This is a genomic window from Kitasatospora sp. NPDC023176 (genome assembly GCF_055560495.1).
Genome location: NZ_JBVHIP010000008.1, coordinates 169,646 through 227,316, shown reverse-complemented (window position 1 = coordinate 227,316; position 57,671 = coordinate 169,646). Strand labels below are relative to the sequence as shown.

The window sequence follows — 57,671 nt, the reverse complement described above, 5'->3', positions numbered from 1 at the left end:
GTAGCTGACGGTCAGCGTCCGCAGGTCGAAGCGCCGGCCGAGGTGCGGGGCGAGCGCGTCGTTCCAGTCCCGCGCGGTCGCCGCCGGGCCCGCCTGCGCGAAGTCACCGACCAGCGTCATCGACCGGCCCGGGCACCGGCGCACGACCATCCGCCACTGCATCGCCGTCAGCTCCTGCGCCTCGTCGACGACGACGTGCCCGAAGGCCTGCTCGGGCGGCCCGTCGACCAGGCCCGCCGCCTCGTCGAGGAGCGGCACGTCGGCCTCGGTCCACGGCGCGCCGGGCGTGCGCAGCAGCGACGCCCGCTCGTCCTCGGTGAGGTGCGGCAGGTGCGCGGCCAGCGCGTCGGCGTCGGACAGCAGGGCGTCGACGACCCCGCCGGGCACCAGCCGCGGCCAGATCTCCTCGACGGCCCGGTCCAGGTGCGCGTCGTCCAGGAGCGCGGCCCGGACCGCGTCGGCGTCGAACTCGTCGGCCCCGGTGGAGGGTTCGCCGTCGACACCGAGGTTGCGCAGGTCCCGGGCCGCCATCCGGTCGAAGTCGACTCCGGTGAGCTGGGCGACCTCGGCGTCGATGCGCTCCAGCGCCTCGGCCGTGCCACGGGCCAGCGCGCCGGTCAGGGCGTCCACCAGCAGCTCCAGGAACAGCCGGCGCGCCCGGTTGTGGGCGAGTCCGCTCGCCCGCGCCGCCTCGCGCACCCCGGCGACCTCCCCCTCCTCCAGGCGGACCCACTCCTGCCCGACCCGGACGGTGAAGTCCCCGCCGGGTGCCTGCCGCGCGCGGACCGACCCGGCCAGCGCGTCGGCCAGTTCGGCACCGCCCTTGAGGCGCGCCACCCCGAACCGGTCCACGGCACCCGGCCGGACGCCGGCCAGCTCCTCGCACGTCGCCAGGACGACGTCGTTCTCCCCGAGCGAGGGCAGCACCTGGGAGATGTACTCCAGGAAGCGCGCGTTCGGCCCCAGGACCAGCACGCCGCGCTCGGCCGCCTTCGGGAACGCGTACAGCACGTACGCGGCGCGGTGCAGCGCCACCACCGTCTTCCCGGTGCCCGGTCCGCCCTGCACCACCGTCACCCCGCGGTGCGACGACCGGACGATCGCGTCCTGCTCCACCTGGAGCGTGGCGACCGCCGTCCCCATCCGACCCGTGCGCCGCTCCCGCAGCGCCGCCGCCAACGGACCGTCACCGACGACGTCCCCGGGGGCCGGCTCCGAGCCGTCCAGCAGTTCGTCGCTCACCCCGACCACCGTGCGGCCCGCCAGGCTCAGATGACGGCGCCTGCGCAGCCCCAGCGGGTGCACCGGCGTCGCCTCGTAGAAGGCCCGCGCCGTCTCCGCCCGCCAGTCCACCAGCAACGGCAGCTCGTCCTCCTCCCGTTGCAGGCCCAGCCGCCCGATCCGCAGCACCGTCCCGTCCGCGAGGTCGATCCGGCCGAAGACCATTCCTCCCTCGGCGCCCTCCAGCCGGCGCACCTCGCCCGCCAGTCGCCCGGCCGCCACCTCCCGCTCGTACACCTCGCCCGCGCTGTCGGCCGCCGACGCGAGCACCCGGCCCAGCTGCGCCCGCGCCCCGGCGAGCCGCTCGTCGAACAGCTCGCCGATGACGGACACCTGCACCCGCTCCAGCTCCACCTGCTGGACGGCATTGCCCTGGATCTGCGACAAGAAAGAACCCCCTCCTCGATTCGACCCACCACTATGCAGAGCAATTCCGGGAAAGTAAATATTGACTGTCCGGCACGGATGTGGCCTTCGATTTCCGGCACCGCGGTTTTCCGGGGAATTCCGGAACGGCCGGCCGGGCAGCTCCCCGAGCCCCGCGAATACGCCCTCTCCGCCCCGGGCCGGGGCGCCGCCGGCCGCCCGAACGCGCCCGCGACCAGCGGATCCTGTGGCCAGGAGCGCCCGTCGGCCGGGCCGCCGGGGAGCTGTCCGGTCGCTCGGGCGGAGGCGGCGGTGAATGGCGGGCCGGGACTTGTCGGCCCCTGAGAGGACATCCGCTGCCGGGCATTCGGAATGGTGGCCGCACGGTGTCCCGGCCGGTCCGGCGACGCTTCACGCCATTGCGCTTCCGGGACCGCTCCTTTTGTGCCGCTCCTCATCGGAGCCCGGTGGCCGTCCGCCCCTGCGGCCCGGTCCGCGCGGACGGGCGGCCACCCGGCCGGGCCTCTGCGCAGACCGGGCGGCGGTCGCGTGCTCGGGCGGACAGGGCCTAACCGGCCAACAGGGCGGTCTGGAAGACGAACCGGTTCCACGGGGTCCGTGGGTCCCGGCCGGTCACGGCGGCCAGGCGGCGCAGCCGGTAGCGGACGGTCTGCGGGTGGAGGTGCAGCCGGGCGGCCGCTCCGGCGGCGCCGTCGGAGTAGATCACGGTGTCGAGCGTCCGCCGGGTGGACTCGTCCCGCGCGAGGCGGCCGAGCACGGCTTCGGTGACCCGCGCGGGGTCGGCGTCCGGGTGCCCGGTCACCAGGGCCACCACCTCCAGGTCGCCGCGGTCGAGCACCCGGCGCTCGGTCCACACCAGCGGCGAGGCGTGCCGGACGCCGTGGACGGCGAGCCGGTAGGCGCGCGGCGCGGTGGCGGCGGTGACCCCGGTGAGCAGGGCGCCGGTGAGTCCGTGCCCGGCCGCCAGGCGGTCGAGCGCCGCCGCGTCGACGGCCTTGGCCAGGGCGACCCCGACGCCGTCCATGGTGGTGTGCAGCGAGGTGAGTTCGAGGTCGGCCGCCTCCCCCGCGGCCCGGGCGTCCAGGGCGGCGGCCACCAGGGCCGCCGCGCTCTCCGGGTCGGTGGCCGCCGGGGAGAGCACCATCAGGTCGAAGGCGGCCGGCAGTTCCGCGTCGAGTTCGCGCAGCCGCGCCCGCAGGGTGCCGGCGTGGCTCTGCCGGCCGAGCAGCAGGTCGGTGAGGAGGCCGCGCAGGGAGCGTTCGCGGTCCTCGCTGAGGCCGCGCCCGGTGGACTCGTAGCCGTCGAAGATCGCCTCGGAGGACTGGTCGAGCACGGTCAGCCACACCCGGGCGAGCGCGCTGAGGTCGCGCACGGTGACAGCGTCGGCGAAGCGCTCGCCGACCCGCTCGAAGAAGGCCAGCGCGGCCACCCGGTAGGCGCGCAGCACAGCCGCCAGCGGACGGGCGTCGCGCGCCCGGACCGCGCCGACACCGCGGAACATCCGGATGTCCTCGGCGTCCAACGCACCGTCCACAGCCCAGAGTTCGAGCACCCGGCGGAGCGTCCAGACGATGATCGAGCGGACCTCTTCGAGCTGGCGGGCGTCGAGGTTGGCGTAGGCCGGGATCTCCCGGGCGATGGCGGCCATGAAGGCCTCGACCATGCCCGGCTCGTCCGCCAGGATCAGCGCCACCGCGCCGTGCCGGTCCGGCAGGGGCGCAGCCTCGCCGTGCGCCGACCCGCCCGCCACCGACGGATCGGTTACCGACGGACCTTGTGCCGATGGCACAGTCTTCTTCATCACCACCTGACAAGCCTAGTGTCGGCGCCCACGGCCCGCCCGTGACCATGGGACGGCACGGCCGTCGCGCCCGGGCGACGGCGACTGCCCGAGGGAGTGCTGCATGCCGTTCCAGCCTGAGGTGATCGTGGTCGGGGCCGGCCTGGCCGGACTGGTGGCGGCCCATGAGCTGGCCAAGGCCGGCCGGCGGGTGCTGGTGGTCGAGCAGGAGAACCGGCGGAACCTGGGCGGCCAGGCGTTCTGGTCGCTGGGCGGCCTGTTCTTCGTCGACAGCCCCGAGCAGCGCCGGGCCGGGATCAAGGACTCCCTGGAACTGGCCCGGCAGGACTGGTTCGGCTCGGCGGGCTTCGACCGGCTCGACGACGACGACCGCTGGGGCCGGGAGTGGGCCGAGGCGTACCTGACCTGGGCGGCCGGCGGCAAGCGCGGGTACCTGCGCGAGCTGGGCCACCGGGTGGTGCCGCTGGTGGGGTGGGCCGAGCGGGGCGCGGGCTCGGCGACCGGCCACGGCAACTCGGTGCCGCGCTTCCACATCACCTGGGGCACCGGGCCCGGCGTGGTGGAGGCCTTCCTGCGCCCGGTGCTGCGGGCGGAGCGCGGCGGGCTGGTGCGGTTCGCCTTCCGGCACCGGGTGGACGAGCTGCTGACCGGGGAGGACGGTGCCGTGGTCGGCGTCCGGGGTGCGGTGCTGGTGCCGGACGACGCCGGGCGCGGGATCAGCTCCTCGCGCGAGGTCACCGGGCCGTTCGAGGAGCGGGCGGCGGCGGTCGTGGTGACCTCCGGCGGCATCGGGCACAACCACGCGCTGATGCGCGCCAGCTGGCCCACCGAGCGGGTCGGCCCGGCCCCCGAGCACCTGATCTCCGGCGTGCCCGCCCATGTCGACGGCCGGATGCTGGCCATCACCGAGCGGGCCGGCGGCCGGGTCGTCAACCGCGACCGGATGTGGGCCTACACCGAGGGCGTCCACAACTGGGACCCGGTCTGGCCGGACCACGCCATCCGGATCCTGCCCGGCCCCTCGTCCATGTGGTTCGACGCGCAGGGGCGCCGGCTGACCGGCATGTCCGGTGTGCCCGGCGCCGACTCGATCGGCGCGATGCAGCAGATCCTGGCCACCGGCCACGACTACTCGTGGTTCGTGCTGACCCAGTCGATCATCGAGAAGGAGTTCGCGCTCTCCGGCTCGGAGCAGAACCCCGATCTGACCGGCCGTGACCTGAAGTTCGCGGTGAGGAGCAGGCTGGCGAAGGGCGCCCCCGCACCGGTGGAGCGGTTCAAGCGGCACGGCGTGGACTTCGTCGTCGCCCGGACCCTGCCCGAACTGGTCGCCGCCATGAACGGGATCGCGCGCGGCCCCGCGCTCGACCCGGCCGACATCGAGCGCCAGATCGTCGCCCGTGACCGGGAGTTGGGCAACAAGTTCAGCAAGGACGTACAGGTGATGGCGATCCGCAACGCCCGCCGCTCGCTGACCGACCGGATCGCCCGGGTCGCCAAACCGCACCGGATCCTCGACCCGGCGCACGGCCCGCTGATCGGTGTGCGCCTCAACATCCTGTCCCGCAAGACCCTCGGCGGGCTGCAGACCGACCTGGACTCCCGGGTGATCGGCGCGGACGGCGCCCCCGTCCCCGGCCTCTACGCCGCCGGTGAGGTGGCCGGGTTCGGCGGCGGGGGCGTGCACGGGTACAACGCGCTGGAGGGCACCTTCCTGGGCGGCTGCATCTTCTCGGGGCGGGCGGCCGGTCTGGCGATCGCCCGCGGCCGCACCTGACCGTCAGCCGGTGAGCCAGGGTGCCTCGGGGAGCTTGGCGTCGGCGTTGCGGCCGGAGAAGTCCACGGTGGTCGGCGTGCCCAGGCCCGCCATCCGCATGGTGACCCGGCGCAGCGTGCCGTCGGCGTCCACCCAGTAGGTGAGCGGCGAGCGGTTGCCGTCCGGCGCGGCGCCCTGGGCGCGCGGGCCGGCGAAGCGGTCGTAGCCGCGGCCGTCGATCCGGTCCTGGCCGAGCCAGCGGGCGCCGGACTGGGCGAGCAGCAGCGGGTTGTCCGGGCGGTCGGCGCCGACCTGGGTCAGCAGTTGGAGGCCGGCGTCCAGCGGGTCGGCGGTGTAGGAGCGCGGCGACCAGCCGCTGCGGGGCACGCGTTCGGCCTGCTCCCAGGCCGGGCTCCGGTCGCCCGCCGGTTCGGGGGCCAGGCCCAGGCCGCCGGTGTCCCAGATCACCAGGCCGTGGTCCAGCTGGCCGCCGCCGGCGCCGGTGGACTGGTAGCGGCCCACGCCCCGGTGGGTGCGGTAGTCCACCACGCCCTCGACCCGGATCCGCACTCCCCCGCCCTCGTCGGCGGTGAGCACCACCCCGACCGGGCTGGCCTGGTAGAGGTTCAGCCGGGACACCGCCAGCCGGGCGGCCTCCTCGGTGGTGACCGGCCGTTCCGAGGCCCCGGCGGAGACGGCCCGGTACGCGACGAACCCCCCGGCCGCGGCGGCGCACACCGCGGCCGCGATCAGCGCCGTCAACCAGTGGGGCCGGCGGCGCCGGGGCGGGCGGGCGGCGGCCTTCGTCTTCCGGGCCATGCGGTCGTGTTCTCCGATCCGTCGTTCGGGGCGTTCGGGGCGCTCGGGAGGTTCGCGTCAGCGAGGGTACTGCGGGTGGTGCGAGTGCTGCGGGTCGAGTAGGTGGTGCGCGTGCTGCGGTCAAGCACGGGAACCGGGCGGGTTCGCGGTCCTCGCGGTCCGCGGACCCGCCCGGTCCGGGTGTCACCCCGTCAGGACGGGATGGCGGTGGTGCCGGCTAGCGGTGCTGGGCCCGGCGGCGGCGCACCAGCACGAACAGTGCCGTGCCGAGGGCGATCAGCGCCGCGGCGCCGGTCGCGATCAGCGGAATCCCGCTGCTCGCACCGGTGTGCGGCAGTTCGCCGCCGGGAGCGGGCGCCGGTGGGGCCGGCGTGCTCGGCGGGGTGGTCGGGGTCGGCGTCGGGGTCGGCGTCGCCGACGCGGTGGGCGTCGGGGTGGGCGTCGGGGTGGGGATCAGCTTGTTGACGGCCGTGACGCTGACCCCGTCCTCCAGGTTGTCGGCGGTGAGCACCAGCGGTCCGAAGACCGTGTTGTCGGGCGCCGAGTAGCCGTCGGGCGGGCTCAACTCCTGCCAGTAGTACGTCCCGGGCAGGCCGGTGCCCTGGCAGATGCCGTCGGCGCCGGTCGTACAGGGATCACCGACGGGCGTGTCCGGCTTGGTCCCGGCGGTCTGCAGACCGTCGGTGCCGTTGGTCTCGTGCCACAGCTGGAACTTGGCACCGGCCAGCGGCTTGCCGTCCTGGTCGTTCTTGACCAGCTTCAGCGCGCCTTCCTGCTGGCGGTAGCCGAAGTCGAAGGTGTGGTCGTTCTCGCCCGGTCCGCCGGTGGTCAGCGCCCGTTCGGGGAACGTGGCGCCGGCAGGGACGATGCCCTTGGAGTCGACGAAGTGGTTGTCACCGACGTCGTGGTCCGTGGGCACCCAGTGGTAGAGCGGGCCGCCCTTGGCGTAATCGGCGGGGTTGTCGATCCGGATGGTGTACTTGGTGTGCGGCTTGAGGCCCCCGGCGACGTCGCTGTCGTCGAAGTAGTACTCGCCGCGCGGAGTGGTCTTGGTGGTGCCGACCACCTTGCCCGACTCGTCGTACAGATTGACGGTGGCGCCCTTGACCGGGGTCTGGCCCGGGTTCTGGATGCCCTTGCGCTCGGGGTCGTACCAGACCCGGTTGCCGATCTGCAGCGGTGCCTGGTCGCAGAGCACTTCGAGGTCACCCATCGCCGCGCCCTTGCCGAACGGCGAACTGGTCGCCGCCGGGGTCAGCCGCAGGCCGAACTTCGGGTCGTGGCTGCCGTCCTGGCGCTCCATGAAGGAGGTGCCGTAGCCGACCGGGGTGTGGTCCGGGTCGAAGGCGGAGGCCGCGATGGTGCTCTCGACCTTGGACAGTGCGATGCCCGCGAACACCGTGTTGTGGTGGCCCACCTCGTCCCAGCCGGTGGAGAAGAACCGGGCGCCGCGGACGGTCTTGCCGCAGCCGAGGTTGACGTCCATCACGTACATGCCGTTCGACGGGCAGGCCTTGTCGAGGTCACCGCCGGACATCACGGTGGCCGAGTTGGGCGCCGGGGCACCCGGACCGCGGTCGGCGAAGCGGTCCTTGAAGGCCAGCAGCATCGAGCCGTCGGTCTCGAACAGGATCTCGCCCAACTCCGGTTCGGGGAACGCGATGGTGGCGATGTTGCAGGGCTTGCCGTTCTGCGAGGACGAGATGCTGTTGCTCCACGGGAACCAGCCCGCCCCGTCGCAGGTGCCGGTGCCGACGGTGGACTGCCGCGGGTAGTCCATCGGCTGGTCCAGCACCGGCTTGCCGAACGCCCCGGTGCCGAGGTCGAACGGCAGGACCATGGCGCGCACGTCGGTGAGCTTGCCGGTGGACTGGCCGGAGCAGACCCCGCCGAGGAAGCCGGTGCCGTCCTGCATGCCGAGGCCGAACGGCCGCCAGTCGCCGGCCGCCGGGCAGCCCGGGTCCGGGATCGGGTAGACGCCCTTCGGCGCCGAGGCCGTCGCCGCGGTGGCGTCGTAGCGGTAGAGCTTGCGGTCGTTGAGGTTGACGACGAACAGGTCCTTGCCGTCGTCGGTGATCTTGATGCCGCCCAGGCTCTCCTTTCCGGGCACGTCGAGGAAGGCGTCGTCCGTCCCCGGCCCGTGCGCGGTGCTGCCCGCGTTCGGGACGGTGGTGAAGACGGTCGTCTTCTTCGCCGCCAGGTCGGTGACGTAGATCCCGCCGGAGCCGCCGGGGCCGTAGTCGGTGGTGCGCTTGGCCGTCGCCGCGGAGAACACCCGCTTGTCGGCCTTGTTCCACGCGATGCCGAAGATGGTGCCGGTCTCGGCGTCGGTGGCGAGGTTCGTCGCGACGACGTCCTTGCCGGGGCCCTCCTGCCCGCGCGCGCTGTACGGGAAGGACACCAGGGTGCGCTGGGTGCCGCCCTGGTAGGTGGGGGTCTGGCAGGCGGTCACCAGCGGCGCGTTCTTCTGGCAGTAGTCCGCCGGGTTCCAGAGTCCCGTGGTGTAGGAGACGTTCTTGCCCCCGCTGAGGTCGACGAACTCCTCGTTGGAGCTGAGCTGGTTCGGCGCGCCGTCCAGGCCCTGGCGGGACGCGAAGGCCGGGAACAGCACGCCCGGCTTCGGATTCACCACCTGGACCCGGTACTTCCCGCCGGTGGCCTTGCTCGTGGCGGGCGCCAGGGTGACCGTGCCGTCCGCCGCCGTGGTGCCGTCGATCGAGACCCCGGCGTCGTCGGTGAGCGTCACCTTGACGCCCGCCATGTTCGGCTCCAGCGCGGGCGTCCATGTGCCGGAGTTGTCCACGGCCCGGATCACCCGGACCGTGACCGTCCCGTCGCCGGTCTGCGAGACCGCCGACGGGACCGCCGCCAGCGAGCTGCTGCCGACGACGATGGCGAGCGCCGCGATGCGGCCCACGGCGCGGCGGCCGGGCAGGCCCGACCGTGACCGGCCCGGGCCGCGCGCGGCGCCGTTCATCAGTTCTTTCGTTGTCTTCATCCCTGCTCTCATCATCTGAAGAGCCCAAATGGCCCGCCTACAGGAGCGAGCCCACAGCGTGGCCTGAAACCGCCGTGATTAACGTGAGCTTAAAGGGAATTCACCCAACCGGGTGGCCGATCGTGGAACTTTGATGAGCTGTCAGACGTATCCACCACGGCTCTCCTGGCCAACGGTCACGTTCCGGGCGTCCCCACCAGCGGGAATCCGGCCCCGGAGAAGCTCTCGACACGGAACAAGCGTCATGTCGACAAAGCAGCTCGACCACGCAGGGTGACCGAACCTCGAACAGCACTACGAATGCCCCGGGAATTCGGCACAGCCTGCACAGAACCGTCCACGATTCATTCCAACCCACCAGCCCCAGGAGCAACGTTCGCCCGGAGCCCACCGGCCACTGGTCGGGAAGTCCGGCCGCGAACAAGGGCCCGGCACACCCCTGTCCTCCCTCTGTCCTCCCTCTGTCCTGGGTCAACGCCGCTGACATAACCTGCGGGGCATGAGCGAACGCGTGGTCCCCGAGCCCCAGCGCCGCCGGCGGCGGCCCACCAAACAGGGCGTCGTGCTCTCCCGGGAGCTGATCATCGACACGGCGCTGCGACTGGTCGAACAGCACGGCGCCGACGCACTCACCGTCCGACGGCTCGGCGCCGCCCTCGGCTCCGACCCCAGCGCCGTCTACCGCTACTTCCACAGCACCGACGACCTGCTGCTCGCCATCGCTGACGAACTCATCGGCCGCGCCCAGGCCGGCTGGCAGCCCACCGGCGACTGGCGCGCCGACCTGCGTGCCATCGGCCTGCGGATCCACTCCGCCTACCTCGCCCACCCCCAGGCCGCCCTGCTCGCCGCCCACCGCACCACCGGCCGCAGCCACGAGACCGCCGCCGTCGAGACGATCCTCGGCGTCCTGCGCACGGCCGGCTTCCCCGACCCGGAGGCCGTCGGGATCTACCACGCCTTCGTCGACCAGAGCCTCGGCTTCGCCGCCCTCGACGCCGCCGCCCTCGCCCTCCCGGCCGCCGCGGCCACCGCCGACCTGCGGGTCTGGCAGGCCTCCTACGCCCGCCTCGACGCCACCACCCACCCCCACATCGCCGCCACCGCCCACCTGCTCACCACCGACATGCGGCGCAGCGGCTACCCGTATGCCCTCGACCTCCTCCTCGACGCCGCCACGGCCCGCCTCACGGCGGCCACGACGCGCTGAGCCGGGCCGCCGGCGGGAGGTGGGCCCGGCGGGAGGTGGGCCCAGCAAGCGGCGAGCCACCGGCGGGCGTGGTTCAGAACGCCGATCGTCGCCGAACCCGGTGGGCTCGGCGACGACGGGGCAGGCAGCCGGTCGGGCCCGCCGGGTCGTGCCCGGTCACTCCGCGACGTACACGGCCTCACCGCCCACGTAGGTGCGCAGGACGCGGGCGGCGGCGATCTCCTCCGCGGGGCCGGTGAGGATGTCGCGGTCGAGGACGACCAGGTCGGCGAGGTGGCCGGGGGCCAGGGTGCCGGCGTCGTCGTGGCCGTTCACATGGGCGGAGCCGGCGGTGTAGGCGGCGAGGGCGGAGGGGAGGTCGAGGCGCTGTTCGGGCAGGAAGACCCGGCCGTCGGTGGCGCCCGGTTCCATCCGGTTGACCGCCACGTGGAGTCCGGCCAGCGGGTCCGGGCTGCTCACCGGCCAGTCGCTGCCCGCCGCCAGGGTGGCGCCCGCGCGCTGGAGCGCGGCGAACGGGTACTGCCGGGCGGCGCGTTCGGGGCCGAGGAACGGGATGGTCAGTTCGTCCATCTGCGGCTCGTGGGCGGCCCACAGCGGCTGGATGTTGGCGATCGCGCCGAGTCGGGCGAAGCGGGTCAGGTCGTCCGGGTGGACCACCTGGAGGTGGGCGAGGTGGTGCCGGGTGCCGCGCCGGCCGTTCGCCGTCCGGGCGGACTCGACGGCGTCCAGGGCCTCTCGGACGGCCCGGTCGCCGAGGGCGTGGAAGTGCACCTGGAAGCCGAGCGCGTCGAGTTCGGTGACGTATCCGCGCAGTGCGGCCGGATCGACGAAGCTGAGGCCCGAGTTGGCGGTGGCGCAGCCGCAGCCGTCCAGATAGGGGCTGGTCATCGCGGCGGTGAAGTTCTCCGCGATGCCGTCCTGCATGATCTTCACCGAGCCGGCCCGGAACCGGCCGTGGCTCAACTCTGCCCGCCGGGAGACGAGTTCGGGGATCTGCTCGGCGCCGCGCTCGCGGTCCCACCAGAGCGCGCCGGTCACCCGGGCGGTCAGCGCGCCGGAGCGGGCGGCGGCCAGGTAGGCGTCGGACGGATCCGGCTGGCCGTGGAACTCGCCGAGCAGGGCGTCCTGCCAGCCGGTGATGCCGAGCGAGTGCAGCAGGCGTTGGGCCCGGAGCAGTCCGGTCAGCCGCTGGGCGGCGGTGGGCGGCGGCACCAGCCGGGCGACCAGACCGGTGGCGCCCTCCTGGAGGGTGCCGGCCGGGGTGCCGTCGGGTTCGCGTTCGATCCGGCCGTCGGCCGGGTCGGGGGTGTCACGGGTGAGGCCGGCCAGTTCCAGGGCCCGGGTGTTGGCCCAGGCGCCGTGGTGGTCGCGGTTGGTGAGGTAGACCGGGCGGTCCGGGACGACGGAGTCGAGCAGCTGCCGGGTGGGCAGCCCGCCGTCGAAGCTCTCCAGCGACCAGCCGCTGCCGGTGATCCACTCCTGGTCGGGGTGGGCCTCGGCGTAGGCGCGGATCCGTTCCAGGTACTCGGTGACGCCGACGGTGCCGGTGAGGTCGCAGGCGGCCGCCTCGACGCCGCCGAACACCGCGTGGACGTGGGCGTCCTGGAAGCCCGGCAGCAGCAGTCTGCCGGTGAGGTCCACGACCTCGGTGTTCGGTCCGATCAGCGCGCGGACCTCGTCGTGTCCGACGGCGGTGATCCGTTCCCCGGTCACGGCCAGGCTGGTCGCCCGGGTGCGGGCGGCGTCGCCGGTGTGGACGGGGCCGTGGGTGAAGACCAGATCGGCGGCCTCGGTCATGGGTGGTGCTCCATTCTCGGGTTGTGCGGGTGGTACGGGTTCTACGGGTTGTGCCTGTCGCTCGGGTTGTGCGGGTCGTTCGGGTCGTGCTGGCGTTGCACGGGTCGGCGGCGGGGGCCGTTCAGGCGGTCGGGTCGAGGAAGTACGGTGAGCGCCGCCGCCAGCGGGCCCAGGCCGCCGACGGGAGTCCGGTGAGGATCATCATCGCCACCACGGTCAGCTCGAACCAGCCGTTGTCGGCAGACAGTTCGAAGTGGTCCGTGGAGTCGTAGAAGGTCCAGGCGAGGTAGCCGCCGACGGCGAGCAGGGCGGCCGCGCCGAGCAGCGGGCCGACCACGGCGCGCAGTCCCTGCCACGGGTCGGTGCGCAGCAGCCCGCGGAAGCGGACGGCGGCGGCGACGGCGGTGAGCGCGTAGTAGAGGGCGACGATGATGCCGATCGCGTTGACGGCGGCCGAGATCAGGTCGTTGACGGTGGGGATCGCGATCGAGGCGAGGGCGAGCAGGACGGCGAGGCCGGTGATCAGCAGGGTGCCGACGGCGGGGGTGGCGTGCCGGGGGTGCAGCCTGGTCCAGACCGGGCCGAGTACGCCGTCGCGGCCCATCGCGTACATTCCGCGCGCGGTCGGGATCACCGAGGACTGCAGCGAGGCGACGGCCGAGAACGTCAGGGCGATCAACGGCAGTGCGGCGAGCGGCTGGTGGGCGAGGGTGGTGCCGAAGTAGGTCAGTCCGTGGGCGCCGTTGTCGGCCAACTCGCCGAGTGGCAGCACCCGTTGGAAGGCCGTCCCGGCGAGCAGGAAGAGCAGCATCATCACCACCAGGGCGAGCAGGCCGGCCCGGGAGGCGTCGCGCGGGTCACGCACCTCCTCGCCGACGCTGAACACCGACTCGAACCCCCAGTAGCAGAACACCGCGAGCACCATGCCCTGGGCCACGGCGTCGAAGGAGGGCAGGTCGAAGGGGTTGTACCACTGGAGGGAGAACGGCTGGTCACCGGCGAACAGCCCGTAGCCGCAGAAGCCGAGCAGCACCGCGTACTCGAAGACCAGCAGGGCCTTCTGCAGCCGGGCGGCGAGGTCGAGTCCACGGACGGCGACGAGGGCGGCGCCGATCAGGACGACGAGGCCGAGCAGGGTGCACTGGACGGTGGAGTCGGCGTCCAGGCGCAGGCCGGCGACGCTGCGCAGGTGGGCCTGGTCGAGGAGTTGGATGACGGCGGAGCCGGTGACGGTGGTGGTGTAGGCCATGAAGACCACCGTGCCGACGGTGTTCACCCAGCCGGTGAGGAAGCCCAGCCAGGGGCTGAGGGTGCGGCCGACCCAGCGGTAGCTGCTGCCGGCGTCGGGTTCGACCGCGTTCAGCCGCCCGTAGCCGCCCGCGATGGCGAGGACGGGCAGGAAGGCCAGCAGCATGATCGCGGGCAGGTGCAGGCCGACGACGCCGGCCATCAGCCCCAGGCCGATGCCGATGCTGCTGGTGGCGGCCGTGCTGGAAGCGGCGATGGCGGCGCCGTCCAGCAGGCCGATGGATCTGTGCATGGCGCCGTGGCTCGCGCCCGTTCTCGGGCCGCTGCCCGTGTCGTCCTTCACCGTCGATGCCAACGGGTCACCGCCTTGCTCATGGGGGATGCGGGGGATGCGGGGTGGGGCGGGGGTGGGGCGGGGGGAGGTGCGGGGGTGGGGAAGTGCGAGCCATGAAACCGGCGGGTTCGTTTCACGTCAATGCCGTTGTCATAAGGGGTTCAACCGTTCCGCACTCTCGTCCTGAACAGTACTTTTGACGTACCGTCGACAACCCTTGCCCCTGTCACCCTCGCCCGGAGCATCCGTGATCCCCCTTCGTAAGGCCCGCACCGCCGTGCTCGCGGCGGCGGCCCTGCTGGCCGCGCTCGTGAGCGCCGCCCCACCCGCGCAAGCCGTCACCCCACCCACGCCCGTACTGAGCGGCGCCCAGCTCGCCGCCTCCTGGACCGGCCCGCTGAGCACCCGCGGCCGCTACGTCGTCGACGCGAACGGCGACCGCTTCAAGCTCAAGGCCGGCAACTGGGCCGGCGCCCAGGGCACCTGGGAGGGCAGCGGCTCGACCACCGACCCGGCGAACAACCAGGCCGGCCAGGTCTCGTACGACATCCCGCTCGGCCTGGACCGGGCGCCGCTCGGCGAGATCCTGGCGGGCTTCCACGGCCTGGGCCTGAACGCCGTCCGGCTGCCGTTCGCCAACGCGCTGATCCACGACACCAGTACCGTGCCGGACGTCGCCGTCACCGCCAACCCGCAGCTCAAGGGCCGGACCCCGCTGCAGGTCTACGACGCCGTGGTCGCCGCGCTGACCGCCGACGGCTTCGCGGTCATCCTCAACAACCACACCACCAGCTACCGCTTCTGCTGCGGCCTGGACGGCAACGAGCGCTGGAACAGCGGCCAGAGCACCCAGCAGTGGGAGGACGACTGGGTGTTCATGGCGAACCGCTACGCGTCGAACAAGCGCGTCGTCGGCGCAGACCTGCGCAACGAAGTCCGCCGGGACACCTGGGACGACCCCAACTGGGGCCTGGGCGACGCCCACGACGAGTACGCCGCCTTCGAGGAGGCCGGCAACCGGATCCTCCAGGCCGACCCGGACCTGCTGGTCATCATGGAGGGCATCAACTGGTACGGCATCCCCGCCGCCGGGTTCTCCCACGGCCGGCCGATGCTCACCCCGGTGGCGACCCTGTCCAACACCCTGATCCGCTCCGACAAGCTGGTCTACGCCGCCCACTTCTACGCCTACACCGGCCCGGCCAACACCGGCGCGGGCAGCGGCCCCGGCGCCACCGGCGACCCGCGCTACGAGGACTTCACCCCCGACCAGCTCGCCCAGGTGGTGGACCAGGAGGCCCTGTTCGTCACCCAGTCCGGCCAGCACTTCACCGCCCCGGTCTGGGTCAGCGAGTTCGGCGCCGGCGGGCGCGGCTCCACCGACGCCAAGGAGCAGGCCTGGTTCGACCGCTTCACCGACATCCTGGCCGCCAATGACACCGACTTCGCCGTCTGGCCGCTGGTCGGCTGGCAGAACAACGGTGTCCCCAACGACAGTTGGGCACTGCTCTCGCACGACACGGCCGGCCGGCAGCTCGGCCTGAACGACCCCGGCGACTGGCGCGCCGCCGACTGGCACAAGCTGATCGACGCCCCCTCGTACACCGGGCAGGTCGCACCGGTCACCCGCTGGAACATGCTCGACCTCGACCACGGCGACCAGAACGTCTCCGCCCGCATGCTGGCCCGGCCCGACTGGAGCCCCGGCAACCGCAAGGGCGACTGCCCGGACGGCCAGCGCCTGGCCGGCCTCGGCCGCGGCAGCAGCCGGGGCCTGTGCACCGACGCGGGGCAGCCCGCCGACGGCACCGGCGACTGGGTGACCGTCACCGACCAGCGCTACGTCACCGAGGGCGACTGGGCCTCCGGCTACGACAAGCTCCAGTGCCCGGACAACACCGTCGCGGTGGGCTACAGCGTCCGCAGCAACGCGATGTCCGCCCTGCTCTGCGCCCCGGCCGCCGCCGCGCTGCCCACCACCGGCCGCACCGTCTGGTTCGACCACGGCGACAACCGGCCCGCGAACGGCGGCTCCACCGCCGGCGACTGGGCGCCCGGCTCCTACAAGGGCCAGTGCGCCGACGGCGAGTACGTGGCCGGCGTCGCCGACACCTGGCGCGGGCTCCAGTACGGCGTCCCGGACGCGCTGCTCTGCCGCCCGCTGAGCTGACGGGTGGCTGCGCCAACGGCGGCGCGCACCCGCCGTGGCCCGGTGGCGCCGACCGCGACCCTTCGCGGTCGGCGCCCCGGACGGCGACCGCGACGGCGTCGTCCGGCGACGAGGGCCGATCAGCGGGACGAAGGTCATCGAGGAGATCGAGAAGGCCTTCGGCGTGACGTGATCTGCCCCCGGTCACGGCGGGGCCGTGCCCGGCGGATGCGCCATCCGCCGGGCACGTGCAAGGTAGTGGGGTACGAACCGCCCGGCCGGCGACCGTCCGTGGCCCGCGGACACCGTCCGCCCGGCCACCGGCCCCCAGCCGCCCCTCGACCGAAGGAGGCGCCATGCCGACCAGGACGATCCCCCGTCGGGCTCTGGTGCTGACCGCCGCCGCCCTCGCCGTCCTGCCCACCGCGGCGCTCACGGCGCCCGCGCAGGCGGCCTCCGCACCCCCGACCGCCCCGGCCGCCGCCGCGCCGGTCGGCTTCGTGGACCTGCCCGACTCGGCGCTGCCGACCGACCGCGCGCCGCACCGGATCACCTTCCGTTACCGCAACGACGCCCCGACGGATCAGACGGTCGCCCCGCAGATCCTGCTCGAGTCACCCCAGCAGGGCCCGTTCCTCAGCCCGTCGGACTTCCGGCTGGAGATGCTGGGGACGGACGGCCGCTGGCGCACCGTGCCGCTCGGCAGCCAGACCGGCACGCTCTACACCGGGCTGATCCCGGCGAAGATCGTCCTGCACTCCGGCCACACCCTCACCGAGAGCTACCTGCTCACCGTGCTGCACGGACCCGCCCAGGGGACGATCGAGCCCCGGATCGCGATCTACGCCTGAGCCCTCGGCCACTGCCACCCGGCCCCGGGCTCAGCCGGGCCCGCCACCCAGGTCGGCGGGCCCGGCTGAGGCTCCCGTACGCCCGGCCTCCGCACCCCCGCCCCCGTACGCCCGGCCCCGCGCAGCCGTCCCCCGCACCTCCGGCCACCCCCGCGTGCCCGTCGTCCAGAGGGCGCGCGGGGGTGGCCGGGGGCGCGCCTCAACTCGCCCCCCGTGCTTCCAAGCCCTGCTTTCGCAATGATCGCCACCGCTTATGCGAAAGTCACCCGTTCGAGTGAGTTTGGCGGCCTGGATTGCCGTATTCGCGCAGCGAGTGTCCGCTCCCCGGCGCCCGCAAACCTGCCCACGACGACCCGTTCGAACGGCAACAATCTGCGAGGCGATCTGACGACCCGTCGGATCCCGCTTCCCGCACCTGCCGCAGAGGGGAACCCTGTCGTGACCACCGAGGCCGTTCCGCAGAGCCAGCCCAGCCAGCAGAGCCTCAGTACCTCCGCCGCCCGCAACCTCGCCACCACCACCAAGACCGTGCCGCAGATGCTCGGGATCACCCCGCGCTACCTGCTGCGCGCGCTGCCCTGGGTGGACCTGGAGGCGGGCGTCTACCGGGTCAACCGCCGCCGGGGCTTCATCCTCGGCGACGGCCTGGTCAGCACCTACGTCGACGGCTCCGGCGCCACCCGGGTCATCCCCGAGGACCTGCGCGAGGTGTCCTTCCTCAGCCAGGTCGACGGCCCGGTGCTCACCGCGCTCGCCGGCGCCTTCACCGAGCGCGAGGTCGCGCCCGGCGAGCTGATCGTCGACACCGACGCCCCCGCCGAGCAGCTGCACCTCATCGCCTTCGGCCGGGCCGAGAAGCGCGCCACCGGCGCCTACGGCCAGGACGCCCTGCTGGCCGTACTCGGCGAGGGCGACTTCTTCGACGCCACCGCCTGGGCCGCCGGCACCGCGATGCCGTACCGGGTGCAGGCCGCCACCACCTGTACCGTGCTCTCGCTGGACCGCCGCGCGCTGGTCGAACTCGCCGACCGGGAGCCCTCGTTGCGCGCCCGGCTGGACGAGTTCACCGCCGCCCAGGCCCCGGTCGACCGGGAGCACCCGATCGACCTCAGCTCCGGCCACTCCGGCGAGCCGTACCTGCCGGAGACCTTCGTCGACTACGACGAGGCCCCGCGCGAGTACGAGCTGAGCATCGCCCAGACCGTCCTCAAGGTGCACACCCGCGTCTCGGACATCTACAACTCCGACATGGACCAGGTCCAGGCCCAACTCCGGCTGACCGCAGAGGCGTTGCGCGAGCGCCAGGAGTGGGAGATGCTCAACCACCCCGAGTACGGCCTGCTCAACAACGTGGTGCCGACCCAGCGGGTGCGCACCCGCGGCGGCGCGCCCACCCCGGACGACCTCGACGAACTGCTCGCCCGGGTCTGGAAGCAGCCCGCGTTCTTCCTGGCCCACCCGCGGGCGATCGCCGCCTTCGGCCGCGAGTGCACCCGGCGCGGGGTGCCGCCGCAGATCGTCGAGCTGTTCGGCAGCCCGTTCCTGACCTGGCGCGGGGTGCCGCTGCTGCCCTCCGACAAGCTGGACCTCAACGGCTCGGCGAACTCGGCGCCCGGCACCACCAACATCCTGCTGATGCGGGTCGGCGAGGAGCGCCAGGGCGTGGTGGGCCTGCGGCCGGCCAAGGTCCCGGACGAGGTCGAGCCCGGCCTGGCGGTGCGCGCGATGGGCGTCGACCGGCAGGCCATCACCTCCTACCTGGTGACCGGTTACTTCTCCACCGCCGCGCTGGTGGACGACGCCATCGCCGTGCTGCAGAACGTCGAGGTGTCCAACTACCATGACTACTCCTGACGGATTCGGGCGCGGCACCGGGATCACCGGAGCCGGTGGGACCACCGGGCCGGCCGCGGCGCCGAGGGGACTCTCCGGCGCCACGGCCGGCCCGGCCCCGACGGCCCCCGGCACCCCGACGGCCGCGCCCCCGTTCCCGCTCCCCGAGGCCCTCGCCCACGCCGCCGGCGGCCCCCGGTACTGGCTGCCCACCCAGGCCGACCGGACGTCACCGCCCACCGCACCCGCCGCCGGCTTCGACGTCGAGGCCGTCCGCCGGGACTTCCCCCAGCTGCACCGCGAGGTCAACGGCCGTCCGCTGGTCTGGCTGGACAACGGCGCCACCACGCTCAAGCCCCGCCAGGTGGTCGAGGCCGTCGGCGAGCACTACGCGACGGGTACCTCCAACGTCCACCGCGGCGCCCACACCCTCGCCCAACAGGCCACCCGGATCTACGAGGAGGGCCGCGCCGAGGCCGCCAAGCTGCTCGGCGCACCCACCCCGGACGAGATCGTCTTCGTCCGGGGCACCACCGAGGCCGTCAACCTGGTCGCCCAGACCTGGGGCCGGGCCAACCTGGGCGTCGGCGACGAGATCCTGGTCTCCGCCGCCGAGCACCACTCCAACCTGGTGCCCTGGCAGCTGATCGCCAAGGAGCGCCGGGCCCGGGTCGTCCCGATCCCGCTGCTGCCCGACGGGCAGGTGGACCAGGACGCCTACCGGGACCTGCTGGGCAACCGGACCAGGCTGGTGGCGCTCACCCATGCCTCCAACGTGCTGGGGACCGTCCCGCCGGTGGCCGAGATGACGGCGCTCGCCCACCGCTACGGCGCCAAGGTGCTGGTCGACGGCGCCCAGGCGGTGGCCCACTTCCCGGTGGACGTCACCGCCCTGGACGCCGACTTCTACGCCTTCTCGGGGCACAAGGTCTTCGCCCCGACCGGGATCGGCGCGCTGTACGGCAAGCGGGAGCTGCTGGAGGCCATGCCCCCGTACCAGGGCGGCGGCAACATGATCGACTCGGTGAGCTTCGAGGAGACCAGCTACGCGCCCGTCCCGCACCGTCTGGAGGCCGGCACCGGCCACATCGGCGGGGTGGCCGGCCTGCGGGCCGCGCTGCGCTACCTGTCCGGGCTGGACCGCGAGGCCGCCACCGCGCACGAGGAGCAGCTCACCGCGTACGCCACCGCGGCGCTGCGCACGGTGCCCGGCCTGCGGCTGATCGGCGAGGCGCCCGGCAAGATCGGGGTGCTCACCTTCCTGCTCGCCGGGACGGACCCGATCGCCCTCGCCAGGGCGCTCGACCAGCAGGGCATCGCGATCCGGGCCGGCCACCACTGCGCCCAACCCGCCCTCGCCGCCTACGGGTTGCAGAGCGCGGCGCGGGCCTCGCTGGCCCTGTACAACACCGTGCAGGACGTCGACGCCCTGGTGGCCGCGCTCCAGGGCATCGGAGCGGAGGCGGCCGGCGCCTGACCGGGGTCGGGGGCGGGCACCCCCCGACCGGCCCGCCCCCGGTCCCCCGGTCCCCGCCCGACGGTGACTTCGGCCACGGTTTCGCGCTTGGCCCGGCGGTGGCCCGCGCCGGGACGGAAGCGACATTCCTGGCCGGAAACCGCCGAAAGACGTCCCGTAATCGTCGGATTCGAGCGGCATTCATCGGACTTGTCTGCCCGGTGGCAGCCCTGACGAAGAGTTCCGTACCTCGGCGATTAACCGCGTGTTCACATGCCCTCGTCAACCGTGTTCACCGCTACGCTCTAGCGTCTAGCCGCCGCGCCGCTCGTGCTACGCGCGTCACGGCCCCAAAACTGACACGTATGACGATGACGTCCGAGGTACCCACCATGCACGCACTTCCCCACCGCAACAGGTGGCTCCGCTACGGCGCCGGCCTGATCGGCGCGGCCTCGCTGACCGCCTTCGGCGCAGCGCCGGCGGCCTTCGCGGCCGACGGCCCGCAGACCGCCACCCCGATCAAGCACCTCGTGGTGATATTCCAGGAGAACGTCTCCTTCGACCACTACTTCGGCACCTACCCGAACGCGGCCAACACCGCCGACGACAAGGTGAAGTTCACCGCCAAGCCCGACACCCCGAAGGTGGACGGCCTCAGCGACGACCTGCTGCACAAGAACCCGAACCGGAACAACCCGGTCCGGCTGACGCCGTCCCAGGCCGTCACCTGCGACCAGGACCACACCTACAAGGACGAGCAGCTCGCCTTCGACGGCGGCAAGATGGACAAGTTCGTCGAGCACGCCGACATCGAGAGCTGCAAGGCCCCGATGTACACCGCGCCCGGCCTGGTGATGGACTACTACGACGGCAACACCGTCACCGGCTACTGGAACTACGCCCAGCGCTTCGCGATGAGCGACAACTCCTTCGGCACCAACTACGGGCCCTCCACCCCCGGCGCGATCAACCTGGTCTCGGGCAACACCCACGGCGGCTACCCGGTCGACCCGAAGACCGGCAAGCAGACCACCGACGCCTACGTGGTCGCCTCCCCGGACGCCAAGGGCGTCGGCACCGTCATCAACGACCCCGACCCGGGCTACGACGAGTGCTCCAACCCGGCGCACAACCAGCTGGTCATGACCGGCAAGAACGTCGGCGACCTGCTCAACGACAAGGGCGTCAGCTGGGGCTGGTTCCAGGGCGGCTTCAAGCCGACCGGCACCAAGGACGGCAAGGCCGCCTGCGACGCCGCGCACAACAACGTCGTGGGCGCCTCGCAGACCGACTACAACCCGCACCACGAGCCCTTCCAGTACTACAAGTCCACGGCGAACCCGAAGCACCTCGCGCCCGCCTCGGTGGACGAGATCGGCCACGCCGGCCAGGCCAACCACCAGTACGACCTGACCGACTTCGACGCCGCCCTCCAGCACGGCAACCTGCCGGCCGTCAGCTACCTCAAGGCCGCCAACTACCAGGACGGCCACGCCGGCTACTCCGACCCGCTGGACGAGCAGCACTTCGTCGTCGACACCATGAACAAGCTCCAGAAGTCCAAGGACTGGGCCTCCACCGCCGTCGTCATCGCCTACGACGACTCGGACGGCTGGTACGACCACAAGTTCGCCGAGCCGGTCAACGGCTCCAAGGACGCCGCCAACGACAGCCTGAGCGGCGCCGGCCAGTGCGGCAAGGACGCCGGCTGGGGCGGCTACGCCGACCGCTGCGGTTTCGGCCCGCGCCTGCCGCTGCTGGTCGCCTCGCCGTACGCCAAGGCCAACTTCGTCGACCACACCCAGACCGACCAGACCTCGATCCTGCGCTTCGTCGAGGACAACTGGAAGACCGGCCCGATCGGCGACTCCTCCTTCGACGAGCACGCCGCCTCCATCGAGGGCATGTTCGACTTCAAGAACCCGCAGTCGGCCACCCTGATCCTGGACCCGACCACCGGCGCACCGGCCGGCGGCGACACCCCCAGCAGCCAGCCCACCGGCGGCACCACCACCACGCCGGCCCCGGCCGGCTCGGCGACCTCGACCGACGGCACCGGCACCGGCACCGGCACCGGCACCGGCACCGGCACCACCAGCGTCGCCGGCGCCACCAGCACCGTCTCCGGCCCCCCGCTGGCCGAGACCGGCGCCAACTCCAACACCGGCCCGCTCGCGGCCGCAGCCGTCGCCCTGCTGGCGGTCGGCGGCGGCGCCGTCTACCTCGCCCGCCGCAAGCGCGGCCGCCGCGCCTGACGCCGTAGCGACCGCACAACGGACACCGCCGAGCCCTCGTTCCCGAGGGCCCGGCGGTGTCGGCGTTCACCGCGCCCGCACGCCCTCCGCGGCCGGGCGGCTACCCTTCCGGCCATGACCGCCACCGCACCGCGCCGCCGCACCGTGCTGGGCGCCGCCCTGGCGGCGGCCCTCGCCGCGGGCTGCTCCGCCGCCGGGGCACCGACCCGCTCGCTGCGGCTGGCCACCGGGCCCGAGGGCGGGCCGTACAACGCCTTCGGGCGCTCCTTCACCGAGGCCGTGACCGCGAGCGGGCGGCTCACCCTCACTCCGGTGAGCAGCGCGGCCAGCGTCGACAACCTCCAGCAGCTCGCCGACGGCTCGGCGGACCTCGCGCTGACCACCGCCGACGTCGCCGAGGACGCGGTGCTCGGGCGCGACACCTTCGACCACCCGCTCGAACTGACCGCACTGGCCCGGGTGTACGTCAACTACCTGCACCTGCTCGCCCCCGCCGACGGGCCGGTGCGCGAACTCGCCGACCTGGCGGGGCACCGGGTGGCCACCGGCGCGGTGGGCTCCGGGAACCAGGTGACGGCCGGGCGGCTGCTGCGCCGGGCGGGCCTCACCGGCGACCGGGCGCCGTTGGAGCAGCGCTCCCTCGGGCTGGCCGAGTCACTGGCCGCGCTGCGGGCCGGCGCACTGGACGCGGTGTTCTGGTCCGGCGGCGTGCCGACGCCCGCGGTGTCCGCGCTCGCCCGCGAACTGCCGTTGCGGTTCGTCCCGTTGGACGCCGTCGCCGCGCTGCTGCGGGAGCGCTACGGCCCGGTGTACACGGCCGTCACCCTGCCCGCCGGCGCGTACGGCCTGGCGGATCCGGTCGCCACCCTCGGGGTGGGCAACTACCTGACGGCCCGTCCGGGCGTGCCCGAGGACGCCGTCCGCCGGCTGCTCGGCATCCTCTTCGACCAATGGGCCACCCTGCTGCGGTCGGTGACGGCCGGGGCCCGGTTGGAGCCCCGGTTCGCCGTCTCCACCGGGGCCGTTCCGCTGCACCCGGGGGCGGCGGCGTACTACCGCTCGGTGTACGGTTGACTTCCGCTCCCCGGCCTGAAGGCCGGGGATTCCTACCACGGTCGGCCGACCGTCTCGGTGGGTTCCGGCTTCTTCGCGCTGTGCCGGGACGAGTCCCGGTCTTACCCGCGCTCCACAGGCTGACACGGCCAGTCCGGCCGCCGTGGCGACGTTGACCGCCGCGTTGATGTCCCGGTCAAGGACGGCCCCACAGGCACCGCACGTCCACTCCCGGACATTCAGGGGCGTCGGGCACCGTGCACGCCTGGATGGGCGGCGGGCACCAGGGGCCGGGCACCTTCAAGCTCTCCGGCGGCTGGACGGCCAAGGTCACCAAGGTCGGTGAGCTGCACTACCGCGCCGACACCATCGGCAGCGACAACGCGGTGATGGGCACCATGGAGTCCGACCAGCACGACGACGGGCTGGACGCCAACGGCGGGTACATCGTGCTCGGCGCCGGCGGGGAGATCAGCGCCCACGAGTGAGTCCGGGCCGGCCCGCCTCCGGAGACGTCGTCGGGCGCCGTTTGGTAGCAGCCGGTACGCCTCGCTACGCTGCGGGGCATGCGGTTGAACGTCCGGCTGGACGACCGGTTCCAGCTCCCCGAGGCACCCGAACGGCAGGCACCGACGGCACCCGCCCGCCGGTGGCGCGAACGCCCGCTGGACCGGGCGTGATCCTGCGCATCGACCGGGCCTGGCTGCTGGACATCGCCCACCGCTTCCTGCCCACCGACCCGGACATCACGGACTACGGCACCCTCACCGCCGCCGTCGCGCGCCACGTCGACGAGGTCATGGACGTGCCGGTGTACGAGGGCCCGCACCAGCGCGCAGCCGCGCTGATGCACCAGCTGATCCGCGTTCCGGCGCTGGAGTCCGGCAACGAGCACTTCGCGGCCGTGGTCGCCGCCGCCTATCTCAGCGCCTCCGGCGTCGTCGTCACCGCCGGGCCGACGGCCGCCGCCCAACTCGCCGCCCGGATCCGCGAGGGGCGGGCCGACGTCCGGGAAACCGCCACCGCCATCCGCGGCTGGTACCGCTGACTGCGCGTCGGGCGGTTCAGGGCGCCGCGTCGGGCGGCTCAGGGCGCGGGCAGCCGGAACTCGACGGTCAGTCCGTGCGGCAGGGTCGGGGCGACGGTCAGCGTTCCGCCGCCGGCCCGGGCGAGTTCGTCCGCGATGGCCAGGCCGAGGCCGGTGCCGGGGAGGTTCTGGTGCTCCGGCGATCGGGCGAACCGCCGCAACAGGAGCGGGAGTTGAGTGGCCGGAACGCCCCGGCCGGTGTCCCGGACCCGGACCACCGCGCCGCCGTCCGGGCTGGCCGAGGCCGTCACCCGGACGCGCTCCCCCGGCGGCACGAACTTGCCGGCGTTGTCCAGCAGCGCGTCCAGGATCCGCCCGGCCGCGTCGGGCAGGGTGTGGGCCCGCAGCCCCGGCGTCACCTGGGCCGTCAACTCGAGTCCGCCCGCCTCGAACACCGGTGCCCAGGCGGCCACCCGCTCGGCCACCGCCGCCGAGACGTCGTGCTCCTCGACCGGTGCGGCGGCCGCCTCCAGCCGGGCCAGGGCGAGCAGGCCGTCGAGCAGTTCGCCGAGCCGGTCCGCCTCGTCCAGGGCCAGCGCGTGCGCCTGCCGCCCGGGGCCCGGCCCGACGTGCGGTTCGGCGTTCTCCAGTTGCAGCACCAGGGTGGCCAGCGGGTTGCGCAGCTGGTGCGAGGCGTCGGCGACGAAGTCCCGCTGGCGGCGCAGGGATTCGGCGACGGCCTGCGCCATGCCGTCGAAGTGCCGTCGCAGCCGGCGCAGTTCGGGCGGACCGGTGTCGGCGGCGACCCGCGGCTCGAAGCGTCCGCCCGCCACGGTGGCCACCGCGCGGTCGAGTTCATGGACGGGCCGCAGCAGCCAGCGGGCGATCCCGGCCGCGACCAGGGCGGCGGCACCGAAGGCGGTGACGGCGCCGGCCGCGATCAGTGCCCAGCGGACCAGCACGTCATGGCGCGCGGCGCCGGTGGGAACGGTCAACAGTACGGCGCCGCCGACCCGTTCGTCCTGGCCGACCGGCTCGGCCAGCACCACGGTGCCGGGCCCCCAAGGGCGGACGGTGGGCAGCGACTCGGTGGAGCGGCCGGTGAGGGCGCGGTCCTGGGCCTGCCGCGCGGGCGCGCCGCCCGGGGCGGGCCCGGCCCGGCCGACGGTGTGTCCGGCGGTGTCGACCACCGTCACGCCGGCGCCGTAGAGCTGGGTGTAGCGGGTGAGTTCGGCGTCGAGTTCCCGGCGGTCGGCGTCGGTGCGGATCCGGTCGGCGAGTTCGGCGAAGCGCACGGCGTCGGCCCGGCGCTGCAACAGCAGGTGTTCGGTGCGACCGCGGGCGTAGGAGTCGGCGAGCGGCAGGGCGAGCAGCAGCACGGCTGTGCCGATGAGTGCGGTGAGCACGGCCAGCAGCCGGCGCCTCATGCGCCGTCCAGGGTGCCGAGTTGGTAGCCGTAGCCGCGGATGGTGCGCACCAGTGCGGCCCGGCCGGTCTTGGCCCGGATGCCGGCCACGTGCACGTCCAGCGAGCGCGAGGAGGCGAGGAAGGCGTCACCCCAGATCCGGTCGAGGATCTCCTCGCGGGAGCGGACGTCGCCGGGTTGGGCGGCGAGCAGGGCGAGCACGTCGAACTCGCGCCGGGTGAGCCGGACGGCCGCGCCGTCCACGGTCACCGTGCGGGCGGCGAGGTCGATCGCGACGTCCCCGGTGCGTACCCGCCGCTCCCCTTCGGCCTGTTCCGAGGAGGGGAGGGCGGAGGAGGTGCGGCGGCGCACGGTGTCGATCCGGGCGATCAGTTCGGCCATCCGGAACGGCTTGACCACGTAGTCGTCGGCGCCGGCCCGCAGGCCCTGGAGGACGTCCCGCTCCTCGCTGCGCGCGGTGACCACGATCAGCGGCAGGTCGCACACGGTACGGAGCTTGCGCAGCAGGTCCAGGCCGTCCAGGTCCGGCAGGCCGAGGTCGAGCAGGACGAACTCGGCCTCCCGGGCGTGCCGCAGCGCCTCGGCGGCGCGGACCACCCGGCGCACGGTGTGGCCGCGCCGGGTGAGCGCGGTGGCGAGGGCCTGGGCCATCCGGTCGTCGTCCTCGACCAGCAGCATGTGCACGGAACCCTCCCCAGCGGTGAGGGGACTACCGTACGGTCTTCGCCCCGGCGGGCGCCGCCGGGACCTCCGCCGGGACCTCCGCCGGGCTGAGGACGGCGTGCCGGGTGTCCGGCATCAGCACATAGGCGACCAGCGAGACCAGCGCGCAGCCGGAGACGTACCAGAAGAAGCCGGACTCGTGCCCGCCGTTCTTGAACCAGAGCGCGATGTACTCGGCGGTGCCGCCGAACAGCGCGTTGGCGAGGGCGTACGGGAGCGCGACGCCCAGGGCGCGGATGCGGGTGGGGAACAGCTCGGCCTTCACGGCCGCGTTGATCGAGGTATAGCCGGTGACGATGACCAGCGCGGTGAGCGAGAGCCCGAGCGCGGACCAGTAGCCGCCGGCCGAGCCGAGCGCCGTCATCAGCGGGTAGGTGCCGACGGTGCAGCCGAGCGCGAAGGTGATCAGCAGCGGGCGGCGGCCGATCCGGTCGGAGAGCAGGCCGGCCAGCGGCTGGATCGCGGCGAAGACGGCGAGCGCGGTGAAGCTGACCAGGGTGGCGGTGTTCTTGGCCAGCCCGGCGCTCCCGATCAGGTACTTGGTCAGGTAGGTGGTGTACGTGTAGTAGGCGACGGTGCCGCCGAGGGTGAGGGCCATCACCAGCACGGCCTGGCGCCGGTGTTCCCACAGGGCGCGCAGGGTGCCCCGGGCGTCGGCCGGCTCCCGGCCGCCGGACTCGGCGGTGAACGCCTCGGTCTCCGGCAGCCGGCGGCGCAGCCACAGCACCACGACGGCGAAGACGGCGCCCAGCAGGAACGGCACCCGCCAGCCCCAGGAGTGCAGTTGGGCGTTGCTGAGGGTGTGCTGCAGGACGATCAGGATGCCGAGGCCGAGGAGTTGGCCGCAGGTCATCGACACGTACTGGAAGGAGGAGCCGAGGCCGCGCCGGTTCGGGGCGGAGGCCTCGGTGAGGTAGGTGGCACTGGCCGCGTACTCGCCGCCGATGCTCATGCCCTGGAGCAGCCGGGCGAGCAGCAGGACGACGGCGCCGAGGTAGCCGGACTGCCCGTAGGTCGGGGCGATCGCGATCAGCACGGCGGCCGCGGACATCATGGTGACGGTCAGGGTGAGGGCGCTCTTGCGGCCGTGCCGGTCGGCGGCCCGGCCGAGCAGCCAGCCGCCGACCGGGCGCATCAGGAAGCCGACCGCGAAGATGCCGGCGGTGTTCATCAGCTTCGCGGTGGAGTCGCTGCCGGGGAAGAAGTCGTCGGCGAAGTAGACGGCGAAGCTGGCGTAGACGAACCAGTCGTACCACTCCACCAGGTTGCCCAGCGACCCGCCGACCAGGGCGAGCCGCCGCCGGGCGCGCTCCTCACCGGGCGACTGCGGCTGCGGCTGCGGCTGTGGCTGCGACTCTGACGGGACGGCGGCGGACGGGGACATGGCGGCTCCGGGGGGCTGGTACGGCGGGTGGGTGTCCCAGAGCGTGCCGCCGCCCGCGGGGCGGCGGCAAGGAGCGCCGCGCAGATCTTACGTTCCGCTAAGGAAGCCCCCGCGCCGCCGGTTGGACCGCCGAGCGCCGGGCCCGCGCGGGGGTGCCCCCTCGCGGGCCCGTCGGCACCGGCTACCGGAACGGCGGCTGGTCCGGCGCGCAGACCCGGCCGCGCGGCGGCAGTTCGCCGTCCACCAGGTAGCGCTCCTCGTAGCCGGCCGCGCAGCCGCTCGGGTTGCCGAGCACCGTGTGCCCGGCGCCGTCGACGGTCAGCAGCCGGCCCCGGGCCAGGGTGTCGGCCAGCGCGCGGGAGCCCTGGTACGGCCAGGCCGGGTCACCGGTGTTGGCGACGACCAGGACGGGCGCGGCGGTGGAGCGGTCCCAGGGCCCGTCGTAGCGGTCCCGGGCGGCCTCGGCCGGCCAGGCGGCGCAGCGCTGGGTCTGCCACACCCAGGACGGGCCGAGGGCGCCGGAGCGCTCCCGGGCCAGGTCGGCGAGGGCCGGGTAGTCGGCGTCCGCGGGCGGGTTGACGGTGTCGGCGCACAGCACGCCGAGGACCTGCGTCTGGTACGACGGCGCGCCGGTGGGCAGCGGAGCGGCCGGGGTGTCGGCGGCGGTCCACAGGCTCTGCAGCTGCAGGCCCAGGGCCGCCCAGCCGGGGCTCTTGAAGGCCGGCATCGGCTGGGCCGAGTAGAGCAGCGGGGCGAGGGCCGAGACGGCGGTCGCCTCGTCGTAGGTGACGGCCTGCGGCCCGGTGCCGACGGTGACCGGGCCGCGCTCCAGACGGCCCATCAGCCCGGCGTACTTGGTCCGGGTCGTCTCCGGGCTGCCCGCGGAGAAGGCGCAGTCCGTCGGGGACGCGGCGCCGCAGCGGTCGAGGAAGTCGTCCAGGACGGCGGCCGAGCCGAGGTCGCTGCCGGTGCGCAGGAAGGGCGGCAGCGCGCGGTCCTGCGGGGTGCGGCCGGTGGACCAGGCGACCGGGTCGACGGCGCTGTCCAGGACCATGGCGCGCACCCGGCCGGGGAAGAGGTTGGCGTAGGTGGCGCCCAGGTACGTCCCGTAGGAGGTGCCGAGGTAGTTGAGCCGCCGCTCGCCGACGGCCTGGCGCAGCAGGTCGAGGTCGCGGGCGACGTCCGCGGTGGACAGGTGGGCGAGCAGGCCGGTGTGGTCGTTCTCGGCGCACTGGCGGCCCAGTCGGGCATAGGTGTCGGCCCAGCGCGACTGCTGCTCGGCGCCGACCGGGTAGCCCGCGGGGAGTCCGCCGAGCAGGGCCTGTTCGCCGGCCGGGTCGGGGAAGCACCGCAGGGTGGTGGAGGCGCCGACGCCGCGCGGGTCGAAGCTGACGATGTCGAAGCGCTTGCGCACCTCCTCGGGGAACAGCGGGGCCGCGGCGGGCAGCGCCGCGGTGCCGGGGATCCCCGGTCCGCCCGGGTTGTAGAACAGCGTGCCGACCCGGTGCCCCTGGTCGTCGGCGGGGCGGCGGATGAGCGCCAGGTCGATCGACCGGCCGCGCGGGGCCCGGTAGTCCAGCGGCACCTGGGCGGTGTCGCACTGGAAGCCGGGGGTGCAGGGCTTCGTCCAGGTCAGGGCCGGCACCGGCGGGGCGGGCGCGGCGGCCGCGACGGCGGCCGGGGTGAGCGCGGCCAGCAGCAGGCCGGCGGCCGTGGCGGCTGCGGCGCGGAGGGGGGCGGTGGAAGGCGGTCGGGGCACGGGCGGCTCTCTCGTCGGTCGCAGGGGGTCGGATGAGTCACAGGGGCCAGGTGAGTCACAGGGTTCGTCGGAGCAACACGACACGCGGATATCGCGTGGGTCGTGGGAATCACAGGACTCGTCCGGTCTGACGGCTTGGAGTCTTCCGTCCGCCGCTGTCAGCGCGCTGCCGGATCACCGGCATTTCACTGACACCGCGTCGCTTCCCGCGGCTGCCCCGGCCCCGTCGGCTCACTCGGCTCACTCGGCTCGCTCGGCCCCTCGGCTCGCTCGGCTCCTCGGTTCACTCGCTGCTCGGCGAAGGGCATGTGCACCCGGCACGGGACGGCCCGGGATCCCCTCGGCGACCTTGCTGACGAAACGTCAACAACACTGCCGCGGCTTCTTGACGGCGAACCGACACAGTCCTAGAACGGAGTCAGCTCCCCGTTCCCCCACCTCCCGGGAGCAGCGAAAGTTCGCCTTCCCGCCCCTCGCCGAGGAAGAGGCTTCCCCATGCGCGCACTCCCCCGCCGCACCGCACCGCTCGCCCTGGCCGCCCTCGCCGCCCTCGCCCTGGCCGCGGCGGCCCCCGCCTCCGCCACCACCCCCGCCTCCCCGGCCGACGCCGGCCCCGTGCTCACCACCGGCAGCGCGGGCGGCGCCGCCGTCGCGGTGGGCGACGCCCTCGCCGCGCCGCTCGCCGCCAACACCTCCGCCACCTTCTACTCGACCGCCACCAGCACCACCGGTGTCACCTGTGCCGGCTCCCAGCTGTCCGCCACCGTGCTGACCAACCCGGCCGCCCCCGGCACCGCGACCGAGTCGATGACCGGGCTCACCTTCGACTCCTGCACCGCCAACGTCACCGGCGTCACCTCGGTCCAGAGCCTGACCGTCGACACCCTCCCGTACGGCGTCTCCGTCGACGACGGCACCGGGCTGCCCGTCACCCTCACCGGCGGCAGCGCCGGCCCGATCCAGGCCACCGCCGTCCTGAACAGCTGGTTCGGCACCATCACCTGCACCTACCAGCTCAGCGGCGCCTTCACCGGCACCGCCGACAACGGCAGCCAGAGCCTGACCTTCACCAACGAGCACTTCGCCAAGAGCGGCGGCTCCGGCCTCTGCCCCGCCGACGGCTACTTCTCGGCCGGGTACGGCCCGCTCGCCGACACCGGCCAGGCCGGCGCACCGGCGGTCTACGTGAACTGACCAGCGCCCCACGCGCCCCGCCCCGGGTCGTCGAGCAGCGGCGCGGCCCGGGGCGGCTCCCATCACGGTCCCGGAAGTGATCAGACCAGGGCAGATTCGGACCCAAGCGGGCGGGATGGGACGATACCTGCCATGTCTAGCAAGTCTCCATCGGTCCGGGGCAACGAGGCCCCCGCCGACCGGCTCCGCCGCCTGCTGCTCGAACTGGGCGACGCCCTGCTGGGCGGGGGCCTGCCCGTCCATGACGTCGAAGAGGAACTCCGCGCACTCGGGCGGGCGTCGGGGGCTCCCGAGGTACGGGTCGCCGCGCTCACCAACGGCCTGTTCGTCGCCCTCGACGCGGCGGACGCCAGCCGGTTCCAGCCGGTCGGGGCCGCGCTGCGGTTCGAGCAGACCGCGGACGTCCTCCACCTGGTGCACCGGCTGCGCTCCGGCGAGCTGGACGGCCCCCGGGCGCTGGACGAGCTGGACCGGATCCGCCGGGCGCCGGCCCGCTGGCCCGCCTGGGTCGCGGACCTCGGCGCGCTGCCGGTCGGGGTGGGCGTCTGCCTGTTCCTCCAGCCGGTGACGGCGAACGTGCTGGCCGCCGGGGCCGGTTCGGTGATCGTGGCGGGACTGACCGTGCTGGCGCGGCGCCTCCCCCGGCTGCGCCCGCTGCTGCCCGTCACGGCCGGGTTCCTGGTGGCGCTGCTCGTCCTGTCGCTCACCCGGGCCGGCCTGCTGGACGGGCCGCTGCGCACGATCGTCGCCACTTTGGCGATCCTGCTGCCGGGCGGGCTGCTGGTCACCGGGCTGTCGGAGATCGCGGCGGGCGCCGCCAGCGCCGGGACGGCCCGGCTGGTGTCCGGCGCGGTGCAGCTGGCGCTGTTCCTGGCCGGGGTGGCGGCGGCCACCACCGCGATCGGCATGCCGGCCAGTGCGCTGGCCAACGTCCAGGTGGCCAAGCCGAGTTGGTGGGTGATCGGGGTGGGGCTGGCGATCGCCGTGGCCGGCGTCGTGGTCAACGTCAACACCCCGCCCCCGGCCATTCCGTGGATCGTCGTGGTGATCGCGGTCAGCGTCACCGCGCAGGTGGTGGTCGGCTCGGTGCACGGCGCGGCGATAGGCGGTCTGGCCGGCGCCGTCAGCGCCGCCGTCGCGGCCACCGTGGTGCACTGGCTGCCCGGCGGCCCGCTCTGGCAGGTGCTCTACCTCCCGGCGTTCTGGATCGTGGTGCCCGGCTCCTTCGGGCTGCTGAACACCGCGCAGATCGAGGTCGGCAACGGGGCGCAGTCGGTGCTGGCCGCCGTGTCAGCGGTGTTCGGGGTGTCGATCGGCACCCTGATCGGCTCAGTGATCAGCCGGATCCCGCGCCCCGCGCTCGCCGTGCCCCAGCTGCGGGCCTGACCCGCCCCACCCTCCGCGACCACCGCACTCCGCGACCACCGACCTCCGCGACCACCAACCGGCGCGACCACCAACCGGCGCGGCCCCCGCTCAGCCGGCGGCCGCGCCGCTGCCGTTCCGGACGGCGAGCAGCGCGGTGTCGTCCGTCAGACGGCCGCCGGTGTACCGGAGGACGGCGGCGACGACCGCCCCCACCAGGCGCTCGGGCTCCCCGGCCCCGGGCAGCCCGGCCAGGCTCTCCAGATGGGCGCGCAGGTCGAAGAAGGCGCCCTGGCCGTCCCGGGCCTCGGTCACCCCGTCCGTGACGATCAGGACGGTCTCGTCCGCGCCGAGCCGCAGCCGCTGGACCTCCGGGAGCCGGCCGGTCAGCGGGGCGAGGCCCAGCGGGGCGCCGTTGCCCGGCGGCAGCTGCCGGACGCCGTCCGGGCCCAGCACGTACGGGCAGTCGTGGCCGAAGTTGACCAGCTCGATCCGTTCCGACGCGTCGTCGGGGAACCCGACGACGACCGCGGTGGCGAACCGCTCCTCGTCCTCGCCCAGCCGGGAGGAGAGCAGGTTCTGCCGGTGCACCCGCTCCTCCAGCCGGGAGGCGACGGTCGCCAGGTCCGCCTCCCGGAAGGCCGCCTCCCGGAAACAGCCGACCAGGGCGGCGGCCGTGGAGACGGCCGGCAGTCCCTTCCCCTGGACGTCACCCAGGATGACCCGGGCGCCGTACGGGCTGGCCACCACGTCGTAGAAGTCGCCGCCCACCCGGGCCTCGACGTCCGCGGCCAGGTAGCGGGCCGCCGAGTCCACCCCGCCCCAGCCGGGCGGCACCGGGCGCAGCACCACCTGCCGGGTGGTCTCGGCGGCGCCCTGCAGATGGCGGACGTAGGCGGCGGCCCGGGCCCGGAAGACGCTGAGCGGCAGCGCGAGGACGCAGCCGGCGATCACCAGCAGGAAGTCCTCGATCCCGTGGGACTTGTCCCAGAGCCTGTCCAGCACGGGGTAGGCGACGATCACGAGACCGGCGAACGCCACGGTGACCGCCGGACCGCACAGCCCGGCGGCCACCACCGGGACCAGGGTCAGCCAGCTGAGCGACTCGAAGAAGTCGGGCGTGAGGGCGTCCACGACCACCACCGCCACCAGCAGCAGGGCGGGGATCAGCCAGGACCGGTGACCGTAGCGGATCAGCACCGGCAGCTGGGCACCCGGCCCCGACGGCGGCTGTGACGGCCCGTTCGCGTTCGTGGCACGCACCCGCAACGGCCCCTCCGCTCCTCCGGTCGTTCCGCCGACGCCCCGCCGGGCGGGGTCGTCGGGGCAACGGTAGGTGGCGGAGGGGGCGGGTGCCCCTCGGCCCGGGCCCGTTCGGCCCAGCCCGTCGGTTCGACCCGCGCGGTCGCTCGACCCGTCCGGTCGGCTCGGTTCGACCCGTCCGGTCGGCCCGGTTCGACCCGTCCGGTCGGCCCGGCCCGGCCCGCCGGTCGATTCGGCCCGCCTCAGCCCGTGGGCGCGTCGAGCAGCGGGGTGACGAGCGCCCGCAGGGCGTCGGCGAACCGCTGCCCCTCGCCCTGTTCCAGCAGCCGCAGGATCGGGTCGCTGTGCACCGTGCCGAGCAGGATGTGGGCCAGCAGTTCGGCATCCAGGTCGGGGCGCTGTTCGGCGATCAGCCCGCTGAGGTGGCCGTGCCAGGCCCGGTAGACCGGGTGGTCGCCGCGCGGGCCCTGGTCGGGCGGTTGCGGGGCGGTGGTGACGGCGTGGCCGAGCGCGGCGAGCAGGCTCTTGTTGCGGGCGACCACGGCGACCACGGCGTCCAGGAAGGCGAGCAGCCGGTCCCGGGGCGGGGCGCCCGGGCCGAGCGGCGGCGGCCCGCTGTGGATGGCTTCGTCCAGGTCGAGGGCCCGCTCCTGCATCAGCGCGAGCATCAGGCCCATCCGGTTGCCGAAGCGGTGGAAGACCGTCCCCTTGCCCACCCCGGCGGCGGCGGCGACCTGCTCCATGGAGATCTGCTCGGGCCGGTGGCCGGCCAGGAGTTCCTCGGTGGCGCGCAGGATCGCGCGCCGGTTCCGGGCCGCGTCGGCGCGTTCGCGTCGGCCTTCCGCCATGGGCTGCCCCTTCCCCGTTCGTCTCGTACGCGTGCCCCGTACGGTAACCCGTGGACAACTGGACCATCGGTCCAGTACGGTCCCGGCGAGAAGTTGACCGCCGGTCCAGTTGATTGCGGACCGGCCCGTCGAGGGAGGGCACCATGCGACGCATCCGCTACCACCGGTACGGCGGCCCCGAAGTCCTGACACCGGAGGAGGCCGACGAAGCCGTCGAGCACTTCGCGGCCGGCCGGCTGCGGACCACCGTCCACGCGCGCCTCCCGCTCACCGAGGCCGCCACCGCCCACCGGATCATGGAGGAGCGCTCCCAGCGGGGCCGCATCCTGCTGCTGCCCTGATCCCGTCCCGCCGCCGATCGCGCGGGCCGCCGACTACCCTGGCCCCGCACCGAAAGCCCGCACGGGCTCCGCGAACGAAAGGCCTCTCCGATGAGCACTCCCAGCACCCCCGTCGTCGCGCGGGCGGACGCCCCGCACCGCTACGAGATCCGGGTCGACGGCGAACTCGCCGGATTCACCGAGTACTTGGACCACGACGGGCAGCGGGTCTTCTACCACACCCTGGTCGAGGACGCCTTCGCCGGACGCGGCCTGGCCGGGCAGCTGGTCCAGGAGGCACTGACGGACGTGCGGGCCGCCGGGAAGCGGATCGTGCCGATCTGCCCGTACGTGGCCAAGTTCCTGATCAAGCACCCGGAGTTCGCCGACATCACCGACGAGGTCACCCCGGAGGTCAAGGGCTGGCTGCGCACCCAGCTGCACTGATCGAAGGGGCCGCCCGGCCGCCACACCGGGGCTGCCGGGATCCTGGTCGCCGGTCGCGCCGAGGGAACGCGGCGGGAGGCGGCGAAGGGGCTGGGCGATGGGCGGGTTGGTCACGGCGAGGACGTTCGAGGGCGGTTCGGCGGGTGGCCGGCGCCGGGTGCTCCACCGGCGCTTCGACGGCCCCCTCGCTCCGATCACCGGCCGGGCCTGACGCCGGAACGACGATGCGACCCCCGCCGGGCGGGGGTCGCATCATCCGGCTCAGCGGATCGTCACATGTTGATCATGTGACCGGCGAGGCCGTGGATGGCCTCCTTGACCGCCTCGCCCAGGGTCGGGTGGGCGTGCACGTTGCGGGCGACCTCGTGGACGGTGAGGTCCCACTGCTGGGCCAGCGTCAGCTCGGGCAGCAGCTCGGTGACCTCGGGGCCGATCAGGTGGGCGCCGAGCAGCTCGCCGTGGGTGTTGTCGCAGATCACCTTGACGAAGCCGATCGGGTGGCCGAGGCCGTGCGCCTTGCCGTTCGCGGTGAACGGGAACTTGGCGACCTTGACGTCGTAGCCCAGCTCGCGGGCCTGGGCCTCGGTGTAGCCGAAGGAGGCGATCTGCGGCTGGCAGTAGGTGGCGCGCGGGATCATGGCGAAGTCGACCTCCATGGTCTCCGCCCCGCCGATGGTCTCGGCGGCGATCACGGCCATCGTCTCGGCGGCGTGCGCGAGCATCAGCTTCGCGGTGACGTCGCCGATCGCGAAGATGTGGTCGACGCTGGTGCGGCCCCGGCCGTCCACCGCGATGGCGTTGCGGTCGGTGAGCTTGACCCCGGTGTTCTCCAGGCCGTAGCCGTTGACCCGCGGCGCGAAGCCGATCGCCTGGAGCACCTTGTCGGCCTCCAGCACCTGCTGCTGGCCGTCCTTGGTGACGGTGACGCGGACCTTGGCGTTCGGGTCGCTGTCGTCGATCGACTCGACCCGGGTGGAGGTGAGCACCTCGATGCCCAGCTTGCGGTACTGCTTGGCGAGTTCGGTGGAGACCTCGACGTCCTCCAGCGGCACCACCCGGTCCAGGAACTCGACGATGGTGACCTTCACGCCGTAGTTGTGCAGCACGTACGCGAACTCGACACCGATCGCGCCGGCGCCCGCGATGATGATGCTCTCCGGCAGCTGCTCGGTGAGGATCTGCTCCTCGTAGGTCACCACGCGCTCGCTCAGGCTGGTGCCGGGCAGCAGGCGGGTGGTGGCACCGGCGGCGATGACGCAGTGGTCGAAGGTGACCATGTCGAAGCCGCCGCCGCTGAGCGCGACCTGGAGGGTGTGGTCGTCGACGAAGGTGCCCCAGCCGTCGTACTCGGTGATGCCGTTCTTCTTCATCAGGTAGTGGACGCCCTTGACCCGGCCGTCGGCCACCGAGCGGCTGCGGCGGAACGCCTCGCCGAAGTCGAAGGTCACCTGGCCCTCGACCTTGATGCCGAAGGTCTTGGCCTCCTTGGTGAAGATGTGGGCGAGCTCGGCGTTGCGCAGCAGGGCCTTGGAGGGGATGCAACCGACGTTGAGGCAGACGCCGCCCCAGTACTTGGCCTCGATGACCGCGACCTTCAGCCCCAGCTGGGCCGAGCGGACGGCGGCGGTGTAGCCGCCGGGGCCCGCGCCGAGGACGACGACGTCGTAGTGCGTGCTCATGTTGCTGACTCCTCCGAGGGTGTCATGGTGTCGTGATCTCGGTCCCATGGTGTCAGGACCGGACCCGGCGCACCCACCGGGTCTCGGCGGATGCGCTCCGCGCGGCACCGTACAGGGCCCGGGCCGGATTGTCAGCGGGGTCCGTTACGGTCGATCGCACCGGCCCCACCAGGGGCGATGGCGGAGGGAGGGTTCCGATGGACGGAACGCGCGGGGCGGGCGGGTGGGCCCGCCGCCCGAGGACGGCAGCGGGCCCACCCGGGCGTCAGGCCGCGACCTCGTGGCCCTCGGCGCCGGCCGTGCCGGCACTGCCCGATCCGGCACTGCCCGGGGTGCTCATACCCGTTCCGGCGGCCGGCTGACCGGCCGGGCGCCGGGCCGGCTGCTGTGGCGACTGCGCAGTCGCCACCGGCCGCTGCAGTGAGGAGAGGTCCCAGGCGTAGGTGCCGACGGCATGGGCGATCACGTCGATGTTGACGTCGAAGGCGTCCATGTCGATGTTGTCCAGGCCGTCACAGGCCTTGTGGTAGCAGGCGTCGAAGGCGGTGCCCGCCGTGCCGCCGTAACGGGCCTGCTGCTCGGGGGACTTGATCACCTCGGCGCCGGTGTCGGTGCCGCCCGCCGGGATGCCCGCGTCGATGAACGGACCGTAGTCGGAGCGGCCGTTGAAGGCGGACGGGTCGTGCGGCAGCTCCCGGCCGTCCAGGTAGCCGGTGAGGTCCCGCTCGATCTGGGCAGAGCCCTCCGGGCCCGCGTCGCCGCCCGCGCTGCCGGAGCCGTTGTAGACGAACTGCGCGTAGTTGGGGGATGCGATCATGTCGAAGTTGAGGTAGAGCCGGATCTTCTTCCGGTCCGCCTCGGAGAGCGACTTCACGTACGCCTCGGAGCCCTTGAGGCCGAACTCCTCGGCGGACCACCAGGCGAACCGGACCTTGTTCTCCACCGGGCGGACGCCCAGGTTCTTCGCGACCTCCAGGATGCCGGCCGTGCCGGACCCGTTGTCGTTGATGCCCGGCCCGGCGGGGACGGAGTCCAGGTGGGCGCCGATCATCACGGTGTTCGCCGGATCGCCGCCGCGGGTCTCGGCGATGACGTTCCAGGTCCTGCGCGGCTCCATGAAGGTCCGGATGTCCAGGGCCACCCGCACCGGACCGGCGGCGGCCTTCGCGGCCAGCGCCTCGCCGGCCGCCCTGCTGATCCCGCCGGTCGGGACCTTGCCCGCGGTGGGCTCGCCGAGCGTCCCGTTGAGGTCGCCGTCGGTGTTGTTGTAGATCAGCGCCCCGAGGGCGCCGGCCGCCGCCGCGGCCGCCTGCTTCTCGGCGAAGCCGCACCCGCCGCGCCGGATCAGCGCGATCCGTCCGGTGACGGAGCCCGCCGGGTAGTCGGCGGCCGTGCAGCCGGTGCCGGCGCTGACCGGGGCGACGCCCAACTCGGCGGTCAGGCCCGCCTCCGGACCGCTCACCGAGTACGTCATGGCGAGCACCGGCACCGACTCGGCCTGGGGCGACAGCACGTCCAGGCGTTCGGCGCGGGCCTCGAAGAAGGTGTACTCGAACTCCTGCCGGGACACCTTCAGCCCGGCCCGCCGCGCCTGCTCGTAGACGTAGCGCGCCGATTCGTCGTGGCCCTTCGAACCCGCCGTCCTGGTACCGCCGTTGCGGTCGGCGAACCGTTGCAGCGCGGTCAGGGTGCGGCGGGCGTCCTCGGCACTGCTCGCCGCGACCAGCCGCTCGGCCAGCCTGGCACCCTGGCGCGCCGGGTCCGGCCCGGCGCTGGCGCTGCCCGCGCCGACCAGTGACAGCGGGGCGACCAGTGCGGCGACGGCCAGTGCGGCGCCCGCGCGGTTGCGGGCGCGGGCACGGGCGGGGTGAGCGGGACGGGCGGGGTGAGCGGGACGGGCGGTACGCGACGTCAAGGCGGCTCCTTTCGACGGTCCGTGGACTCACGATTTGACATGAGCGGGATCGCCTTGCCAAGGCCGCCGCGCGGCCGCGAAGTGCGCGGGACGCCGGGGGCGGTGATCCTGGAGGGGCGGGGGCGTCTCATCCAGGAGGGTGACCACATGTCCATGCTGGATAAGCTCAAGCAGATGCTGAAGGGGCACGAGGACCAGGCCGAGAAGGGTGTGGACAAGGCCGGCGACGCCTTCGACGAACGCACCGAGGGCAAGTACAGCAGCCAGACCGACGTGGCCCAGGACAAGCTGAAGGAGCAGTTCCGCGACCAGCCGCCGCAGTAGCGGGCGCGGTCAGGACCTCCCGGCCGGGGTCGGCGGCGCTCCGCCCTGACTCCGGCCGGACTGCTCCGGCTCCCCGTCGGCGCCCGTCCCGCCCCCGCCGATCTCGTCCCCGCCCGCGCCGCGTTCTCGCCCGGCCCCGGGCCGGGCCGCTGCCGCAGCCGTCCGCACTCCTGGCACACCCCGCCCAGGCACACCCCGCCCAGCCGGCAGGTCGGCTCGCCGACTTCGTCCATGTCCGCGAATTCCGCCCGGCGGGTCACCGCCATGGCGAGTAGACACTGTCTACGACGATCGGGTAGACAGTGTCCATGACCGAACAGGACCAGGACCTGCGCACCCGGCTGGTGGCCGCCGGCGTCGAGCTGGTGAGCCGCGAGGGCGTGCACGCGCTCGGCCTGCGCGAGATCGCCCGGCACGCCGGGGTCTCGCACGGGGCGCCGCGCCGCTACTTCCCCACCCACCGGGAACTGCTCGCCGCCGTCGCCCGACACGGCTTCGGCCGGCTCACCGACACCCTCGCCGGGGCCGACGCCCTCGCCGCCGCCACCGGCGCCGACGCCCGCACCCGGATCGAGGCGCTCGCCCGCGCCTACCTCGGCTTCGCGGCGGCCAACCCCGGCATGTTCGAGCTGATGTTCCGTCACGACCTGCTGGAGGGCAGCGGAGCCGAGCTGCGCCACACCACCCTGCCGCTGTTCCGGACCTTCGCCGGCCTGGTCGCCGAGGTCCACCCGCGGTCCGACCGTCCGGCGCCTGACGACCCGACGCCCGACGACCCGACACCTGACCGTCCGGCGCCTGACGGCCCGACACCCGACGGCCCGGCCGCCGCCACCGCCGCCCTGTGGGCCAACCTGCACGGCCTCGCCCAGCTGCGCGCCTGGGGCAGCCTGCGACTGGTCACCGGCGGCGAGGACGTCGAACCGGTGCTGCGGGCCACCCTGGCCGCCCACCTCGGCCCGGCCCCCCGGTGACCCGGCACCGCCGGGGCCTCACCCTCGCCGCCAGCATCACCGGCGCCGTCCTGGTCGCCCTCGACGGCACGGTGCTGAGCGTCGCCCAGCCCACCCTCCAACGCGACCTGCACGCCTCCGTCACCGCCGTCCAGTGGACCAGCACCGGCTACCTGGTCACCGTCGCCGCCCTGCTGGTCTTCGCCGGCCGGCTCGGCGACCGGTACGGGCACCGGCGCCTGTTCGTCCTCGGCGTGGCGGGCTTCGCCGCCAGCTCAGCCGGGATCGCCCTCGCCCCCGGCATCGGCTGGGTCATCGCCCTGCGCGTCGCCCAGGGCGTGGCGGGCGCCCTGCTCCAGCCCGCCACCCTCGGCCTGCTGCGCGCCGTCTGGCCCGCCGAGCGACTGCCCGGCGCGATCGCGGCCCGCACCGCCGCGATCGGGCTCGCGGCGGCGGCCGGACCGCTGGTCGGCGGGGCGCTCACCACCCATCTGGGCTGGCGGGCGGTCTTCCTGCTCGGTCTGCTGCCCGCCGCGGCCGCCCTGCTCGCCGTGCTCGCGGTGCCCGCCGACCGGCCCGCTCCGGCGGCCGCCACCGGCCCGGGCCCGCTCGACCTGCCGGGCGCGGCCCTGCTCGCGCTCACCCTGGTCTGCCTGGTGCACACCCTGGTCACCCTGCCGACCGACGGCTGGGCTCCCGGCACGGTACTCACCCTCGCGGCCGCCACCGTGGCCGCTCTCGCCCTCGCCCGGCACGAGCGGCGCGCCGCCCGCCCGCTGCTGCCCGCCGCCCTGCTGCGCTCGCCCTCCGTCGGGCCGGCCCTCGGCGCCCTGCTCGCCGCCTCGGCGGCGGTGCTGGGCGTCCTGTTCCCGACCACCTACTTCCTGCAGGACGTGCTCGGCCTCGACCCGCTGCGCAGCGCCCTGCGGGCGGCGCCGCTCGCGCTGACGATGATCCTCGCCGCGCCCGCCTCGGCCTGGCTGGCGAAGCGGCACGGTGCGCGCGACACCGTCCTGGCCGGCATGGTGCTGATCACGGCGGGCATCCTGCTGACCGCCCGGCTCGGCCCGGGCTCAGGGGATCCGGCGATCGGCTGCTGCTTCCTGCTGCTCGGCTGCGGCCTCGGCACCGTGATGGCCACCGCCACCTCGGTCATCGTCCAGGGCGCGCCGGCGGCCGAGTCCGGGGTCGCGGGCGGCCTCCAGCAGACCATGATGAACGTCGGCCCGGCCCTGGGCATCGCCCTCGCCACCACCATCGTCGGCCACGGCTCCCCGGGCGCGGCCCTCACCCCGGTCGCCTTGGCGACCGCCGCCGTCGCCGCCGCGGGCGCGCTGCTCGCGCTCCGCCTCCCCCGCCGGCAACCGCCGCATCCCGTGCCGGACTTGACGTGACGGCGTCGGCGGCCCCGGCTGCAAGGCCGGCCCCACCCGTCCGGCCGGCTCAGGGCCGCGGCGAGGCCGTCGCGGGCAGCCGCGCCGCGGCCGGCGCGCAGACCGACCAGACGCCGGCCTCCTTCCGCAGGTAGAGCGTCGTGTCGACACCGGGCCTGGTCACGTGGACGCTCGCGACATCGCCCTGGATCCTGACGTCGGAGATCTCGACCGGCGGTCCGGAGGCCCCGGGCTGCTGCTCGTCCGCCGACGGGCTCGCTTCGCCGGAGGGGAGGCCGTCGTCGGCCAGGTCGCCGGCCTCCTCCGCGCAGAGCATGCCGACGCTCGCGGCCACGTCGCCCCGGTCCACGGCGCCGGCGAACCGGTCGGCCACCTGCCGGACCCGGTCCGGTTCGCCCGGTGCCCGGTCCTTCTCGACGTACCCGACCACACCCGCCGCCACCAGCAACAGCACGGCCACTCCGAGCAGGTACGGCCAGCGCTTCCGGGGCACGCGTCGCGGGATCTCGGGTGGACTGGTCGGCGCGGGCGGCCAGAACGGGTCCTGCGTCATCGTTCGGACTCCTGTCCGTCGGCTTCGGGCCCTCGGGTCGACGGCGCGAAGTGCGACACCATCAGCTCGTCCAGCTCGGCGCCGCAGTCCCTGGCGTCGACCTCGCCCTCGTGGACGAGGGCGATCTCCCCCGGTGCGAGCTCCGGTGACAGGCAGTAGTGCACGTTCCCGCCGTCCGAGGTGACCCGGAGCAGTCTGGTCGACTCGATCTCGTCCTCGTCCCAGCCCGGGATGCCCTCCGGGAAGTCCGCGAACTCCGCCAGGGTCGTCATGTGGACGGGCCGGGCGAGACCGAAGGACGTCCCGTCGCACCCCGAGACGAATCCGGCGTGCACCCCGCGCAGGAAGGCCCGCAGCGGCTCGGGGAAGGACGGCCAGAACACCGGCTCGGGGCCGAAGGTGCGCGGGTCGTAGCCGACCCAGGAGACGAGTCCGCCGGCTTCGTCGGCCATGACGTACACCAGCGCGGCGCAGCCGTCCGTGAGGCAGGCCCGGACGTCGATGCAGCGGCCGTCCATCGCCGTCGCGAACCTCGGGACGAGGTCGAGGAAGTCCTGGTTCCACAGGGACCGTGCCATCCGGTACCGGGTCTCGGGCCGGTCGGCCAGCGCGATCGGCCGCCAGCGCTCCGGGAGCGCGGTGATCCGGTCCGAGGCCGGTTCGACGAAGGCCAGCGACCATTCGGGGAGCGTCCGCGCGATCCCGGCGGCGTCGACTGCTGTCATGTCAGCTTCCCTGGCTCTTCAGCAACTGGTCGATGATGTCCTGGAGCTTCTTGCGCGTCTCGTTCTCCAACGCGACCTGACTCGCCTGCCACTTCGGATCCACGCCCGTCATGGCAGCCGCGCTGCGCGACTGCTTCGACAGGTTCGCCGCCGAGGACAGCCACTGGAAGTTGATCGGGGCGCGGCTGATGATGAACATGTTCTCGGTGCTGAGCTTGGTGAACCCGCGCATCTGCATCAGCTCCGCCAGCGGGACTATGTGGTCCGCGCTGATCTTCGGATTGCCCCTCGCATTGGGCATGATGACCCGCCTGGAGGACGCCGGGTAGGCCGGATCCGGCCTGCCGACCGACAGCTTGGTGCCGCCCTTCAGATAGGTGTAGGGGAGGTTGCCGGGATTCCCCGCCCGGAGGGCGTCGTACAGCGGTCGGGCCGCCGAACCCTTCGGCACCCGCCAGTTCTTCCCGGGTGCGGGCGGGGGTGGCGCCGTCCACCCGGTGCCCAGGCGCCGCTTGGCGTCGTCGATCTGTGAACGCTTCGTCGGGGTCAGGTCCTTGAGGTCCATGCTGCCCGCGCCGGTGGCGTCGACCATCGCCATCATCGCCTGGAAGCAGGCCGTGTACGCGGCGACGGCCTTGGCGCTCTCCGCGTTGAGGGCCGCCGCCTCGGCGTTGTACGCCGCGAGGGCACCGCTCTGCTGGGGCGTGAACTCGTGGGGCTGGGCGTTGTGGCTCTTGATCCGGGCCTGCACCGCCTGGGCGGCCGCGTACTGCGGGGCGCACATGTCCGTCGGTGTGGCCGCCACGGCCGACGGTGCGGGAACCAGCACTGCGCCGCACAGCGCGAGTGCGGCCGCGAGAGCGGCCACCGCACTCGAACCGGACGTGCGTCGTAACGCGACCATCGACCCCTCCCCGGCTGTGACGCTGGATCCGCGCGAAACCGGGAGACTACCGGCCCGCCGCCGGGCTTGGATTGGAAAAATCTGACCTTCCTTCGGAGCGCTCAGAGCGCGACGGCTCCGTCCGCCCAGCGGGCGGCGGCCAGCCGGCCCGGCGTGGTGCCCGCCAACGCGCGGAAGTCCCGGCTGAGGTGCGCCTGGTCGTAGAAGCCACAGGCCAGCGCGACGTCGTTCAGGTCGACGCCGTCACCCGACAACAGTCCCGCGGCGCGGTGGAAGCGCAGCACCCGGGCGAAGGCCTTGGGCGCCAGGCCGACCTGTTCGGTGAACCGGCGCACCAGATGCCCCTGGCTCCACCCCACTTCCGCCGCCAGCCGGGCGACCCGGATCCCTCCCGCCGCCTCGGACAGCAGCCGGCACGCCTGGGCGACCTCCGCCGCGGGGAGCGGGCCACGCCCGAGGCGGGCCAGCAGCTCGGCGTCCACCAGGTCGAACCGGGCCGCCCAGTCACGGGCCCCGGCCAGCCGCTCCACCAGCTCCTCGGCCACCGGCCCCAGCACGTGGCCGAGTTCGACCACGGTGTTGGTCAGCTCGCCCATCGGCAGCGAGAACAGCCGGTACGCCCCCAGCGGCGTCAGCTCCAGCCGGATCGCCTCCTGGCCGCCGGGGTGCGCGCACACCCGGGGGCCGTCCTCCAGACCCGCCACCAGCGAACCGACCACGGCGCCTCGCCCGGACGGCTCCCCCAAGCGGCGGACCTCGCTGAACGGCTCCGCGATGTTGATCACCACGACGGCGCGGCCGGTCGGCACCAGCCGCACCCGGTACGGCACGGGCTCCGACTCCCAGTAGCCCGCGTAGCTGTGGACGAACGGACGCAGCCCGGGATGCCGCGGACGGGCGACCCGCCACCGGCTGCCGACCCGGGTGACCCGCACACCCCGTCCGGCCGCGGCACCGTTCGCGAGCGGCCACCGGTCGTTCCGATCACAGAATCCGCTGCCCTCGGATCGCACGGGCCCTCCCCGACGTCACCTCCACCAGTGCCCGTCAGCCTAACCACCGCCGCCAACCGCCGTACCCGGCACCCGCTTCGGAGCAGCCCACCCCGGCCCCCGGCGTACCCGCAGGCGCCGGGGGCCGGGGGCCGGGAGGCGTCAGCCGGCTTCGGCGGTGGAGATCACCACCACCTTCGCCACCGTGCCGTCCTCGTCGACGGAGTCGCGCAGGTGCCGGAACCCCAGCCGCTCGCACAGCGCCAGGCTCGGGACGTTCTCCGCGCCGACCAGGCCGTAGACCTCCTTGAGGCCCAGCTCGTCGGCGGCGTAGCGGATCAGGCCGCGGACCACCTCGGTACCCAGGCCGCGGCCCCAGAACTGCGGGACGAGCGCGGCGACCAGTTCGTGGCCGTCGACGTTCCCGGTCTTCTTCACCTCGGCGTGGCCCGCGTAGGCGCCGTCCAGCCACAGGCCCCAGACGTCGAAGAGCCGCTGGGGGTAGACGTCGCTCAGGATGGCCTGGAACAGCGTGCGCAGCTGCGGTTCGGGCACCAGGTCCTGGCCCATCCAGCGGCAGACCTCCGCGTCGCGGAGCAGGGAGACGAAGGCGTCCTCGTCCTCGGGCCGGTAGGGGATGAACTCCAGGCGTTCGGTGCGCAGCACGGGGGGCATGACGGGCTCCTCTGGGTGGTCGAGGGTGGGGTCGAGGGTGGAGGGGTCAGGCGCCGGTGTTCTCCATGCGCTCGCGCAGGCTGCGCGGGCGCATGTCGGTCCACACCTCGTCGACGTGGGCGGAGCACTCGGCCTCGGTGCCCTCCTTGCCGACGGGCTGCCAGCCGGCGGGTACCTCGAGGTCGGCCGGCCAGAGGGAGTACTGCTCCTCGTCGTTGCGCAGCACCTGGTAGCGGGTGTTCTCGTCCATGTCCTTCTCCTTGGTCGTCATCGTGATCGCCATCGTGGTCGCGGTCGCGGTCGTAGTCGTGGTCGTGGTCGTCGGTCAGCGGGAGGCCCGGGCGTGCCGGGCGAGGTGGCGCAGGGCCTCGGCGAACTCCTCGGCCGCCCGGCGCACATCGGCCGGGTGGTGGACGGCGGGGCGGTGGTGCCAGGTGAAGGCGAGGCGGCCGTGCTGGGCCGCGCCCACCACCTCCAGCGGGTGGGAGCCGCCGTCCCGGGGGTCGTGGTCCTGGCCGCAGGAGCCGAGTTCGGCGCGGACCAGGCCCTCGCCGGGGGCCTCGGGCCGGGCGTCCCACTGGCCGAGGTAGTTGAAGACCACCTGGCCCTGGTGGCCGGCGGCGAGGCGTTCGCGGACCTCGGGCGGGCCGAAGGTGCGCAGGGCGCCGTAGCCGAGGCCGTTGCCGGGCACGGCGCGCAGTTGGCGGCGGATCGACTTCACCAGGGCGCGCCAGTCCCGGTCGGCGCCGGGCTGTTCGGGGGCGGGGACGTCGAGGCCGACCGGGAAGACGGTGGTGAACCAGCCGACCGTGCGGGACAGGTCGACGCCCTCCAGCAGGTCCTCCCGGCCGTGGCCCTCCAGGTCCAGCCGGATCCGGTCCCGCCCCGTCCAGCGGGCCAGGGCCAGGGCGAGGGCGGCGAGCAGCACGTCGTTGACCCGGGTGCGGTAGGCGGCCGGGGCGGCGCGCAGCAGGGCCTCGGTGTCCGCCTCGTCGAGTTCCACGGTGACGGCGGCGGTCTCGGTGACGGACGCGGTCTCGGTGGCGGACCCGGTCTCGGCGCCGGCCGCGTCGGTGGAGCGGCCGGGGAGGTCGGCGTGGGTCGTCACCGCCTTTTCCCAGTACGGCAGTTCGTGGTCGAGTCCGCCCTCGGCGACGTGCGCGGCGAGCCGTTGGGCCCAGTCCCGGAAGGAGGTGCCGCGCTCCCCCAGGGTGATCGCGCCGCCCTGGCGGGCCTGGTGGTAGGCGCTCTCCAGGTCGTCGCGCAGCACCCGCCAGGAGACGGCGTCGATCACCAGGTGGTGGGCGACCAGGAGCAGCAGCGGCGGGCGGTCCGGTTCGCCGGTGAACAGGGCGGCGCGCAGCAGCGGGCCGTGGGCGAGGTCGAAGCCGCCGTGCAGGTCGTCGGCGGCCTTGGCGAGGGCGGCGTCGGCGGACTCGGCGGACTGGCCGGTCAGGTCGTGGTGGACGAGGAGGTCGTCGGTGCGGGCGGGCGGCGGGTTGAACTGGTGCCAGCCGGACTCGTCGTGGGTGAAGCGCATCCGCAGCGCGTCATGGTGGTCCAGCAGGGCGTCCAGGGCGGCGCGCAGGGCCTGGTGGTCCGGGTCGGGGCCGAGTTCCAGCAGGGCCGACTGGTTGAAGTGGTGGTGGGCGGCGCGCGGGGTGGTGAGGAACCACTCCTGGATCGGGGTCAGCGGCACCGCCCCGGTGACCGGGCCGTCGTCGGCGCGTTCGGGGGCGCCGCGCACCACGGTGGCGAGTTCGGCGACGGTCTGGTGGCTGAAGAGGTCCCGGGTGGCCAGGTGCAGGCCGTCCCGGCGCAGCCGGGACACCACCTGCATGCTGAGGATGGAGTCCCCGCCGAGCAGGAAGAAGTTGTCGTCGGCGCCGACCCGTTCGACGCCCAGGACGTCGGCCCAGATCCGGGCGATCCGGCGTTCGGTGTCGTTCCGCGGCGGGCGATGCGGGCCGGCCGCGGCCTGCACCGGGCCGGGGTCGGGCAGGGCCCGTCGGTCGGTCTTGCCGTTGGGGGTGAGCGGCAGCCGCTCCAGCGGGACGAAGACGGCCGGGACGAGGTGCGGCGGCAGTGACTCGGCGAGCTGGGCGCGCAGTTCGAGGGCGGTGCCGGCCGGGTCGAGGGCGGTGGCGGCCTGGTCCGCGGGGACGAGGTAGGCGACCAGCCGGCCGCCGCCGGGGGCGTCGGTGCGGACGGTGACGACGGCGTCGCGCACCAGCGGGCTGCGGCGCAGCGCGCTCTCGACCTCGCCCGGTTCGATCCGGAAGCCGCGCAGCTTGATCTGGTCGTCGGCGCGTCCGCAGTACCGGAGTTGGCCGTCGGCGTCGCGGCGGGCGAGGTCTCCGGTGCGGTACATCCGGTCGCCGGGCGGGCCGTACGGGTCGGGCAGGAAGCGCTGGGCGGTCAGGCCGGGGCGGCCGAGGTAGCCGCGGGCCAGGCCGGGGCCGGCCAGGTGGAGTTCGCCGGTGACGCCGGGCGGGACGGGGCGCAGGGCGGCGTCCAGGACGTAGACCCGGGTGGCGCCGCTGGGGTGGCCGATCGCGGGGGCGGCGCCGGTGCCCGGGGTGAGCGGGCCGGTCCAGGTGGCGACCACGGTGGCCTCGGTGGGGCCGTAGGAGTTGACCATCCGGCGGCCGGGGGCCCAGGTGTCGACCAGGTCGGCTGGGCAGGCCTCGGCACCGACGACCAGGGTGCGCAGTGCGGTCAGCGCGGCGGCGTTCTCCCGGTCCAGGGTGGCCAGGGCCGCCGGGGGGATCAGGGCGTGGCTGATCCGCCGCCCGGCCAGGGCTTCGGCGAGCCGTTCGCCGACCAGCGGGCCCTCCTCGCCGGTGACCAGGGCGGCGCCGCCGAGCAGGGAGATGCACAGTTCCAGGACGGAGGCGTCGAAGCTGGGCGAGGCGAACTGGAGCACTCGGTCGCCCGGGCCCACCGCGTACTGTGCGGCGGCGGCGGCCGCGAAGGCGGCGAGTCCGGCGTGGGTGACCAGGACGCCCTTGGGGGTGCCGGTGGAGCCGGAGGTGTAGACGGCGTACGCCGGGTGGCCGGGGGTGAGCGGGGTGGTGCGGTCGGCGTCGGTGGGGGCGGTGTCGGGGCCGTCGGCGGCCCAGACCTGGCCGGGGTCGTCGAGCAGCACGGTGGCGCCCGCGTCGCGGACCATGAACTCCCGCCGGCCGGCCGGGTAGTCCGGGTCCACCGGGAGGAAGGCGCCGCCGGCCTTGGCGACGGCGAGCTGGGCCACCACTGCGGCGGCCGAGCGGGGCAGGGCGACGGCGACCAGTCGCTCCGGGCCGACGCCGCGCCGGATCAGCCGGTGGGCCAGCCGGTTGGCGGCCCGGTCGAGTTCGGCGTAGCTCAGCTCGCGCTCGGTGTCGAGCAGGGCGGGTGCGTCGGGGGTGCGGGCCGCCTGCCGTTCGAACAGCGCGGGCAGGGTGGCCTCCGGCACCGGGGGGAAGTCGCCGCGGGCGCGGGCGAGTTCGGCGGCGAGCCGGTCGGGGCCGGCCAGCGGCAGGGCGCCGAGGGGGCACCGGGGGTCGTCGGCGACGGCGGTGAGCAGGGTGGTGAGCTGCTCGGCCATCCGTTCGGCGGTGGCCGGGTCGAAGAGGTCGGTGTTGTAGGTGAGGTGGCCGTGCAGCGTGTCGGGCCCGTCCTGGGCGAACTCCAGGACCAGGTCGAAGGCCGTCCGGGTGGTGTCGGTCTCGACGTCCGTCACCGCCAGTCCGGGCAGGTCGAGTTCGGCCGCCGGGGTGTTCTGGAGGACCACCAGGGTCTGGAAGAGCGGGCTGCGGCTGGTGTCGCGGACCGGCTGCACCTCGTCGACCACCCGCTCGAAGGGCACGTCCTGGTGGGCGAAGGCGTCCCGTACGGTCTGCCGCACCTCGGTGAGGAAGTCGCCGAAGGGCTGCCGGGGTTCGATCCGGGAGCGCAGCACCAGGGTGTTGACGAAGAAGCCGATCAGCCGTTGGGTCTCGGGGCGTTCGCGGCCGGCGGTGACGGTGCCGACGGCGATGTCCTGGTCGCCGCTGAGCCGGGCCAGGTAGGCCTGGGCGGCGGCGACCAGGGTGGTGAACAGGGTGGTGCCGCGCTCGCGGCCGATCCGGGCGAGCCGTCGGGCGGTGTCGGCGGGCACGGCCAACCGGACGGTGCCGCCGTTGCTGGTGCGCACCGTGGGCCGGGGCCGGTCGAGCGGCAGCCGGATCGGTTCGACGCCCGCCAACTGCTGCCGCCAGTAGCCGAGTTGGTCGTCCGCGGCACCTGCGGTGTGCTGCCAGTGGGCGTAGTCGGCGTACTGCACCGGCAGCGGCGCCAACGGGTGTTCGGCGGAGCCGAGTTCGGCGCGGTAGAGGTGGGCGAGGTCGGTGAGCAGCACGGCGGTGGACCAGCCGTCGGTGACGATGTGGTGCAGGGTCAGGGCCAGCACGTGGTCACGGTCGGCGAGCCGGACCAGCGCGGGGCGCAGCAGCGGGCCGCCGCGCAGGTCGAAGGGGCGGGCGCGTTCGGCGGTGAGCAGCCGGCGTAGGGCCGACTCCCGCTCCCGCTCCGGCAGTTCGGACAGGTCGTGGCGCGGCAGCGGCATCTCCCGCGGCGGGTGGACGAGCTGCACGCCCTGCCCGTCGACGCCGTCGAAGGTGGTGCGCAGCGACTCGTGCCGGGCGACCAGGGCGGTCAGGGCCGCTCCGAGCGCGTCGGGCTCCAGCGGGCCGCGCAGCCGCAGGGCGAGGGCGGTCACGTACTCGGCGCCGCCGGGCGCGAACTCCTCCAGGAACCAGAGGCGTTGCTGGGCGTAGGACATCGGCGCCGCGCCGTCGCGGGCGACCGGGAGGATGGGGGCGTCGGCCGCGCCCCCGGTCCGGCCGGTGAGCAGCCGGGCCAGCCCGGCCGGGGTCGGGTGGTCGAACACCGCGCGGGGCGTGAGTTCGGTGCCGAAGGCCTCGGTCAGCCGGGTGGCGAGCCGAATGCTGAGGATGGAGTCTCCGCCGAGTTCGAAGAAGCCGTCCGTCACCCCGGGCGGCCGGATGCCCAGCACCTCGGCGAAGACCTCGGCGGTGCGGCGTTCGGCCTCGGTGCGCGGTTCGATCCGCTCGGCGCGTCCGGCGGCGTGTGCCCGGTCGGGCGCGGGGAGGGCGGCCCGGTCGACCTTGCCGTTGCGGCTCAGCGGGAGGGCGGCGAGCGGGACGACGTCGGCGGGGACGAGGTAGTCGGGCAGGGTGCGGGCGGCGAAGGCCCGCAGGTCCTCGGGGTCGACGGCGCCGACCACGTAGGCGGCCAGCCGGCGGGCGCCGGGCCGGTCGGTCCGGGCGACCACGGCGACGTCGGTGACCCCGGGGTGGGCGGCGAGCGCGGCCTCCACCTCGGCGGGCTCGACCCGGAAGCCGCGGATCTTCACCTGGTCGTCGGCGCGGCCGAGGAACTCGACGGTGCCGTCGGGGCGGCGCCGGGCCAGGTCCCCGGTGCGGTACATCCGGGCGCCGGGCGGGCCGTACGGGTCGGCGAGGAAGCGGGCGGCGGTCGCGCCGGGCCGGCCGAGGTAGCCGCGGGCCACGCCTTCGCCGGCCAGGTAGAGCTCGCCCGCGCAGCCCGGCGGGACGGGCCGCAGCCGGCCGTCCAGGACGTGGATGCGGCGGTCGTCCAGCGGACGGCCGATCGGCAGGGTGTCGGGCACCGCGGCCGGGTCGGTGAGTTCGTGGGCGGTGGCGAAGGTGGTGGTCTCGGTGGGGCCGTAGCCGTCCACCACGGTCAGCCCGGGGCAGGCGGTCAGCACCTGGCGCACGGCGGCGGCGGGCACCACGTCCCCGCCGGTCCACAGCGTCCGCAGGCCGGCGAAGCAGTCCGGCGCGTCCTGGGCGAGCAGCCGGAACAGTCCGGCGGTGAGCCAGAGCGCGGTCGGCCCCTCCGGGCCGGCCAGGCGGCGCAGCAGGGCGGCGTCCACCGGTCCGGCGGGGGCGACCAGGACGCAGCCGCCGGTCAGCAGCGGGGCCCAGACCTCGAAGGTGGCGGCGTCGAAGGCCACCGGGGAGTGCAGCAGCACCCGGGCGCAGCGGCCGTCGGCGAAGCGGCTGTCGGTGGCGAGCGAGGCGATGTCGCGGTGCCGGACGGCCACGGCCTTGGGCTCGCCGGTGGAACCGGAGGTGTGCATCACGTACGCCAGCCGGTCGGGGTCGGCGGGCGGCAGCTGCCGGGGCGCCGGGTCGGTGCGGGCGGCGGCGATGTCCGGGGCGGTGAGCCGCAGGGCGGCGCCGGCCCGGCTGCCCAGGGTGCGGCGGCGTTCCTCGGGGGCCCGCAGGTCGACGGGCAGGTAGGCGCCGCCCGCCTTGAGGACGGCGAGTTGGGCGACGACCAGGGCGGTCGAGCGCTCCAGCTCCAGCGCGACCCGCCCCTCGGGCGCCAGGCCCTCGGCGAGCAGCCGGGCGGCGAGGCGGTCGGACCACGCGTCGAGCTGCCGGTAGGTCAGCCGGTGTTCGCCCTCGCGCACCGCGGGGGCGTCGGGGGTGCGCCGGACGTGCTCGGCGAGGACGGTCAGCGGGCTGCGGGGCTCGGCCCGGCGGGCGGTGGGGTGCCAGTCGGCGAGCAGTTCGCGGTCGGCGGGGGTGAGCGGCTCCAGGGCGTCCAGGTCGCGGCTGTCGGCCAGGGCTTCGGCGAGGCCGGTGAGCAGCAGGGCGAACCGGTCGGCGGCATCCCGGGCCGTCCGGTGGTCGAACAGGGCGGGGTCGTAGGCCAGGTCGAAGCCGAGCCGCTCGCCCAGGTGGGCGCGCAGGCACCAGGGGTAGGTGGTGGCGTCGTCGGCGCGCACCTCGGCCACCCGGACGCCGGTGCGGGTGGCGGCCGACTCGTCCACGGGGTAGTTCTCGAAGACCAGCATGCTGTCGAACAGCGGCTCCCCGGCTGGCAGTTCGCTCAGCGCCTGGATCCGGGGCAGCGCCAGGTGGTCGAAGCCGCGGGCCTCGCTCTGGCGGTCCTGGAGGTTCCGCAGCCAGGGCAGCACACCGCCGGCGGCGACGCGGACCCGGGTGGGCACGGTGTTGATGAACAGGCCGATCATCGACTCGACGCCGGGCAGTTCGGCCGGGCGCCCGGACACGGTGGTGCCGAAGACCACGTCCTCGCCGCCGCCGTGGCGGGCCAGCAGCAGCGCCCAGGCGCCCTCCACCAGGGTGTTGACGGTCAGTCCGGCGGCGGCGGCCCGTTCGCGCAGCCGGTGGGAGAGCGGCTCGGCCAGTTCGCGGTGGACGGCGGCGGTGGAGCGGGCCCGGTGGGCCTCGGCCGGCCGGCGGTCGTACGGGAGCGGGGTGCGGGCGGTGAACCCGGCCAGGGCGGTGCTCCAGTGGGCCTCGGCGGCCGCGCCGTCCTGTTCGCGCAGCCAGCCGAGGAAGTCCGCGAACGGCCGCCGCACCGCCCGGGGCGCCTGCGGCCCGCCGGTGAGTGCGGCGTACTCCTCGCAGACCTCGGTGAGCAGCAGCCCGGTGCTCCAGCCGTCCAGGATCAGGTGGTGGGTGGACCACAGCAGCAGCACCTCCTCGCCGGGCAGGGCGGCGAGGGTGAGCCGGGTGAGCGGCGCGGTGCCGAGGTCCATCGGGGTGGCGCGTTCCTCGGCGAGCAGCCGCTCGGTCTCGGCGGCGAGGTGCTCCGGCGCCGCCGGGGCCGGGTCGAGGTGGCCCGGGTCGAGGTGGCCCGGGTCGAGGTGGCCCGGGTCGAGGTGGCGCAGGTCGAGGTGGCGCACGGGCAGGGCGGCCTGCCGGGCGACCACCTGGACGGGGTGCGGCAGGCCGCGCCAGTGCACGGCGGAGCGCAGTGCCGGGGTGCGGTCGGCGACGTGCTGCCAGGCGGCGGCGAAGGCCCGCGGGTCGGCGACCCCGGCCAGGCGTACGGCGATCCGGTCGACGTAGGCGCCGTCGGTGTCGACCAGGCCGTGGAAGAGCATCCCGGACTGCAGCGGGGTCAGCGGCAGCACGTCCTCGACGGCGCGGCCGTCGCCGACCAGTCGGTCCAGTCGGGTCTGGTCGAGGCCGGCCAGCGGGAAGTCGGACGGGGTGCGGCCGCCGGCGTCGGGGCGGGCGCAGTGCTCGGCCAGCTCGTGCAGGGCGGTGCGCATCTCCTCGGCGAGGCCGCGGACGGTGGTCTCGTCGTAGATCGCGGCGGGGTAGGTCCAGCCCAGTTCGAGGCGGCCGTCCTGGACCGCCCCGGTGACCTCCAGCAGGTAGGGGCGCGGCTCGTCCGGGTCGGTGTCGCGCCCGGCCGGGGGCAGCGGGCCGCGGACCAGGCCGTCGGCGCCGCCGCGGGTGTCGAAGCGGCCGTGGTAGTTGAAGCCGACCCGGGGCGTGGCGCCGCCGGCCGGCGGGCCGTCGGGGTGGAGGTGGCGCAGGGCGCCGTGGCTGAGGCCGCGCAGCGGGACAGCGCGCAGCTGTTCCTTGACGGCGCGCAGGGTGTCGTGCCAGCCGGCCGCCGGGTCGACGCGCAGGGCGAGCGGGAACTCGGCGGTGAACCAGCCGACCGTCCGGGAGAGGTCCAGGCCGGCGAAGAGGTCCTCGCGGCCGTGCCCCTCCATGCCGATGAGCACCTCGCGGCGGCCGCACCAGCGGGCCAGGGTGCGGCCCAGCGCGCTGAGCAGCACGTCGTTGACCTGGGTGCGGTAGGCGGCGGGCGCCCCGCGCAGCAGGGCCTCGGTGGTCGCGTGGTCCAGGGTGACGGTGACGGTGGCGGCGGTGGCCTGGGTGTTGGCGCCGGGGCGTCCGGCGGGCAGGTCGGCCGGGGCGGCGCCGGTGCGCGTCCAGTACTCGGCGTGGGCGTCCAGGGCGCCGGCGCGCGTGTGCCGTTCCAGTCGGGCGGCCCAGTGGCCGTGGGAGGTGCCCGCCGGCGGCAGTTCGATCGCGCCGCCGGACCGGGCGGTGCGGTAGGCGGTTTCCAGGTCGGCCAGCAGGATCCGCCAGGAGACCCCGTCGACGGCCAGGTGGTGGACGGTGAGGACGAGTTGGCCGGGCCGGTGCCCGCCGCGGTCGAAGTACAGGGCGCGCACGACGCGGCCCGCGACCGGGTCCAGCGAGCGCTGGGCCTCGTCGGTGGCGCGCTGGACCTCGGCCTCCAGGGCGGCCGGGTCCAGGCCGGCCGCCGGGTGGTGGGTGAACAGGCCGTCCGGCAGCCGGTCCCGCACCTCCTGGCGCCAGCCGGTCTCGCCGTGCCGGAAGCGGGTGCGCAGCGCGGGGTGGTGGCGGACCAGGGCGTGGACGGCGCCGTCCAGGGCCGCCGGGTCGGTGCCGGGGGCCAGTTCCAGGCGCTGGGTCATGGTGAAGCGCAGGGCGTCGCCGGGGCGGCGGGCGTCCAGGTACCAGTGCTGGATCGGGGTGAGCGGCGCCTCGTCGGGCTCCGGGCCGATGTCCTGAGTGTCCGTCACATCGCCGACGCGCAGCGCGAGTTTGGCCACGCTCTGGTGCCGGAAGACGTCCTTGGTGGTGAGCGCGAGTCCGGCGGCGCGGGCCCGGGAGACGATCTGGATGCTCAGGATGGAGTCGCCGCCGAGCGCGAAGAAGTTGTCCCGGGCGCCGACCCGCGGCACCCCGAGCACCTCGGCCCAGATCGCGGCGAGCCGCTCCTCGGTGCCGGGCCGGGGGGCGACGTACGGGGTGGCGTCGTCGGGCTGGGCGGGCGGCGCGGGCAGGGCGCGCCGGTCGGTCTTGCCGCTGGTGGTGCGCGGGATCCGGGCCAGCGGGACGAAGGCGGCGGGCACCAGGTGGTCGGGCAGGGTGCGCCGCAGCCAGGCCCGCAGCTCCTCGGCGGGCGGCACCCGGTCGGCGGCCGGCACCGGGTAGCCGACCAGCATGGTGCGCCCGGCGTGCTCGCGCGCGGCCACCGCGCAGTCGGCGAGGTCCGGGTGGGCCAGCAGGGCGGCCTCCACTTCGCCGGGCTCGATCCGGAAACCGCGGATCTTGAGCTGTTCGTCGGCCCGGCCGAGGAAGTCCAGCTGCCCGTGGGCGTCCCAGCGGGCGAGGTCGCCGGTGCGGTACATCCGGGCGCCGGGCGGGCCGTACGGGTCGGAGAGGAAGCGGGTGGCGGTCAGTCCGGGCCGGTTGAGGTAGCCGCGGGCGACCTGGGCGCCGGCCAGGTACAGCTCCCCCGGCATCCCGGGCGGCACCGGGCGCAGCGCGCCGTCCAGCAGGTAGGCGCTGAGGCCCCGGCCGGGGCGGCCGATGACGGGGCGGTCGGGGTGGTCGGCGCAGCGGGCGTAGGTGGCGTCGACGGTGCACTCGGTGGGCCCGTACACGTTGTAGGCGGTGACGCCGAGTTCGGCGCGCGCGGCGCCGAGCCGGCGCCAGGTGGCGGCGGGGACGGCCTCGCCGCCGACCAGCAGCAGCCGTGGGTGGTGGCGGCCGGGGGCGAGGAGCCCGGCGGCGGTGAGTTCACGCAGGAAGGACGGGGTGACGTTGACCAGGTCGAGCCGGCGCTCGGCGACCTGGGCGCAGAAGGCCTGCGGGTCCAGCCGGACGTCCTCGTCGACCAGGTGGAGTTCCTGGCCGAGGGCGAGCAGCAGCGGGCCCTCCCAGCTGGTGTCGAAGGAGAAGGAGGCGCTGAGCGCGATCCGCAGCCGCTCGCCGTCGGCGGTGTGCGGGGCGAGCAGGCCGAGCCGGTGGTCGCGGCAGAGGTTGACCAGCTGGCGGTGTTCGACGGCCACGCCCTTGGGGCGGCCGGTGGAGCCGGAGGTGAAGACGACGTAGGCGGTGTGCTGCGGCAGCAGCGGGGAGGTGCGGTCGGCGTCGGCGAGGTCGTGGTCGGGCAGCGCCTGCCAGGGCGTGTCGCGCAGGGTGTGCTCGGTGAGCAGGGTCTGCGGGCGGGCGTCCTCCAGCAGCAGGGCGGCCCGTTCCGCGGGCAGGTCCGGGTCGACGAAGAGCAGCGCGGCGCCGGCCTTGAGCACCGCGAACAGCGCCACCACCAGTTCGGAGGTGCGCGGCAGCCGGACGGCGACCAGCCGCTCGGGGCCGGCGCCGAGGGCGACCAGGTGGCGGGCCAGCCGGTTGGCCCGGGCGTTGAGGGTGGCGAAGTCGAGGGTGGTGTCCCGGGCGACCAGGGCGGTGGTGTGCGGGGTGCGGGCGGCCTGGGCCTCGAACAGGGCGGTGAAGGTGGTGTCCGGCGCGGCGGGCAGCGGTTCGCCGCGGCCCTGCCGCACCGTCCGCTCGCGTTCCTCGGCGGTCATCAGCGGCAGGGCGCCGACCGGTGCGCCCGGGTCCTCCGCGACGGCCGTCAGCAGGACGGTCAGCCAGCCGGCCAGCCGCTCGGCGGTGCAAGCGTCGAACAGCCCGGTGCTGTACTCCAGGTGGCCGGTGAGGCCGCCGTCGCGCTCGACGAAGTCGAAGGAGAGGTCGAAGGTGGCGCCCCGCACCGGCGGGGTGACCGGCTCCGCCACCAGGCCGGGCAGCCGGGGCGCCTCGGCGCCGAGGTTGTGCAGGGCCACCATCACCTGGAACAGCGGGGTGCGGCTGGTGTCCCGCTCCGGCTGGAGGGCGTCCACCAGCCGTTCGAAGGGCACCTCCTGGTGGGCCAGGGCGTCGAGCAGGGTGTCGCGGGCCTCGGTCAGCAGCTCGCGGAACGGCGCCTGCGGGCGGACGTGGCCGCGCAGCACCAGGGTGTTGACGAACATGCCGACCACGTCGTGGAGTTCGCCCTGCTCCCGGCCGGAGGTGACGGTGCCGACGGCGAAGTCCCGCTGCCCGGACCAGCGGGCCAGCAGTACCTGGCAGGCCGCCAGCAGCACGGTGTAGAGGGTGCCGTCGGCCTCCCGGGCGCGGTCGCGCAGCCGGGCGGTCAGGGCGGCGGGCAGGGTGAAGGTGACCAGCGCGCCGCCGGTGGTGCGGACGGCCGGGCGGGGCCGGTCGGTGGGCAGGTCCAGCGGCGGCAGCTCGGCCAGCACCCGGCGCCAGTGGTCGAGGCCGTCCTCGGCGTGCTCGTCGCGGGCGCGCTGCCAGCTGGCGAAGTCGGTGTAGCGGACGGGCAGTTCGGGCAGTTCGGGGCGGCGGCCGGCGAGCGCGGCGGCGTACAGTTCGGCGAGGTCTCGGCCGAGCACGCCGAGGGACCAGCCGTCGGTGGCGATGTGGTGCACCGCCAGGGCGAGCAGGTGTTCGTCCTCGGCGAGCCGGGCCAGCCGGGCGCGCAGCAGCGGGCCGGTGGCGAGGTCGAAGGGGGTGGCGGCGATCCGCTCCAGCAGCGCGTCCACCTCGGCCGGGTCGAGGTCCTCGCAGGGCAGTTCGACCGGGTACGGCGGGCGCACCACCTGGCGGGCCCGGCCGTCGCGTTCGGCGAAGGTGGTGCGCAGCGCCTCGTGCCGTTCGACCAGGGCGTCCAGGGCCAGGCCCAGCGCGTCCCGGTCGAGCGTTCCGCGCAGCCGCAGCACCGACAGGGTGGTGTAGTCGGTGCCGCCCGGCTCGAACCGGTCCAGGAACCAGAGCCGCTGCTGGGCGTACGACAGCGGCGGTTCGGCGTCCCGGTCCCGGACCACCGGGATGACGGCCGGGCCGGCGGCTCCGACGGGCTCCCCGAGCGCCTCGGCCAGGTCGGCCAGCACGGGGTGGCTGAACA

The 57,671-nt window shown here is 74.5% G+C and carries 37 protein-coding genes and 1 pseudogene (2 of these 38 running past the window's edge); 17 read left to right on the top strand and 21 right to left on the bottom strand.

Features of this window, described 5'->3' with window-relative positions; genetic code table 11:
• Together ACZ3YL_RS14930 and ACZ3YL_RS14925 are read right to left on the bottom strand one after the other, a co-directional pair.
• Nucleotides 1-1,668: the 5' portion of a HelD family protein gene (locus tag ACZ3YL_RS14930; RefSeq protein WP_465657558.1), read on the bottom strand. 423 nt of this gene lie to the left of the window's left edge; 1,668 of the gene's 2,091 nt are visible here — the first part of the coding sequence; its start codon is at nucleotides 1,666-1,668; its stop codon lies beyond the left edge, outside the window.
• Nucleotides 1,669-2,215: 547 nt separating this feature from the next.
• On the bottom strand, nucleotides 2,216-3,418 hold the full coding sequence (locus tag ACZ3YL_RS14925; RefSeq protein ID WP_188302517.1) for an RsbRD N-terminal domain-containing protein: 1,203 nt from the start codon (nucleotides 3,416-3,418) through the stop codon (nucleotides 2,216-2,218).
• 154 nt (nucleotides 3,419-3,572) lie between these two features.
• Between ACZ3YL_RS14925 and ACZ3YL_RS14920 the strand changes: the two genes are divergently transcribed.
• Nucleotides 3,573-5,246, top strand: coding sequence for an FAD-binding dehydrogenase (locus tag ACZ3YL_RS14920; RefSeq protein ID WP_465657555.1), 1,674 nt, complete (start codon nucleotides 3,573-3,575; stop codon nucleotides 5,244-5,246).
• 3 nt (nucleotides 5,247-5,249) lie between these two features.
• On the opposite strand, the gene ACZ3YL_RS14915 is transcribed toward ACZ3YL_RS14920, so the two are convergent.
• On the bottom strand, nucleotides 5,250-6,044 hold the full coding sequence (locus tag ACZ3YL_RS14915) for a hypothetical protein (protein ID WP_465657553.1): 795 nt from the start codon (nucleotides 6,042-6,044) through the stop codon (nucleotides 5,250-5,252).
• Between the two features lie 217 nt (nucleotides 6,045-6,261).
• Nucleotides 6,262-9,042, bottom strand: coding sequence for an SdrD B-like domain-containing protein (locus ACZ3YL_RS14910; RefSeq protein WP_223241674.1), 2,781 nt, complete (start codon nucleotides 9,040-9,042; stop codon nucleotides 6,262-6,264).
• Nucleotides 9,043-9,541: 499 nt separating this feature from the next.
• On the opposite strand from ACZ3YL_RS14910, the gene ACZ3YL_RS14905 reads away from it, so the two are divergent.
• Nucleotides 9,542-10,252, top strand: coding sequence for a TetR/AcrR family transcriptional regulator (locus ACZ3YL_RS14905; protein WP_188302520.1), 711 nt, complete (start codon nucleotides 9,542-9,544; stop codon nucleotides 10,250-10,252).
• Between the two features lie 156 nt (nucleotides 10,253-10,408).
• Here ACZ3YL_RS14905 and ACZ3YL_RS14900 read toward each other — a convergent pair whose 3' ends face one another.
• Nucleotides 10,409-12,049, bottom strand: coding sequence for an amidohydrolase (locus ACZ3YL_RS14900; RefSeq protein WP_465657550.1), 1,641 nt, complete (start codon nucleotides 12,047-12,049; stop codon nucleotides 10,409-10,411).
• A 121-nt stretch (nucleotides 12,050-12,170) separates the two neighbouring features.
• Entirely contained in the window at nucleotides 12,171-13,589 is a 1,419-nt protein-coding gene (locus tag ACZ3YL_RS14895) for an APC family permease (RefSeq protein WP_188302522.1), read from the bottom strand.
• Between the two features lie 289 nt (nucleotides 13,590-13,878).
• Here ACZ3YL_RS14895 and ACZ3YL_RS14890 point away from each other — a divergent pair, with 289 nt between their 5' ends.
• From ACZ3YL_RS14890 to ACZ3YL_RS14855, 8 genes and pseudogenes are all read left to right on the top strand, one after another.
• Complete coding sequence (locus ACZ3YL_RS14890; protein WP_465657548.1) at nucleotides 13,879-15,801, top strand: glycoside hydrolase family 5 protein; 1,923 nt, start codon at nucleotides 13,879-13,881, stop codon at nucleotides 15,799-15,801.
• A 335-nt stretch (nucleotides 15,802-16,136) separates the two neighbouring features.
• Nucleotides 16,137-16,631: a signal peptide protein gene (locus tag ACZ3YL_RS14885; protein ID WP_465657546.1), complete on the top strand. Its 495-nt coding sequence runs from the start codon at nucleotides 16,137-16,139 to the stop codon at nucleotides 16,629-16,631.
• A gap of 438 nt (nucleotides 16,632-17,069) precedes the next feature.
• Entirely contained in the window at nucleotides 17,070-18,485 is a 1,416-nt protein-coding gene (locus ACZ3YL_RS14880) for a family 2B encapsulin nanocompartment shell protein (protein ID WP_317620875.1), read from the top strand.
• The gene (locus ACZ3YL_RS14875; RefSeq protein WP_465657544.1) at nucleotides 18,472-19,941 is read left to right on the top strand and encodes a SufS family cysteine desulfurase; all 1,470 of its coding nucleotides are present in this window, start codon (nucleotides 18,472-18,474) and stop codon (nucleotides 19,939-19,941) included. The genes ACZ3YL_RS14880 and ACZ3YL_RS14875 overlap by 14 nt, the downstream gene beginning before the upstream one ends.
• 371 nt (nucleotides 19,942-20,312) lie before the next feature.
• The gene (locus tag ACZ3YL_RS14870) at nucleotides 20,313-22,178 is read left to right on the top strand and encodes a phospholipase C (protein WP_465657542.1); all 1,866 of its coding nucleotides are present in this window, start codon (nucleotides 20,313-20,315) and stop codon (nucleotides 22,176-22,178) included.
• A 114-nt stretch (nucleotides 22,179-22,292) separates the two neighbouring features.
• Entirely contained in the window at nucleotides 22,293-23,252 is a 960-nt protein-coding gene (locus ACZ3YL_RS14865; protein ID WP_465657541.1) for a TAXI family TRAP transporter solute-binding subunit, read from the top strand.
• A gap of 230 nt (nucleotides 23,253-23,482) precedes the next feature.
• Nucleotides 23,483-23,719: pseudogene (locus ACZ3YL_RS14860) on the top strand (hypothetical protein); the annotation flags it as partial.
• Between the two features lie 188 nt (nucleotides 23,720-23,907).
• Entirely contained in the window at nucleotides 23,908-24,279 is a 372-nt protein-coding gene (locus tag ACZ3YL_RS14855) for a fic family toxin-antitoxin system, toxin component (RefSeq protein ID WP_465657539.1), read from the top strand.
• Between the two features lie 38 nt (nucleotides 24,280-24,317).
• Here ACZ3YL_RS14855 and ACZ3YL_RS14850 read toward each other — a convergent pair whose 3' ends face one another.
• From ACZ3YL_RS14850 to ACZ3YL_RS14835, 4 genes are all read right to left on the bottom strand, one after another.
• Nucleotides 24,318-25,685: a sensor histidine kinase gene (locus ACZ3YL_RS14850; protein WP_465657536.1), complete on the bottom strand. Its 1,368-nt coding sequence runs from the start codon at nucleotides 25,683-25,685 to the stop codon at nucleotides 24,318-24,320.
• Nucleotides 25,682-26,368 (bottom strand): response regulator transcription factor, encoded by a 687-nt coding sequence (locus ACZ3YL_RS14845; protein ID WP_188304389.1) that lies wholly within the window; start codon nucleotides 26,366-26,368, stop codon nucleotides 25,682-25,684. Before ACZ3YL_RS14845 ends, ACZ3YL_RS14850 begins: the two co-directional genes overlap by 4 nt.
• Before the next feature lie 25 nt (nucleotides 26,369-26,393).
• A complete protein-coding gene (locus ACZ3YL_RS14840; protein ID WP_465657535.1) occupies nucleotides 26,394-27,791 on the bottom strand; it encodes an MFS transporter in 1,398 nt (465 codons plus the stop codon).
• A 181-nt stretch (nucleotides 27,792-27,972) separates the two neighbouring features.
• On the bottom strand, nucleotides 27,973-29,550 hold the full coding sequence (locus ACZ3YL_RS14835) for an alpha/beta hydrolase (protein ID WP_188304391.1): 1,578 nt from the start codon (nucleotides 29,548-29,550) through the stop codon (nucleotides 27,973-27,975).
• Between the two features lie 495 nt (nucleotides 29,551-30,045).
• Here ACZ3YL_RS14835 and ACZ3YL_RS14830 point away from each other — a divergent pair, with 495 nt between their 5' ends.
• Together ACZ3YL_RS14830 and ACZ3YL_RS14825 are read left to right on the top strand one after the other, a co-directional pair.
• On the top strand, nucleotides 30,046-30,744 hold the full coding sequence (locus ACZ3YL_RS14830; protein ID WP_465657532.1) for a Tat pathway signal sequence domain protein: 699 nt from the start codon (nucleotides 30,046-30,048) through the stop codon (nucleotides 30,742-30,744).
• Nucleotides 30,745-30,876: 132 nt separating this feature from the next.
• Complete coding sequence (locus ACZ3YL_RS14825) at nucleotides 30,877-32,130, top strand: threonine/serine exporter family protein (protein ID WP_188304393.1); 1,254 nt, start codon at nucleotides 30,877-30,879, stop codon at nucleotides 32,128-32,130.
• A gap of 90 nt (nucleotides 32,131-32,220) precedes the next feature.
• Here ACZ3YL_RS14825 and ACZ3YL_RS14820 read toward each other — a convergent pair whose 3' ends face one another.
• Together ACZ3YL_RS14820 and ACZ3YL_RS14815 are read right to left on the bottom strand one after the other, a co-directional pair.
• A complete protein-coding gene (locus ACZ3YL_RS14820) occupies nucleotides 32,221-33,372 on the bottom strand; it encodes a PP2C family protein-serine/threonine phosphatase (RefSeq protein WP_465657528.1) in 1,152 nt (383 codons plus the stop codon).
• Between the two features lie 242 nt (nucleotides 33,373-33,614).
• Nucleotides 33,615-34,220: a TetR/AcrR family transcriptional regulator gene (locus ACZ3YL_RS14815; RefSeq protein ID WP_465657526.1), complete on the bottom strand. Its 606-nt coding sequence runs from the start codon at nucleotides 34,218-34,220 to the stop codon at nucleotides 33,615-33,617.
• A 143-nt stretch (nucleotides 34,221-34,363) separates the two neighbouring features.
• Here ACZ3YL_RS14815 and ACZ3YL_RS14810 point away from each other — a divergent pair, with 143 nt between their 5' ends.
• Together ACZ3YL_RS14810 and ACZ3YL_RS14805 are read left to right on the top strand one after the other, a co-directional pair.
• Nucleotides 34,364-34,561 carry a zinc-binding dehydrogenase gene (locus ACZ3YL_RS14810; RefSeq protein WP_465657523.1) on the top strand — a complete coding sequence of 66 codons (198 nt, stop codon included), beginning with the start codon at nucleotides 34,364-34,366 and terminating at the stop codon, nucleotides 34,559-34,561.
• A 90-nt stretch (nucleotides 34,562-34,651) separates the two neighbouring features.
• Nucleotides 34,652-34,987, top strand: coding sequence for a GNAT family N-acetyltransferase (locus ACZ3YL_RS14805; protein ID WP_465657522.1), 336 nt, complete (start codon nucleotides 34,652-34,654; stop codon nucleotides 34,985-34,987).
• 272 nt (nucleotides 34,988-35,259) lie between these two features.
• Here ACZ3YL_RS14805 and lpdA read toward each other — a convergent pair whose 3' ends face one another.
• Together lpdA and ACZ3YL_RS14795 are read right to left on the bottom strand one after the other, a co-directional pair.
• A complete protein-coding gene (gene lpdA / locus ACZ3YL_RS14800) occupies nucleotides 35,260-36,666 on the bottom strand; it encodes a dihydrolipoyl dehydrogenase (RefSeq protein ID WP_188304398.1) in 1,407 nt (468 codons plus the stop codon).
• Nucleotides 36,667-36,931: 265 nt separating this feature from the next.
• On the bottom strand, nucleotides 36,932-38,494 hold the full coding sequence (locus ACZ3YL_RS14795; RefSeq protein ID WP_465657596.1) for a M28 family metallopeptidase: 1,563 nt from the start codon (nucleotides 38,492-38,494) through the stop codon (nucleotides 36,932-36,934).
• A 234-nt stretch (nucleotides 38,495-38,728) separates the two neighbouring features.
• Here ACZ3YL_RS14795 and ACZ3YL_RS14790 point away from each other — a divergent pair, with 234 nt between their 5' ends.
• The 3 genes from ACZ3YL_RS14790 (at nucleotide 38,729) to ACZ3YL_RS14780 (ending at nucleotide 41,252) form a co-directional block, all read left to right on the top strand.
• The gene (locus tag ACZ3YL_RS14790) at nucleotides 38,729-38,905 is read left to right on the top strand and encodes an antitoxin (protein WP_188304399.1); all 177 of its coding nucleotides are present in this window, start codon (nucleotides 38,729-38,731) and stop codon (nucleotides 38,903-38,905) included.
• 308 nt (nucleotides 38,906-39,213) lie between these two features.
• Entirely contained in the window at nucleotides 39,214-39,879 is a 666-nt protein-coding gene (locus ACZ3YL_RS14785) for a TetR/AcrR family transcriptional regulator (RefSeq protein WP_465657520.1), read from the top strand.
• Nucleotides 39,876-41,252 (top strand): MFS transporter, encoded by a 1,377-nt coding sequence (locus tag ACZ3YL_RS14780; protein ID WP_465657518.1) that lies wholly within the window; start codon nucleotides 39,876-39,878, stop codon nucleotides 41,250-41,252. Before ACZ3YL_RS14785 ends, ACZ3YL_RS14780 begins: the two co-directional genes overlap by 4 nt.
• 49 nt (nucleotides 41,253-41,301) lie before the next feature.
• Here ACZ3YL_RS14780 and ACZ3YL_RS14775 read toward each other — a convergent pair whose 3' ends face one another.
• The 7 genes from ACZ3YL_RS14775 to ACZ3YL_RS14745 all read right to left on the bottom strand — a co-directional run.
• Nucleotides 41,302-41,805, bottom strand: a complete 504-nt coding sequence (locus tag ACZ3YL_RS14775) for an Rv0361 family membrane protein (protein WP_188306014.1) — start codon at nucleotides 41,803-41,805, stop codon at nucleotides 41,302-41,304.
• The gene (locus tag ACZ3YL_RS14770) at nucleotides 41,802-42,530 is read right to left on the bottom strand and encodes a hypothetical protein (RefSeq protein ID WP_465657516.1); all 729 of its coding nucleotides are present in this window, start codon (nucleotides 42,528-42,530) and stop codon (nucleotides 41,802-41,804) included. Before ACZ3YL_RS14770 ends, ACZ3YL_RS14775 begins: the two co-directional genes overlap by 4 nt.
• Nucleotide 42,531: 1 nt before the next feature.
• The gene (locus tag ACZ3YL_RS14765; protein WP_188306016.1) at nucleotides 42,532-43,314 is read right to left on the bottom strand and encodes a hypothetical protein; all 783 of its coding nucleotides are present in this window, start codon (nucleotides 43,312-43,314) and stop codon (nucleotides 42,532-42,534) included.
• A gap of 221 nt (nucleotides 43,315-43,535) precedes the next feature.
• Entirely contained in the window at nucleotides 43,536-44,369 is an 834-nt protein-coding gene (locus ACZ3YL_RS14760; RefSeq protein ID WP_465657513.1) for a helix-turn-helix domain-containing protein, read from the bottom strand.
• 219 nt (nucleotides 44,370-44,588) lie between these two features.
• Nucleotides 44,589-45,101, bottom strand: coding sequence for a GNAT family N-acetyltransferase (locus ACZ3YL_RS14755; RefSeq protein WP_465657511.1), 513 nt, complete (start codon nucleotides 45,099-45,101; stop codon nucleotides 44,589-44,591).
• 46 nt (nucleotides 45,102-45,147) lie between these two features.
• Nucleotides 45,148-45,351, bottom strand: a complete 204-nt coding sequence (locus ACZ3YL_RS14750; RefSeq protein ID WP_317621165.1) for an MbtH family protein — start codon at nucleotides 45,349-45,351, stop codon at nucleotides 45,148-45,150.
• Between the two features lie 75 nt (nucleotides 45,352-45,426).
• Nucleotides 45,427-57,671 carry the 3' portion of a non-ribosomal peptide synthase/polyketide synthase gene (locus ACZ3YL_RS14745; RefSeq protein WP_465657510.1) on the bottom strand. Its footprint extends 7,900 nt past the window's final position, so only the last 12,245 of its 20,145 coding nucleotides appear in the window; its start codon lies off the right edge, out of view; its stop codon occupies nucleotides 45,427-45,429.

Coding starts and splice junctions, on each gene's coding strand:
- ACZ3YL_RS14755 (WP_465657511.1), bottom strand. CDS start 45,101: ATGCCCCCCGTGCTGCGCACCGAACGCCTGGAGTTCATCCCCTACCGG.
- ACZ3YL_RS14895 (WP_188302522.1), bottom strand. CDS start 13,589: ATGCACAGATCCATCGGCCTGCTGGACGGCGCCGCCATCGCCGCTTCC.
- ACZ3YL_RS14920 (WP_465657555.1), top strand. CDS start 3,573: ATGCCGTTCCAGCCTGAGGTGATCGTGGTCGGGGCCGGCCTGGCCGGA.
- ACZ3YL_RS14870 (WP_465657542.1), top strand. CDS start 20,313: ATGCACGCACTTCCCCACCGCAACAGGTGGCTCCGCTACGGCGCCGGC.
- ACZ3YL_RS14885 (WP_465657546.1), top strand. CDS start 16,137: ATGCCGACCAGGACGATCCCCCGTCGGGCTCTGGTGCTGACCGCCGCC.
- ACZ3YL_RS14850 (WP_465657536.1), bottom strand. CDS start 25,685: ATGAGGCGCCGGCTGCTGGCCGTGCTCACCGCACTCATCGGCACAGCC.
- ACZ3YL_RS14905 (WP_188302520.1), top strand. CDS start 9,542: ATGAGCGAACGCGTGGTCCCCGAGCCCCAGCGCCGCCGGCGGCGGCCC.
- ACZ3YL_RS14900 (WP_465657550.1), bottom strand. CDS start 12,049: ATGACCGAGGCCGCCGATCTGGTCTTCACCCACGGCCCCGTCCACACC.
- ACZ3YL_RS14765 (WP_188306016.1), bottom strand. CDS start 43,314: ATGTGCGCCCCGCAGTACGCGGCCGCCCAGGCGGTGCAGGCCCGGATC.
- ACZ3YL_RS14785 (WP_465657520.1), top strand. CDS start 39,214: ATGACCGAACAGGACCAGGACCTGCGCACCCGGCTGGTGGCCGCCGGC.
- lpdA (WP_188304398.1), bottom strand. CDS start 36,666: ATGAGCACGCACTACGACGTCGTCGTCCTCGGCGCGGGCCCCGGCGGC.
- ACZ3YL_RS14815 (WP_465657526.1), bottom strand. CDS start 34,220: ATGGCGGAAGGCCGACGCGAACGCGCCGACGCGGCCCGGAACCGGCGC.
- ACZ3YL_RS14775 (WP_188306014.1), bottom strand. CDS start 41,805: ATGACGCAGGACCCGTTCTGGCCGCCCGCGCCGACCAGTCCACCCGAG.
- ACZ3YL_RS14840 (WP_465657535.1), bottom strand. CDS start 27,791: ATGTCCCCGTCCGCCGCCGTCCCGTCAGAGTCGCAGCCACAGCCGCAG.
- ACZ3YL_RS14770 (WP_465657516.1), bottom strand. CDS start 42,530: ATGACAGCAGTCGACGCCGCCGGGATCGCGCGGACGCTCCCCGAATGG.
- ACZ3YL_RS14865 (WP_465657541.1), top strand. CDS start 22,293: ATGACCGCCACCGCACCGCGCCGCCGCACCGTGCTGGGCGCCGCCCTG.
- ACZ3YL_RS14915 (WP_465657553.1), bottom strand. CDS start 6,044: ATGGCCCGGAAGACGAAGGCCGCCGCCCGCCCGCCCCGGCGCCGCCGG.
- ACZ3YL_RS14830 (WP_465657532.1), top strand. CDS start 30,046: ATGCGCGCACTCCCCCGCCGCACCGCACCGCTCGCCCTGGCCGCCCTC.
- ACZ3YL_RS14825 (WP_188304393.1), top strand. CDS start 30,877: ATGTCTAGCAAGTCTCCATCGGTCCGGGGCAACGAGGCCCCCGCCGAC.
- ACZ3YL_RS14750 (WP_317621165.1), bottom strand. CDS start 45,351: ATGGACGAGAACACCCGCTACCAGGTGCTGCGCAACGACGAGGAGCAG.
- ACZ3YL_RS14805 (WP_465657522.1), top strand. CDS start 34,652: ATGAGCACTCCCAGCACCCCCGTCGTCGCGCGGGCGGACGCCCCGCAC.
- ACZ3YL_RS14910 (WP_223241674.1), bottom strand. CDS start 9,042: ATGAAGACAACGAAAGAACTGATGAACGGCGCCGCGCGCGGCCCGGGC.
- ACZ3YL_RS14810 (WP_465657523.1), top strand. CDS start 34,364: ATGCGACGCATCCGCTACCACCGGTACGGCGGCCCCGAAGTCCTGACA.
- ACZ3YL_RS14790 (WP_188304399.1), top strand. CDS start 38,729: ATGTCCATGCTGGATAAGCTCAAGCAGATGCTGAAGGGGCACGAGGAC.
- ACZ3YL_RS14875 (WP_465657544.1), top strand. CDS start 18,472: ATGACTACTCCTGACGGATTCGGGCGCGGCACCGGGATCACCGGAGCC.